This is a genomic window from Enterobacter sp. IF2SW-B1 (genome assembly GCF_001743375.1).
In the GTDB taxonomy this organism is placed as follows: Bacteria; Pseudomonadota; Gammaproteobacteria; order Enterobacterales; family Enterobacteriaceae; genus Enterobacter; species Enterobacter bugandensis.
Window position 1 is genome coordinate 57,075 of the sequence record NZ_MJAA01000012.1, and the last position, 55,473, is coordinate 112,547.

At 56.2% G+C, this 55,473-nt stretch carries 60 protein-coding genes and 1 pseudogene (2 of these 61 running past the window's edge); 18 read left to right on the top strand and 43 right to left on the bottom strand.

The features are described from left to right. Positions 1-47: the 5' end (the start) of an aromatic amino acid transaminase gene (gene tyrB / locus A6013_RS20720; protein ID WP_069733678.1), read on the bottom strand. Its footprint begins 1,147 nt before the window's first position; the window shows 47 of its 1,194 coding nt (coding positions 1-47); its start codon is at positions 45-47; its stop codon lies off the left edge, out of view. 206 nt (positions 48-253) lie between these two features. Here tyrB and A6013_RS20725 point away from each other — a divergent pair, with 206 nt between their 5' ends. From A6013_RS20725 to A6013_RS20755, 7 genes are all read left to right on the top strand, one after another. Continuing rightward, positions 254-811, top strand: a complete 558-nt coding sequence (locus tag A6013_RS20725; RefSeq protein WP_045335167.1) for a DUF2589 domain-containing protein — start codon at positions 254-256, stop codon at positions 809-811. 78 nt (positions 812-889) lie between these two features. Next, on the top strand, positions 890-1,489 hold the full coding sequence (locus A6013_RS20730) for a DUF2589 domain-containing protein (protein ID WP_075202824.1): 600 nt from the start codon (positions 890-892) through the stop codon (positions 1,487-1,489). After that, a complete protein-coding gene (locus A6013_RS20735; protein WP_049137631.1) occupies positions 1,489-1,938 on the top strand; it encodes a lysozyme in 450 nt (149 codons plus the stop codon). Before A6013_RS20730 ends, A6013_RS20735 begins: the two co-directional genes overlap by 1 nt. A 14-nt stretch (positions 1,939-1,952) precedes the next feature. After that, on the top strand, positions 1,953-2,435 hold the full coding sequence (locus A6013_RS20740; RefSeq protein ID WP_049137633.1) for a ribonuclease domain-containing protein: 483 nt from the start codon (positions 1,953-1,955) through the stop codon (positions 2,433-2,435). Between the two features lie 24 nt (positions 2,436-2,459). Beyond that, on the top strand, positions 2,460-2,996 hold the full coding sequence (locus tag A6013_RS20745) for a hypothetical protein (RefSeq protein ID WP_139128235.1): 537 nt from the start codon (positions 2,460-2,462) through the stop codon (positions 2,994-2,996). Positions 2,997-3,067: 71 nt separating this feature from the next. Next, positions 3,068-3,472, top strand: coding sequence for a hypothetical protein (locus A6013_RS20750; RefSeq protein WP_049137637.1), 405 nt, complete (start codon positions 3,068-3,070; stop codon positions 3,470-3,472). Between the two features lies 1 nt (position 3,473). After that, positions 3,474-3,758 carry a hypothetical protein gene (locus tag A6013_RS20755; RefSeq protein ID WP_063943975.1) on the top strand — a complete coding sequence of 95 codons (285 nt, stop codon included), beginning with the start codon at positions 3,474-3,476 and terminating at the stop codon, positions 3,756-3,758. 92 nt (positions 3,759-3,850) lie between these two features. On the opposite strand, the gene A6013_RS20760 is transcribed toward A6013_RS20755, so the two are convergent. Then, complete coding sequence (locus A6013_RS20760) at positions 3,851-4,444, bottom strand: response regulator transcription factor (protein WP_248035883.1); 594 nt, start codon at positions 4,442-4,444, stop codon at positions 3,851-3,853. A gap of 296 nt (positions 4,445-4,740) precedes the next feature. Here A6013_RS20760 and A6013_RS20765 point away from each other — a divergent pair, with 296 nt between their 5' ends. After that, positions 4,741-5,295: a hypothetical protein gene (locus A6013_RS20765; protein WP_063943973.1), complete on the top strand. Its 555-nt coding sequence runs from the start codon at positions 4,741-4,743 to the stop codon at positions 5,293-5,295. Between the two features lie 42 nt (positions 5,296-5,337). Here A6013_RS20765 and alr read toward each other — a convergent pair whose 3' ends face one another. Both alr and dnaB read right to left on the bottom strand, forming a co-directional pair. After that, the gene (gene alr / locus A6013_RS20770; RefSeq protein WP_049137645.1) at positions 5,338-6,417 is read right to left on the bottom strand and encodes an alanine racemase; all 1,080 of its coding nucleotides are present in this window, start codon (positions 6,415-6,417) and stop codon (positions 5,338-5,340) included. 16 nt (positions 6,418-6,433) lie between these two features. Further along, positions 6,434-7,846, bottom strand: a complete 1,413-nt coding sequence (gene dnaB / locus A6013_RS20775) for a replicative DNA helicase (RefSeq protein ID WP_008503375.1) — start codon at positions 7,844-7,846, stop codon at positions 6,434-6,436. A gap of 66 nt (positions 7,847-7,912) precedes the next feature. On the opposite strand from dnaB, the gene A6013_RS20780 reads away from it, so the two are divergent. Beyond that, on the top strand, positions 7,913-8,896 hold the full coding sequence (locus tag A6013_RS20780) for a quinone oxidoreductase (protein ID WP_069733681.1): 984 nt from the start codon (positions 7,913-7,915) through the stop codon (positions 8,894-8,896). Between the two features lie 184 nt (positions 8,897-9,080). On the opposite strand, the gene pspG is transcribed toward A6013_RS20780, so the two are convergent. From pspG to A6013_RS20800, 4 genes are all read right to left on the bottom strand, one after another. After that, positions 9,081-9,323, bottom strand: a complete 243-nt coding sequence (pspG, locus tag A6013_RS20785; protein ID WP_028015168.1) for an envelope stress response protein PspG — start codon at positions 9,321-9,323, stop codon at positions 9,081-9,083. 135 nt (positions 9,324-9,458) lie between these two features. Further along, positions 9,459-10,454 carry a tRNA dihydrouridine(20/20a) synthase DusA gene (gene dusA / locus A6013_RS20790; protein WP_069733682.1) on the bottom strand — a complete coding sequence of 332 codons (996 nt, stop codon included), beginning with the start codon at positions 10,452-10,454 and terminating at the stop codon, positions 9,459-9,461. An 82-nt stretch (positions 10,455-10,536) separates the two neighbouring features. After that, entirely contained in the window at positions 10,537-11,796 is a 1,260-nt protein-coding gene (gene traF / locus A6013_RS20795) for a conjugal transfer protein TraF (protein ID WP_153657273.1), read from the bottom strand. A gap of 225 nt (positions 11,797-12,021) precedes the next feature. Then, entirely contained in the window at positions 12,022-12,510 is a 489-nt protein-coding gene (locus A6013_RS20800; RefSeq protein ID WP_069733683.1) for a cupin domain-containing protein, read from the bottom strand. A gap of 115 nt (positions 12,511-12,625) precedes the next feature. On the opposite strand from A6013_RS20800, the gene zur reads away from it, so the two are divergent. Then, positions 12,626-13,138 (top strand): zinc uptake transcriptional repressor Zur, encoded by a 513-nt coding sequence (gene zur / locus A6013_RS20805; protein WP_025757832.1) that lies wholly within the window; start codon positions 12,626-12,628, stop codon positions 13,136-13,138. 48 nt (positions 13,139-13,186) lie between these two features. Here the strand turns inward: zur and A6013_RS20810 are convergent, their stop codons facing one another. From A6013_RS20810 to A6013_RS20825, 5 genes and pseudogenes are all read right to left on the bottom strand, one after another. After that, positions 13,187-13,396, bottom strand: a complete 210-nt coding sequence (locus tag A6013_RS20810; protein ID WP_003860314.1) for a CsbD family protein — start codon at positions 13,394-13,396, stop codon at positions 13,187-13,189. A 49-nt stretch (positions 13,397-13,445) separates the two neighbouring features. Continuing rightward, positions 13,446-13,520, bottom strand: a pseudogene (locus A6013_RS27835) (hypothetical protein); the annotation flags it as partial. Next, entirely contained in the window at positions 13,517-14,854 is a 1,338-nt protein-coding gene (gene dinF, locus A6013_RS20815; protein WP_069733684.1) for an MATE family efflux transporter DinF, read from the bottom strand. The pseudogene A6013_RS27835 and the gene dinF, both read right to left, overlap by 4 nt. Before the next feature lie 63 nt (positions 14,855-14,917). Continuing rightward, positions 14,918-15,526: a transcriptional repressor LexA gene (gene lexA / locus A6013_RS20820; protein ID WP_028015162.1), complete on the bottom strand. Its 609-nt coding sequence runs from the start codon at positions 15,524-15,526 to the stop codon at positions 14,918-14,920. Between the two features lie 108 nt (positions 15,527-15,634). Next, a complete protein-coding gene (locus A6013_RS20825) occupies positions 15,635-16,003 on the bottom strand; it encodes a diacylglycerol kinase (protein WP_049137653.1) in 369 nt (122 codons plus the stop codon). Positions 16,004-16,157: 154 nt separating this feature from the next. Here A6013_RS20825 and plsB point away from each other — a divergent pair, with 154 nt between their 5' ends. Continuing rightward, positions 16,158-18,578: a glycerol-3-phosphate 1-O-acyltransferase PlsB gene (gene plsB / locus A6013_RS20830; RefSeq protein ID WP_028015161.1), complete on the top strand. Its 2,421-nt coding sequence runs from the start codon at positions 16,158-16,160 to the stop codon at positions 18,576-18,578. A gap of 106 nt (positions 18,579-18,684) precedes the next feature. Here plsB and gntU read toward each other — a convergent pair whose 3' ends face one another. From gntU to A6013_RS20855, 5 genes are all read right to left on the bottom strand, one after another. Then, positions 18,685-20,025 (bottom strand): gluconate transporter, encoded by a 1,341-nt coding sequence (gene gntU / locus A6013_RS20835; RefSeq protein ID WP_014833577.1) that lies wholly within the window; start codon positions 20,023-20,025, stop codon positions 18,685-18,687. A 3-nt stretch (positions 20,026-20,028) separates the two neighbouring features. Continuing rightward, positions 20,029-20,556, bottom strand: a complete 528-nt coding sequence (gntK, locus tag A6013_RS20840; RefSeq protein ID WP_045260947.1) for a gluconokinase — start codon at positions 20,554-20,556, stop codon at positions 20,029-20,031. A 126-nt stretch (positions 20,557-20,682) separates the two neighbouring features. Then, the gene (gene gntR / locus A6013_RS20845; RefSeq protein WP_014882133.1) at positions 20,683-21,678 is read right to left on the bottom strand and encodes a gluconate operon transcriptional repressor GntR; all 996 of its coding nucleotides are present in this window, start codon (positions 21,676-21,678) and stop codon (positions 20,683-20,685) included. A 91-nt stretch (positions 21,679-21,769) separates the two neighbouring features. Continuing rightward, the gene (locus A6013_RS20850; protein ID WP_003861565.1) at positions 21,770-22,465 is read right to left on the bottom strand and encodes a pirin family protein; all 696 of its coding nucleotides are present in this window, start codon (positions 22,463-22,465) and stop codon (positions 21,770-21,772) included. 123 nt (positions 22,466-22,588) lie between these two features. Next, positions 22,589-23,626 (bottom strand): oxidoreductase, encoded by a 1,038-nt coding sequence (locus A6013_RS20855; RefSeq protein ID WP_069733685.1) that lies wholly within the window; start codon positions 23,624-23,626, stop codon positions 22,589-22,591. 256 nt (positions 23,627-23,882) lie between these two features. Here A6013_RS20855 and yhhY point away from each other — a divergent pair, with 256 nt between their 5' ends. Next, positions 23,883-24,371 (top strand): N-acetyltransferase, encoded by a 489-nt coding sequence (gene yhhY, locus A6013_RS20860; protein WP_028015158.1) that lies wholly within the window; start codon positions 23,883-23,885, stop codon positions 24,369-24,371. Between the two features lie 48 nt (positions 24,372-24,419). On the opposite strand, the gene ggt is transcribed toward yhhY, so the two are convergent. Further along, positions 24,420-26,165 (bottom strand): gamma-glutamyltransferase, encoded by a 1,746-nt coding sequence (ggt, locus tag A6013_RS20865; protein ID WP_074171895.1) that lies wholly within the window; start codon positions 26,163-26,165, stop codon positions 24,420-24,422. A gap of 123 nt (positions 26,166-26,288) precedes the next feature. Between ggt and A6013_RS20870 the strand changes: the two genes are divergently transcribed. Then, the gene (locus tag A6013_RS20870; protein WP_045260950.1) at positions 26,289-26,660 is read left to right on the top strand and encodes a DUF2756 family protein; all 372 of its coding nucleotides are present in this window, start codon (positions 26,289-26,291) and stop codon (positions 26,658-26,660) included. On the opposite strand, the gene ugpQ is transcribed toward A6013_RS20870, so the two are convergent. The 10 genes from ugpQ to livK form a co-directional block, all read right to left on the bottom strand. Continuing rightward, the gene (gene ugpQ / locus A6013_RS20875) at positions 26,650-27,390 is read right to left on the bottom strand and encodes a glycerophosphodiester phosphodiesterase (RefSeq protein WP_069733686.1); all 741 of its coding nucleotides are present in this window, start codon (positions 27,388-27,390) and stop codon (positions 26,650-26,652) included. The genes A6013_RS20870 and ugpQ overlap by 11 nt on opposite strands. After that, positions 27,387-28,457, bottom strand: a complete 1,071-nt coding sequence (locus A6013_RS20880; protein WP_047362620.1) for a sn-glycerol-3-phosphate import ATP-binding protein UgpC — start codon at positions 28,455-28,457, stop codon at positions 27,387-27,389. The genes ugpQ and A6013_RS20880 overlap by 4 nt, the downstream gene beginning before the upstream one ends. Position 28,458: 1 nt before the next feature. Continuing rightward, entirely contained in the window at positions 28,459-29,304 is an 846-nt protein-coding gene (ugpE, locus tag A6013_RS20885; RefSeq protein ID WP_069733687.1) for a sn-glycerol-3-phosphate ABC transporter permease UgpE, read from the bottom strand. Next, positions 29,301-30,188 (bottom strand): sn-glycerol-3-phosphate ABC transporter permease UgpA, encoded by an 888-nt coding sequence (ugpA, locus tag A6013_RS20890; RefSeq protein ID WP_023618241.1) that lies wholly within the window; start codon positions 30,186-30,188, stop codon positions 29,301-29,303. Before ugpA ends, ugpE begins: the two co-directional genes overlap by 4 nt. A gap of 106 nt (positions 30,189-30,294) precedes the next feature. Beyond that, on the bottom strand, positions 30,295-31,611 hold the full coding sequence (ugpB, locus tag A6013_RS20895) for a sn-glycerol-3-phosphate ABC transporter substrate-binding protein UgpB (protein ID WP_023310025.1): 1,317 nt from the start codon (positions 31,609-31,611) through the stop codon (positions 30,295-30,297). Between the two features lie 256 nt (positions 31,612-31,867). Continuing rightward, the gene (livF, locus tag A6013_RS20900; RefSeq protein WP_008500102.1) at positions 31,868-32,581 is read right to left on the bottom strand and encodes a high-affinity branched-chain amino acid ABC transporter ATP-binding protein LivF; all 714 of its coding nucleotides are present in this window, start codon (positions 32,579-32,581) and stop codon (positions 31,868-31,870) included. A 1-nt stretch (position 32,582) separates the two neighbouring features. Then, positions 32,583-33,350, bottom strand: a complete 768-nt coding sequence (gene livG, locus A6013_RS20905) for a high-affinity branched-chain amino acid ABC transporter ATP-binding protein LivG (RefSeq protein ID WP_028015149.1) — start codon at positions 33,348-33,350, stop codon at positions 32,583-32,585. Further along, the gene (locus A6013_RS20910) at positions 33,347-34,624 is read right to left on the bottom strand and encodes a high-affinity branched-chain amino acid ABC transporter permease LivM (RefSeq protein ID WP_045631383.1); all 1,278 of its coding nucleotides are present in this window, start codon (positions 34,622-34,624) and stop codon (positions 33,347-33,349) included. Before A6013_RS20910 ends, livG begins: the two co-directional genes overlap by 4 nt. Continuing rightward, a complete protein-coding gene (livH, locus tag A6013_RS20915) occupies positions 34,621-35,547 on the bottom strand; it encodes a high-affinity branched-chain amino acid ABC transporter permease LivH (RefSeq protein ID WP_028015147.1) in 927 nt (308 codons plus the stop codon). Before livH ends, A6013_RS20910 begins: the two co-directional genes overlap by 4 nt. A 46-nt stretch (positions 35,548-35,593) precedes the next feature. Next, positions 35,594-36,703: a high-affinity branched-chain amino acid ABC transporter substrate-binding protein LivK gene (gene livK, locus A6013_RS20920; RefSeq protein ID WP_028015146.1), complete on the bottom strand. Its 1,110-nt coding sequence runs from the start codon at positions 36,701-36,703 to the stop codon at positions 35,594-35,596. 424 nt (positions 36,704-37,127) lie between these two features. Between livK and panM the strand changes: the two genes are divergently transcribed. Beyond that, positions 37,128-37,511 carry an aspartate 1-decarboxylase autocleavage activator PanM gene (gene panM, locus A6013_RS20935; RefSeq protein WP_045631384.1) on the top strand — a complete coding sequence of 128 codons (384 nt, stop codon included), beginning with the start codon at positions 37,128-37,130 and terminating at the stop codon, positions 37,509-37,511. A gap of 63 nt (positions 37,512-37,574) precedes the next feature. Here panM and livJ read toward each other — a convergent pair whose 3' ends face one another. From livJ to ftsY, 6 genes are all read right to left on the bottom strand, one after another. Then, the gene (livJ, locus tag A6013_RS20940) at positions 37,575-38,675 is read right to left on the bottom strand and encodes a branched chain amino acid ABC transporter substrate-binding protein LivJ (RefSeq protein WP_072201786.1); all 1,101 of its coding nucleotides are present in this window, start codon (positions 38,673-38,675) and stop codon (positions 37,575-37,577) included. Between the two features lie 197 nt (positions 38,676-38,872). Then, on the bottom strand, positions 38,873-40,138 hold the full coding sequence (locus tag A6013_RS20945) for a 4-aminobutyrate--2-oxoglutarate transaminase (protein ID WP_069733688.1): 1,266 nt from the start codon (positions 40,136-40,138) through the stop codon (positions 38,873-38,875). Between the two features lie 136 nt (positions 40,139-40,274). Continuing rightward, on the bottom strand, positions 40,275-41,132 hold the full coding sequence (gene rpoH / locus A6013_RS20950; RefSeq protein ID WP_028015143.1) for an RNA polymerase sigma factor RpoH: 858 nt from the start codon (positions 41,130-41,132) through the stop codon (positions 40,275-40,277). Positions 41,133-41,383: 251 nt separating this feature from the next. Then, positions 41,384-42,439, bottom strand: coding sequence for a permease-like cell division protein FtsX (ftsX, locus tag A6013_RS20960; RefSeq protein WP_069733689.1), 1,056 nt, complete (start codon positions 42,437-42,439; stop codon positions 41,384-41,386). After that, entirely contained in the window at positions 42,426-43,097 is a 672-nt protein-coding gene (ftsE, locus tag A6013_RS20965; protein ID WP_003861525.1) for a cell division ATP-binding protein FtsE, read from the bottom strand. The genes ftsX and ftsE overlap by 14 nt, the downstream gene beginning before the upstream one ends. 2 nt (positions 43,098-43,099) lie before the next feature. Next, entirely contained in the window at positions 43,100-44,560 is a 1,461-nt protein-coding gene (gene ftsY / locus A6013_RS20970; protein ID WP_063943953.1) for a signal recognition particle-docking protein FtsY, read from the bottom strand. Positions 44,561-44,687: 127 nt separating this feature from the next. Here ftsY and rsmD point away from each other — a divergent pair, with 127 nt between their 5' ends. Further along, positions 44,688-45,290, top strand: coding sequence for a 16S rRNA (guanine(966)-N(2))-methyltransferase (gene rsmD, locus A6013_RS20975; protein ID WP_028015140.1), 603 nt, complete (start codon positions 44,688-44,690; stop codon positions 45,288-45,290). Next, on the top strand, positions 45,274-45,555 hold the full coding sequence (locus tag A6013_RS20980) for a DUF1145 family protein (RefSeq protein ID WP_014882110.1): 282 nt from the start codon (positions 45,274-45,276) through the stop codon (positions 45,553-45,555). The genes rsmD and A6013_RS20980 overlap by 17 nt, the downstream gene beginning before the upstream one ends. A gap of 59 nt (positions 45,556-45,614) precedes the next feature. Here the strand turns inward: A6013_RS20980 and A6013_RS20985 are convergent, their stop codons facing one another. Next, positions 45,615-45,971 carry a DUF2500 domain-containing protein gene (locus tag A6013_RS20985; protein ID WP_028015139.1) on the bottom strand — a complete coding sequence of 119 codons (357 nt, stop codon included), beginning with the start codon at positions 45,969-45,971 and terminating at the stop codon, positions 45,615-45,617. A gap of 129 nt (positions 45,972-46,100) precedes the next feature. Here A6013_RS20985 and A6013_RS20990 point away from each other — a divergent pair, with 129 nt between their 5' ends. Together A6013_RS20990 and zntA are read left to right on the top strand one after the other, a co-directional pair. Continuing rightward, a complete protein-coding gene (locus A6013_RS20990; protein ID WP_069733690.1) occupies positions 46,101-46,727 on the top strand; it encodes a lysoplasmalogenase in 627 nt (208 codons plus the stop codon). A 76-nt stretch (positions 46,728-46,803) separates the two neighbouring features. Beyond that, positions 46,804-48,975, top strand: coding sequence for a Zn(II)/Cd(II)/Pb(II) translocating P-type ATPase ZntA (zntA, locus tag A6013_RS20995; RefSeq protein ID WP_069733691.1), 2,172 nt, complete (start codon positions 46,804-46,806; stop codon positions 48,973-48,975). A 93-nt stretch (positions 48,976-49,068) separates the two neighbouring features. On the opposite strand, the gene A6013_RS21000 is transcribed toward zntA, so the two are convergent. The 7 genes from A6013_RS21000 to A6013_RS21030 all read right to left on the bottom strand — a co-directional run. Continuing rightward, complete coding sequence (locus A6013_RS21000) at positions 49,069-50,355, bottom strand: TRAP transporter large permease (RefSeq protein ID WP_069733692.1); 1,287 nt, start codon at positions 50,353-50,355, stop codon at positions 49,069-49,071. Positions 50,356-50,365: 10 nt separating this feature from the next. Beyond that, on the bottom strand, positions 50,366-50,875 hold the full coding sequence (locus tag A6013_RS21005; protein ID WP_069733693.1) for a TRAP transporter small permease: 510 nt from the start codon (positions 50,873-50,875) through the stop codon (positions 50,366-50,368). A gap of 12 nt (positions 50,876-50,887) precedes the next feature. Further along, a complete protein-coding gene (locus A6013_RS21010; protein ID WP_028015134.1) occupies positions 50,888-51,859 on the bottom strand; it encodes a TRAP transporter substrate-binding protein in 972 nt (323 codons plus the stop codon). A 200-nt stretch (positions 51,860-52,059) separates the two neighbouring features. Then, on the bottom strand, positions 52,060-52,929 hold the full coding sequence (gene ubiA, locus A6013_RS21015; protein ID WP_028015133.1) for a 4-hydroxybenzoate octaprenyltransferase: 870 nt from the start codon (positions 52,927-52,929) through the stop codon (positions 52,060-52,062). A gap of 12 nt (positions 52,930-52,941) precedes the next feature. Beyond that, entirely contained in the window at positions 52,942-53,439 is a 498-nt protein-coding gene (ubiC, locus tag A6013_RS21020; protein ID WP_014882105.1) for a chorismate lyase, read from the bottom strand. Between the two features lie 180 nt (positions 53,440-53,619). Then, positions 53,620-54,561 carry a maltose operon protein MalM gene (malM, locus tag A6013_RS21025; RefSeq protein ID WP_063155640.1) on the bottom strand — a complete coding sequence of 314 codons (942 nt, stop codon included), beginning with the start codon at positions 54,559-54,561 and terminating at the stop codon, positions 53,620-53,622. Between the two features lie 113 nt (positions 54,562-54,674). Further along, on the bottom strand, positions 54,675-55,473 hold the 3' portion of the coding sequence (locus A6013_RS21030) for a maltoporin (protein WP_047366843.1). Its footprint extends 557 nt past the window's final position; only the last 799 of its 1,356 coding nucleotides appear in the window; its start codon lies beyond the right edge, outside the window; its stop codon occupies positions 54,675-54,677.

The window sequence follows — 55,473 nt, forward strand, 5'->3', positions numbered from 1 at the left end:
AAGGAGAGGATAGGGTCGCCGGCATAGGCGTCAACGTTCTGAAACACGCGATGGTTCTCCGGAATTCGATGAGGCAGGGATTTCAACAATAAACCGGAATATCACGCAACACCACCCCTTAAGATTATCCTGCGATCGGCATAGGTTTTTTGCGCCCTCTCTCCATGACATTTACCCAATATTTTCCCCTTCTCGCTTTCCGTAATGTGACTCCTGCGCAACCGCGCATTCACTGATTCAAGGAGTTCACATTATGGATTCACAATTTATTGGTTCAGTCATTAACGCCCTGCCGCTGGAGCATATGATCGGCGGTCCTCTTCAGGCGATGATCAAAGCACAGGTTCAGGCAAGCAAGTCATATACCGACTTCCTGCTCTCTGTCTGTATTAAAGACGGCAAAGCCGTCGCGATCGAGTTCGACTACGACGAAACCGTAGTAGATGAACAAGGCGTGAACAAAGGCAGCGTGACCCGCAAGATGAGCATTCCTCTGCTGGCGGCAATCACCCACCCTATCATCTGTATCGAAGACGGCACCATCGACTTTGAGCTGGAGGTGAGCCAGAGCGAAGCCAGTTCCAGCAGCACCGAAGCAGAGGCTTCCGTGGAAGCGTCCGTCGGCTGGGGCGTATTCAAAGCGAAAATGACCGGCAAGGTCTCCCATAAATCGGAGCAGACCCGCTCGACCGATACACGCGCTAAATATTCCATTCATACCCAGATTAAACGCCAGGAGCCACCTGAAGCTCTGCAGCGCGTAATTGATTACCTGACCAACGCCAAAACCAAGCCTGTCGCCGCGCAATAATCTCCCACGCCGCGACATACGTGCGATTCCGTAACGCAAGGGCTATCCGGGTAGCCCTTTTTTATCCAGGAGCGAAATATGTCTTTTAAAAAATGGCTGCGCGGCGGCAAGGATGAAGAGCCGGAAAACAGAACAGGTAAAGAGGATGAAGGCACGCCGCCGGTACAGGGAAACACGCCCCCTACGCCAGTCGATATTCCCGGCGTGCCGATCTCGCTTGAAGATATCACGCGCGGGATGCAGTACGCGGCCACGGCGGCCAACGAACTGATTGCTCAGCAGTATATGAAGGCGCTGGATCCCTTTTTTGAACCCGCAGAAGACGGTTCGTTGATGCCACGCACGGTACAGCTGGCACTGGATGAAAAACACTACTTTGACCTGCCTTTAGTCGCGCTTTCAACACCGCGCGGGCTGATGCTGGAAAAGATGAAGGTCAATCTGACGATCCGCACGGAAGGCATGCAGGCACCGTCCCGCCAGTCCGGTGAAAACGAATTTGGCCGCTTTCACGTCAGCCTTTCGCCTTCCAGCGATAACAAAGGCGGGCGTGACAGCCGCCACGTCGATGTGGAGATGCAATTTACCGCGCTTGAGCCGCCGGAAAGCGTCATGCGTTTGATTGATGAATACACCAACAAGGTGATTCCCCGCCCGAAAGCAGAGGAGACTTCGTAATGCAAAAACAACCAGAACGTACAGGTGACAAAGGCATTCAGCTTATTTGCCAGTTTGAAGGGCTGAAACTGGAGCGCTATCGCGATGCCGTGGGGTTGTGGACCATCGGCTATGGCCATTTGATTCTCAAAGAGGAGATGGAAAAGCTCACAAAAATCACTACCGGTGAAGCTAAAGATCTGCTGCGCAAAGATCTGAAACGCACCGAGGACGGCGTGAAGAAACTGCTGTGCAGCGCTTCGACACAGAATCAATTCGACGCGCTGGTTTCATTCGCCTTCAACCTTGGCGTGGGTAATTTAAAGAAATCAACGCTACTCAAAAAATTCAACGCAGGCGATATCCAGGGAGCTGCACTGCAGTTCAAAAGCTGGAATAAGGCAGGCGGTAAAGTACTGGCCGGTCTGACGCGTCGCCGTGATGCCGAAATGAAATTGTTCCTTAGTTAAATCTGGAGGTTAATATGACGTTATCTGTCGCTTTAAAAAATGTGCTTTTGTTTGCACCTCTGCTGGCCGTTATGCAAGCCAATGCAGCGTTACCCACCTGCGAGAATGAGATTAAAGACGTTAACACCTTCCTTTCTCTTCAGGGAACTGCCCAAATAAATGATGTGGATGGTCTTGCAAAAACATTGCGCAGTCTCACACAAACCGGGCGACTGCCGTCCCGCTATATCTCCAGCGATGAAGCGAAACGCCTGGGCTGGTCGGGTAATGAAACAGAAACACTTTGGGGTCTTAAACCTACGAATAATAAATGGATAGGTGGAGATAACTACACCAGTCCAAAACTTCCCTCAGCGCAATCCTGGTTTAGCGCCGATATTGATGTTGTTAAAGGATATCGCAGTGCCAAACGCCTGATCTATACCCTTTCCGGACCTCAGCGGTATATCACCACCGATAAATATCAACACTTAGTGGAAGTGGCAGCCTGCAATTAACTCACACGTTAACATCGGAGAAGCATGATGGAACTGAAAACAGAATACTTTCCTGCAGGAGTACTCGGTTACAAGGCCTGCAAATATAAAGCAAAAGACTGGAATTCGACGAAATATCTTAACGAAACAAAAAATGATGCGGAATGGTCTGGATTTTATGTCGGCAGTACGGAAACGCTGACGCTAGGCTATATGTCGGATTGTGCCGACACGTTGGGCAATGGAATGGCCTACCTTAATATCGTCAACATTAATACACCCGCACGTGTTATTGTATGTCACGATGAGAGGTTTAAATCGCCAACGCATGATAAATCAGAATTACTAAGAGAGCTTAAAGAAGCCATGCGCAGAATGGAAATTCCTGTTGCGGATAACGATTTTCTCATCCCAACGCTATCACGCTATCGTTTCTACTTTAAATGTTATAACAATGAATACAGCAACGATATGGAAATCATTATACCGAACGATCTGGTTGATAATGTAACACTGAAAAGCTATAAACAGCAAAATTTCATAAATGGGGTCGGCCAGACACTGGTCAATTATGTCAAATAGACTCAACTATTTTAGATGTATTGAACATAAGACCCTCTTTTGAGGGTCTTATTATCAATAAGGAGATTACTATGCATGCCTCCATTCCTCCGGCATTAATTAGCGCTTCACTCCTGGCACTCGCAGGATTATTCGGTGGTGTAAGCATCTCTTTTTTTTGGCAACCGCAGCGTTTACATCAGCACAGCAAGTTCATTGCGGGCATAATCTTTGGTGGAATCAGTATGGGTGCCGCAGTCGCGTTAGGTGGCCTTACAGCAAGATGGTTAAAGATTGATCTAACCCAACCAGATATCACCATGGGGCTAGGTTATATTTTAGGGGCGATGAGCAATGGTCTTATTGTCTGGCTGGCTAATTTTTTTCGCCGCCACGAACAGCAGGATATTTTTGATGTTGCCTCAGTCATCAAAAAAAAGGTGCGCAATGAGGCACTCCCCAATTCATCCCTGATCAACACGGATAAAGAGGACTAACATGAACAGCGTAACGGACTGGTGGATGTTATTCATCACAATCATGCTGGACCTTGTCATCTCTTTTGTGATCCTCTTTTGCGCTTACAGTAAAAGAATCAAAAAACAACCTATTCTCTATAAGGCTGGATTCGCTGCGATTGCTTTTGGATTATTTGCCCAGAGCGGGCTGAATATTGAAAGTTTATTGACAGGCCATGATAATGTAAGCGCAAGCGTTCCTTTCTGGTTCCTTCAGGACGCGGGAACCTTAATGATCATCATTCGTTTCTTTTTAACAAGATAACGACCACACAATAAAATGCGTGACAAACGCCATCGTTGTCACGCATTTTTTAGAAAGATAATTTCAGAACGTAATAGAGTGAAAAAGATACTTTATTTATTAATATATTTAAAGTAAAGCTTAGCTGCCTGTGTGCGATTATTCACCTGAAGACGATGAAATATTGACTCCAGATGGACTTTGACGGTACCTGCGCTAATGTTCAACTCTCTACCGATTTGCTTATTTGTTCCGCCATTTGCCAGCAAGCTTAATACTTCTTTTTGGCGCTGACTGAGCATAAGAACCGGAGAATTAACTTTCGCTGTGGCTTCATGCATAATGACCTGTTCAGGTATACAAATAACACCAGATAATACCACATTGATGACCTGCATTATTTTTTCAGCAGAGAGTGATTTTGTAACAACCCCTCTTATATTATGGTGCTGGTAAAGGTTAAAAGTTCTATCGCACGCTTTACGAAACATCATCACTACCGGGATCGTTGGCCATTCAACGTCAAGTTCATCAATAAACCCAGAATAGTCCATATCTCCATCAAGCAGCACAATCGAAACAGGCGTTGACTTGAGCACTTCTTTTGCATCTTCGTAGCTGTGGGTAGCAGAAAAAGTACATTCTGGCATGACTCTTTTCAGCTCATTTTTCATACCATGAATGTAGATCGGTAACTCATCGATCATCAATATATTCATCTCAACTTAACCTCACCTGAGTACTATTCTTTTAGGTTATGAATAACAACATATTCCGAAAATGAGTATGAGCGCTAATTGAGATCTTATAAAACATCATTTGCCATAGGGTAAACATCATATACAGTATGACTAAAATCAAGATGAAGCAGGAGTGAAATTCACAAATAATGTTCTGCATCATTTTCTACGAAAAATAGCATTTCCCACAGAGCATATATTCATTGATAACGCTGCTGCTTATTATTTCTGTGCTGTAAACACAATTAACAAAGGAGAAAGATATGCCGTGGTTAAATCAATATGGTTTTAATTATAAAAATATGGTTTTCCAGAATTCGTGCTTCCCGAATTGCCTGCAGATGGTTCTGGCTAATTTCGGTACCTATTCCCGCAACGATATTCTCGAAAACCAGTGGGATGCCCTTCAGATTGCCCACCATCTTCCCGGCCTCGCCGCGCAGGCCCCGAATGAAGATGATGTTAATCGCAACCTGGCCCGTACCGATCTGAAAGGCGCAGGCTGCCGAATTATCACGCCTTCAATGCTGGGAGATTACGTTAATCGTCAGGCGTTAGAGCAGGAGGCTCAACACTATCTGGCTGATTATAGCGCCATGATTATCGGTGTCGGGCATGCGACAGTGATTTACCGGACCAGCACAGGGTTTGTGCATGTGATCCCTTCTCCTGACATCAACCAGGTGCACGTTGAGCACTTTGCAAACCTGGACATTGATGTTGTCGAGCATCAGGGACAACACGCGGTTCGGGTGATTAACCGAACGAATGGGCAACCCATTATTGCCGGAACCTTTGTGATGCTGCTTCGTCCGTAAAACGGTGACGGTGGCTACCCTGGAGCCACCGTTTTTTGCGGATCAATCCAGATACTTCATCGCCACCCGCGACGTCAGACGCGTAATAAGTTCGTAAGCACTTACTTTTGTAATCTCAGCAATGCGCTCGACGGGCAGACCTTCACCCCACATCACCGCATCGTCACCCGCTTTATCCTGCGCGCCGGGCCCAAGATCCACGCAAATCATGTCCATCGCCACGCGGCCGACAATTTTCACTTCACGACCATTGACCAGCACCGGCGTGCCCGTTGGTGCCGCGCGCGGATAGCCGTCGCCGTAGCCCATCGCCACCACGCCAAGCCGCGTGTCGCGCTCGCTGGTCCAGGTACCGCCGTAACCCACCGGCTCGCCCGCTTTGTGCTCCCGCACGGCAATCAGCTTTGATACCAGCGACATCACCGGCTTAAAGCCTAAGTCCGGCCCCCAGGGTTTATTCTCAAGCGGGGAAACGCCATACAGGATAATCCCCGGACGCGCCCAGTCGAAGTGGGATTGCGGCCACAGCAGAATGCCGCCGGATGCCGCAATGGAGCGCATTCCCGGCTTGCCTTCGCAGAAGGTGTTGAAGATATCAAGCTGCTGCTCGGTTGCGCCACATTCGGGCTCATCGGCACGGGCGAAGTGGCTGACGATATTGACCGGCTGACGCACATTTTTGCACTGGCACAAACGCTGATAAAACGCCTCCGCGTTTTCCGGACGCACGCCCAGCCTGTGCATGCCCGTATCGAGCTTCATCCAGACGGTGACCGGCTCGCTCAGTTCAGCCGTTTCCAGCGCGGCCAGTTGTTCTTCGTTATGGACAGCCGTATGCAGCTGCTGGTCTGCAATGGTCGGCAGATCCGAGGCTTCAAAAAAGCCTTCAAGGAGCAGAATCGGTTGCGTAATGCCGCCTGCGCGCAGGCGGAGAGCTTCTTCGAGACGGGCGACGCCAAAGGCGTCGGCATCGGGGAGCGTTCGCGCGGTCTCAAGAAGACCGTGTCCGTAAGCGTTCGCTTTCACGACTGCAACGAGCCTGCTGGCGGGCGCCAGTTCACGCAGACGTTGCAGGTTGTGTCGCAGAGCGCGGCGGTTAATAACAACAGTTGCCGCTTGCATTTGAATTCCTTAGAAATTACTCATCATCATATTGAGGACCGGCATAGTTGTCGAAACGCGACCACTGTCCGTTAAAGGTCAGACGTACCGTACCGATGGGGCCGTTACGTTGCTTACCAATAATAATTTCGGCGATCCCTTTCAGGTCGCTGTTCTCGTGATAGACCTCATCACGGTAGATGAACATGATTAAGTCGGCATCCTGCTCAATGGAGCCGGATTCACGCAGGTCGGAGTTGACCGGGCGTTTGTCTGCACGCTGTTCCAGAGAGCGGTTAAGCTGCGACAGCGCCACTACCGGCACGTGCAGCTCTTTAGCTAACGCCTTGAGCGAGCGGGAAATCTCTGCAATTTCCAGCGTACGGTTGTCTGAGAGCGACGGGACGCGCATCAGCTGAAGGTAGTCGATCATGATAAGGCCGATGCCGCCGTGTTCACGGGCGATGCGGCGCGCGCGGGAGCGCACTTCCGTCGGCGTCAGGCCGGAGGAGTCATCGATGTAGATGTTCCGTTTTTCCAGCAGAATGCCCATGGTGCCGGAGATGCGCGCCCAGTCCTCGTCGTCGAGCTGGCCGGTACGGATGCGGGTCTGATCCACGCGCGACAGGGATGCCAGAGAACGCATCATAATCTGCTCCGAGGGCATCTCGAGACTGAAAATAAGCACCGGCTTATCCTGCAACATCGCCGCATTTTCAACGAGGTTCATCGCAAATGTCGTTTTACCCATCGATGGACGCGCCGCGACGATAATTAAATCCGACGGCTGTAAACCGGCAGTTTTTTTGTTCAGATCGTCATAGCCTGTGTTCACCCCGGTCACGCCATCGTGCGGCTGCTGGAAAAGCTGCTCTATACGCGCAACGGTGGCGTCGAGCACGTCGGCGATGTTTTTCGGGCCTTCGTCTTTGTTGGCGCGGCTTTCGGCGATTTTGAAGACGCGGGACTCGGCAAGGTCGAGCAGGTCTTCACTGGTGCGACCCTGCGGATCAAAACCGGCTTCGGCGATCTCGTTCGCTACCGAGATCATCTCGCGGACGACGGCACGTTCGCGCACGATGTCGGCGTAAGCGCTAATGTTCGCCGCACTTGGCGTGTTTTTTGACAGTTCTGCCAGGTAGGCAAAGCCGCCAACGCTGTCCAGCTGCCCCTGACGCTCCAGCGATTCCGCGAGCGTAATCAGGTCAATCGGGCTGCCGGACTCCTGCAGGCGCGCCATTTCGGTAAAGATATGGCGGTGCGGACGGGTGTAGAAATCTTCAGACACTACGCGCTCGGCGACGTCGTCCCAGCGTTCGTTATCCAGCATTAAACCGCCCAACACCGACTGTTCCGCTTCAATCGAGTGCGGCGGGACTTTTAACCCTGCGACCTGGAAATCACGCTCGCGAGGTTCAGTCTGTTTGTTGAAGGGTTTGTTTCCTGCCATAGTGAATGGAGTTACCGAGATAAAGAGTGGGTCGAAAGATTACCATATTTTTCTTACGGAGGGAGCATGGCAACGCGCATTGAGTTCCAGAAACACGGCGGTCCTGAAGTGCTGAAAGCGGTGGAGTTCACCCCCACCGCGCCTGGCGAAAACGAAGTGCAGGTTGAAAACAAAGCCATCGGCATAAACTACATCGATACTTATATTCGCGGCGGTCTCTACCCGCCTCCGTCAATGCCGAGCGGCCTGGGCACTGAAGCGGCCGGCATCGTCAGCAAAGTGGGCAGTGCGGTTAAGCACATTAAAGAAGGCGACCGTGTTGTATATGCACAGTCTGCCCTGGGCGCTTACAGCTCCGTCCACAACGTCCCGGCGGACAAAGCCGCCCTGCTGCCGAACGCCATCACCTTTGAGCAGGCGGCCGCCTCATTCCTGAAAGGGCTGACGGTCTATTACCTGCTGCGCAAAACCTACGAAATTAAGCCCGATGAGCAGTTCCTGTTCCATGCTGCCGCCGGTGGCGTGGGGCTGATTGCCTGCCAGTGGGCGAAAGCCTTAGGCGCGAAGCTGATCGGCACCACAGGCAGTGCGCAAAAAGCCCAGCGTGCGCTGGACGCGGGCGCGTGGCAGGTGATCAACTACCGGGAAGAGAGCATCGTCGAGCGGCTAAAAGAGATCACCGGCGGCAAAAAAGTACGCGTCGTGTATGACTCGGTGGGGAAAGACACCTGGGAAGCGTCGCTGGACTGCCTGCAGCGTCGCGGACTGATGGTGAGCTTTGGTAACGCCTCAGGCGCTGTCACCGGCGTCAATCTCGGCATTCTGAATCAGAAAGGGTCGCTGTACGTGACGCGCCCTTCTTTGCAGGGTTACATCACCAACCGGGAAGAACTGGAGGAAGCCAGCAACGAGCTGTTCTCGCTAATAGCCAGCGGCGTGATTAAGGTGGATGTGGCGGATGCGCAGAAATACCCGCTAACCGATGCGCAGCGCGCGCATGAGGTGCTGGAAAGCCGGGCGACGCAGGGTTCAAGTTTGCTAATTCCCTGACCCCCAAAAAGAAATTGGGCTTCCCGTGGGAAGCCCTTTCTTTTTTTAGTTCGGCTGTATGTAGGGTACAGCTCGATGAATTCTGTAGCGGCAGCCATAGTGACAGATTCGATAAGTAAATCCTATTCTGTTCTAAGCCATGCTGCCGGAAAAGTTACAAGTATGTGACGAACCCCTCAATACCTTAGTAACGGAAGCGGTTATTGCGCTGATAAGTCGGCAGTTTTGGCGCTTTAATCGCCCGTATTACCCACACCACGGCGATAGCCAGCAGCAGCCACGGCAGCAGTTTGATCGTCAGGGCAAATAATCCGCCGATAAACATAACTACCGTAGCCACAACGAGCGCGGCCAGAATGCCGAGCAGCGACACGCCCGTGACCATCAGCATGACAAAAAAGCCAATCACAAAAAGTAGTTCAAGCATGGTGCTCTCCCACGAGTTCCCGAATGATGCTGCAATCATTACAAGAATCATGCCAAAACTAACCTATTGTTCTTAAAGCAAAACGCCCCGCGAGGATCCGCAGGGCGTGGTGAATTTGACGATCTTTTAGCGAAATTATCGCTTATCCGCCACCAGCCGCAGCGCATGTTCCAGCACCTCAATATCGGCACCGGCTTTATGCGCGTTCTCACTGAGGTAGCGACGCCACTGGCGCGCGCCCGGAATACCCTGGAACAGGCCAAGCATATGGCGGGTGATGTGGCCAAGATAGGTGCCATTGCTCAACTCGCGCTCAATGTAAGGGTACATGGCACGCACGACGGCAACAGGATCGGTGTCTGCGCCTGCAACGCCAAAGATTTCGCGATCGACCGTCGCCAGAATGCCCGGATTTTGATACGCCTCGCGCCCGACCATCACGCCATCCATATGCTCAAGGTGCGCTTTCGCCTCTTCCAGCGACTTAATACCGCCGTTGATTGACATCGTCAGGTGCGGGAAATCACGTTTCAGCTGGTACACGCGCGGGTAGTCCAGCGGCGGGATCTCACGGTTCTCTTTCGGGCTAAGGCCTGAAAGCCAGGCTTTGCGGGCGTGGATGATAAACATCTCACACTCGCCTTTCCCTGACACCGTATTGATGAAATCACACAGGAATTCGTAGCTGTCCTGGTCGTCAATGCCGATACGGGTTTTGACCGTCACCGGAATGGAGACCACATCGCGCATCGCTTTGATGCAGTCCGCCACCAGCTGTGCGTTGCCCATCAGACAGGCGCCGAACATGCCGTTTTGCACGCGGTCGGAAGGGCAGCCAACGTTCAGGTTGATCTCGTCGTAGCCGCGTTCTTCCGCCAGCTTTGCACACCGGGCCAGCGCGGCCGGATCGCTGCCCCCCAACTGCAGCGCAACCGGATGCTCTTCTTCACTGTATGCCAGGTAGTCGCCCTTACCGTGAATAATTGCGCCCGTGGTCACCATTTCGGTGTACAGCAGCGTATGGCGGGAGAGCTGGCGCAGGAAATAGCGGCAGTGTCTGTCCGTCCAGTCGAGCATTGGCGCAATAGAGAAACGGTGTGCAGGAAAAGCGGTCTGGTGTTCTGACGACATGGCGAAGTTTTAAGCATCTGGTGGAAAAGGGGCGCTACTATAGCACAAAGAAAAGCCGGAGGCGCAGCGCCTCCGGTGTACTTTAGAACGTCATGCTCAGCTGAGCCCCTGCGCCCCAGGTTTCGTCCTCGCCATACAGGCCCATCAGGTCAACATGAACGGTATTGAACGGCGCGAAACCGACACCGCCGGTAAAGACGTTGCTGTCGTTCCCTTTCATATCCGCACGATAACCGGCACGCACAGCCAGCCAGCTCAGCGGAGTCACTTCAGCACCGACCCCAACATACTGCGACGTATCTTCGCTCTTAAAGCCTTTGGTTTCGGTCAGATCGCCATCGGCGGTCAGGGTCACCAGATCGTTGTGCCAGGCAGCGCCCGCGGTCACCAGCGGACGGATCTGGTAGGTGTCTTTATAGCTCACAACTTCCCCCGTACGCCCGTTGCGGATGCGGATATCTTTGGTGTCGATATCGCGCGACATCAGGTTTTGCCCGCTCACGCCGACCGTCCAGTTTTCGCCAAAATCAGCGGCAATACCGGCATCGACGTTAAAGCCGGTATCGTCTGTACGGTAGCGGCTATCGTTCCACTTATTACTGTCGTAATCGTAGATCGAGGTGGTGTAGTTATAGATCCAGCTTTTTTGCAGTTTTGGCGTCACGCCCACGGAAACCGGAACGCCGCCAAGGTCAAACTGGCGGGCAACGGCAATACCGTAGTCGGAAATAATCGCCGCCCGACCGGACGCCGTTGAGTTGAGGTTTTTAGTGATCTGGTCCGTGCCGTTCAGCGCAGCGTCCAGGGCAACGCCGGCAGCCACCAGATTGCTTCTTTGAATACCGCGCAGATAATCAATATCCTGCTGGTCGATAGACGAACTTACCCGGCCATGGGCGTACCCTTTCGCCATAAAGGCCACGGAAAGCACATCGTTAGGGATACTCACGGCAAGGCCTGCTCCTGCCGTCGCGCGAGCGGTTTTGCCCTTGAGATAGTCCAGCTCATCGGCCAGATCTTTGGCCGCGCCCTGGAACTGGTTGATGGAGCCTAACGGATTAGTAATAACCTCGATTGGCGTAAGGTTATCAACCACATCCTTATAGTGATTGATTTTGTCGTTGATGGTATCAATCTCATCCTGAAGATTATCCTCATCCGTTACCTGCACCCCAACGGACGGCAAAATGACCGTCACGTCATCGTCCGGTTTTGCCTTTGCCAGCAGCGCGGGGTTAATTAACGCCCCGCTACCATAATTGCCCGAAGCAACGCCGGTGCCCCCCATCGCGTCGCTACGTGATTCTGTCCAGGTATTGGCTGCTCCCGCCTGATTTGCCATAAACAAGGAGACAGCGATGCTAACCACCGAAAATTTAAAATGTTTTTTCACAGTATGCCCGTCTTATAGTCTGTTATGAAATAACCCCTGTCTGTTATCCCCCAAACAGGCGCGAACTATTGCTGTGAATAAAGATAAAAAGACCCGCTAATTCATTCCCTAAGTAAAACTTCCTTACGGCCTGTTGTAATTTGTGACGGCCCTCAATATTTATAGAAGAGGAAATTATTTTTTCCCAGGTTTTCCATCGTGCGGCCCAAAAAACTGTGGCGGATGGTCTACCCAGCGATCTTCCCGCGTGGCGGCATAAACCGGATTGAACGGATAGTAGATGCGGTTGTGCTTCTTGTTGGCCTCCCCCACCACCAGTAGCCGAACCTCTTCCTCTGTGTTGTTGATAAAGGTGTGGCACACCCCCGTTCCGGCGGGAAAGCCCACGCTGTCTCCGGGTTCGAGTTTCCACAAATAACCATTAATCCAGGCTTCAGGATAGCCCTCAAGCACGTAGATAAACTCTTCTTCGTCACTTTCCGCATGGGGATAGGACGTCCGACGCCCCGGCGGTAAACGTTCATGATGAATGCCTATACGCCTGAGGCCCAGGCTGCGCGCCAGCGGCGATCCGATGGAAAAAAGCTCGTTACTGTCGGGGTAGGTGGCGTCATCTGGCCCTTCTACGTCGCGCCAGTGCTTGATACAGTCTGGTTTTTTCATTGTTACATTCCCGGTTTGCGATGCGTCAGGTATAGCACAGCCTGGCGGATATCGGTGTTTTTGCCAGAACATGATAAAGTGAGGGTTTTATCTCCCAGAACATCCGAGGTGCTAAATGGATAAGTCCACAAAAGAGCTGTTAGCGCAGGCCGAAAAGCTATGCGCGCAACGCAATGTGCGCCTGACCCCGCAGCGCCTTGAAGTCTTGCGCCTGATGAGCCTGCAACAGGGAGCGATTAGCGCCTACGATCTGCTCGACCTGCTCCGCGAAAGCGAGCCGCAGGCTAAACCGCCCACGGTGTATCGCGCGCTGGATTTCCTGCTGGAACAAGGATTTGTGCATAAAGTCGAATCCACAAACAGCTATGTCCTGTGCCATCTTTTCGATCAGCCAACGCATACATCGGCCATGTTTATCTGCGATCGTTGCGGCGTAGTGAAAGAAGAGGGAGCGGAAGGCGTAGAGGACATTATGCACACGCTGGCGGCAAAAATGGGTTTTGCCCTGCGTCATAACGTGATTGAAGCGCACGGGCTGTGTTCAGCCTGTGTAGAGGTGGAAGCCTGTCGACATCAGGATGCGTGTCAGCACGACCACTCTATTCTGGTGAAGAAAAAGCCGCGTTAGCAGCAAAAGAAAGGCGGCTCTTAAGCCGCCTCTGTGGGTTATTCAGCGTTACCAGCGGTAATCGTTACGGGTTTCCCAGTCTTTGACTTCATTTTCCGCCTGGTCTTTCTCGTAGCCGTAACGTTCCTGAATTTTACCGACAAGCTGATCGCGCTTGCCTTCAATGACGGTCATATCGTCATCAGTCAGCTTACCCCACTGTTCTTTCGCTTTACCTTTGAACTGCTTCCAGTTGCCGCCGATTTCGTCTTTATTCATCATCGTGTCCTCTTAGTTAAGCGTCGGGTCGTAACGTCCGTTACGTTCTTTTCTGCTGGACGTGATAATAATTGTAGTTGAGGATTCGGCAGTTGATTTCATATTCGGAATCTTTAACCGTCAGGATATATCGTGACGGGAAGGAAGCCAGGTATTATTTTGCCAGTGGTGATGCCAGATAAAGGCAAGCGAGAGGCCGCGCAGGGAGAGAAAGACCGCAAGCGCCAGCCACAAACCGTGATTACCCAGCCACGGAAGCGTCAGCAGCGTCAAACCAAACCCCGCCGCCGCAACCGCCATACTGTTGCGCATTTCCGCTCCGCGCGTCGCACCGATAAACATGCCGTCCAGCAGATAACACCACACCCCCACCACCGGCAAGATCACCTGCCAGACGATGTAGTGGTCCGCCAGTTCGCGTAAAGCCGGGATCGAAGTGAGTAATGCAATAATGTCACGGCCAAAACAGGCATAAATCAGTGCAAACGCCAGCGCGACCAGTCCCGCTTGTCGACAGGCTGCCCGCCAGACATCCCTAAGCTGGCCACTTTCCCGCGCGCCGTACGCCTGCCCGGAATGCGCCTCAACAGCGTAGGCGAAGCCGTCCAGCGCGTAGGCGGTAAACGTCAGCAATGTCATCAGGACCGCATTCACCGCGACGATCTCAGGCCCAAGACGGGCACCAAAAACCGTCAATGCGCCAAAACAGAGTTGTAGCAGAAGCGAGCGCAGCATGATGTCACGGTTGAGCGCCAGCAGTTTACGGATATTGCCGCGCCATGCGGTTTTCAGCATTACGAGGGATATCCCGCGCAGGGCCATCACGCGCCAGACCATCCACAGCCCAATGAGTAAGGTTCCGTATTCGGCAATCGCCGTCGCCAGTGCCGCCCCGCGCACGTCCATATGCAGGCCCATCACCAGCCAGAGATCGAGCACAATGTTGAGAAGGTTTCCCACGACCAGCAAAATCACTGGCGCACGGGCGTATTGCACACCCAGTAACCAACCCAGCAGAACCAGGTTTGCCAGCGAAGCGGGCGCGCTGAGCCAGCGGATTTCAAGGAAGCGACGCGCCTGCTCCAGTACCGCCTCGCTGCCGCCAACAACATGGAGCGCAAGGTCTATCAGGGGCGTGCGCAGTAAAACAATGAGCGTCCCCGCGCCAAGCGCCAGAATCAGCGGCTGCACCAGCGCACGCGCCAGACGTAACGGATCTTTCGCACCATACGCCTGTGCCGTGAGCCCGGTAGTACTCATACGCAAAAAGAGCAGCAGCATAAACAGGAAGCTGGTTGCCGTCGCGCCAATCGCCACGCCGCCAAGATAAACAGGGGAATCGAGATGACCAATAACGGCCGTATCGACCAGACCCAGCAAGGGCACGGTGATATTGGAGAAAATCATCGGCAGGGCAAGACGCCACAATGCCTTATCAGATGCCGTCAGCAGTGACATGAGAGATACCGGGAAGGGTAAATGAAGCAGGCTACAGCGGAAGCGTAGCCTGTCAGGAAGAGATTACAGCCATTCGCCGTTACGAATCACGCCAACAGCCAGACCTTCAATAGAGAAGCTCTGTTCGCGGAGGTCGACCACAATCGGGGTGAACTCATTGTTTTCGGGCAACAGCTGAACAGTGTTACCCTGTTTTTTCAGGCGCTTAACGGTCACTTCGTCATCGATGCGCGCAACCACCACCTGGCCGTTTCGCACATCCTGCGTTTTGTGAACGGCCAGAAGGTCGCCATCAAGAATGCCGATGTCTTTCATCGACATCCCGCTAACGCGCAGCAGAAAATCAGCGCTCGGCTTGAACATACCAGGATCGACCTGGTAGTGACCTTCAATATGCTGTTGTGCCAGCAGAGGTTCACCTGCAGCAACGCGGCCTATCAGCGGAATGCCCGTCTCTTCTTCCACCAGCAGGCGGATACCACGCGACGCGCCTGACACAATCTCAATCACACCCTTACGCGCCAGCGCTTTCAGGTGTTCCTCGGCAGCATTCGGAGAACGGAAACCCAGACGCTGCGCGATTTCCGCACGCGTGGGTGGCATACCCGTCTGGCCGATATGATCCCGAATGAGATCAAACACCTCTTGCTGCCTGGTCGTTAATGCTTTCATTCCGCCCCCTGGGTGTATATACAGTTATGCTGTGAGTATATACAGTCAAAGGCGATTTTGGAACCAAAAACTGCACAAAAAACCAGGGACTTAATTATTCCTCGAGCATCATCGGAAATGTGACCAAAGCAGCGTGACCCAGGTAATGGCTGCGGTGATAATCGCCAGCAGGACAGCGGCGGAGCCCATATCTTTCGCACGGCCAGAGAGCTCGTGAAATTCAGAACCGATTCGATCGACCACGGCCTCAATAGCGCTATTGAGAATTTCCACTATCATCACCAGAAGTACGGAACCGATGAGAAGCACGCGGGTAATGGCATCTACATCAAGGAAACAGGCGATGATAACCGCGACGATAGCGGCGACACCTTCCTGGCGAAAAGCAGCTTCATTGACCCACGCGGCACGGAAACCTTTCCATGAATAGCCGGCGGCTTTGATGATACGCGTCAACCCAGTGGTATTATTGGCCATTAAAAGAACCTTTTTTAAAAAAGAGCGTCAGTAACAGAAGCTGCAGCGCGTTTCGCTGCCGCCTGAAGTATGACGGGTAACAACAGAAATTTTGCGCGCTTTCTGTTATCCTTGCGCCGCAATTGCATTATTAACCAGAGGCTTTACATCGTTTATGTCCGGCTGGCCAAGAATTTACTACAAATTACTTAATTTACCATTAAGCATACTGGTAAAAAGCAAGTCTATCCCAGCAGAACCCGCGCTGGAACTGGGGCTCGATACGTCGCGCCCTATTATGTACGTTTTGCCTTATAACTCTAAGGCAGACCTGCTAACGCTCCGTGCCCAGTGTCTGGCGCATGATTTACCCGATCCGCTTGAACCACTGGAAGTTGACGGCACTTTGCTGCCGCGCTACGTGTTCATTCACGGCGGGCCGCGCGTGTTTACCTATTACACACCGAAAGAAGAGTCCATCAAGCTGTTCCACGACTATCTCGACCTGCACCGCAGCAATCCTGACCTGGATGTGCAGATGGTGCCGGTATCGGTGATGTTTGGTCGCCGTCCGGGCCGCGAAAAAGGCGAAGAGAACCCGCCGCTGCGCATGCTTAACGGCATCCAGAAATTCTTCGCGGTCTCCTGGCTGGGACGCGACAGCTTTGTGCGCTTCTCCCCTTCCGTCTCCCTTCGCCGAATGGCGGACGAGCACGGCACTGACAAGATCATCGCGCAAAAACTGGCGCGCGTGGCACGTATGCACTTCGCCCGTCAGCGCCTGGCGGCCGTAGGGCCACGTCTTCCGGCGCGTCAGGACCTGTTCAACAAGCTGCTGGCCTCCAAAGCGATCGCCCGCGCCGTTGAAGACGAAGCGCGCAGCAAGAAAATTTCCCATGAGAAAGCCCAGCAGAACGCCATTGCGCTGATGGAAGAGATCGCAGCGAACTTCTCCTACGAGATGATTCGCCTGTCCGATCGTATTCTCGGCTTTACCTGGAACCGCCTGTATCAGGGCATCAACGTGCATAACGCTGAGCGTGTTCGTCAGCTGGCGCACGATGGTCATGAGATTGTCTATGTCCCCTGCCACCGCAGCCACATGGACTACCTGCTTCTCTCCTACGTGCTCTATCACCAGGGACTGGTACCGCCGCACATTGCCGCCGGTATTAACCTGAACTTCTGGCCAGCAGGCCCGATTTTCCGCCGCCTGGGTGCGTTCTTTATTCGTCGTACCTTCAAGGGCAACAAGCTCTACTCCACCGTGTTCCGCGAGTATCTTGGCGAGCTGTTCAGCCGCGGCTACTCCGTAGAGTACTTCGTGGAGGGCGGGCGCTCCCGTACCGGTCGTCTGCTCGATCCGAAGACCGGCACGCTGTCGATGACCATTCAGGCGATGCTGCGCGGCGGTACGCGTCCAATCACGCTCGTGCCAATTTACATTGGCTATGAGCACGTGATGGAAGTGGGCACGTACGCCAAAGAGCTGCGCGGCGCGACCAAAGAGAAAGAGAGCCTGCCGCAGATGCTGCGCGGCCTGAGCAAGTTACGCAACCTGGGTCAGGGCTACGTAAACTTTGGCGAGCCGATGCCGCTGATGACGTATCTGAACCATCATGTTCCGGATTGGCGCGAGTCTATCGATCCTATCGAAGCGGTGCGTCCGGCCTGGCTGACGCCAACGGTGAACGGTATCGCGTCCGAACTGATGGTGCGCATTAACAACGCCGGTGCGGCCAATGCGATGAACCTGTGCTGTACGGCGCTGCTGGCTTCACGTCAGCGTTCCCTGACCCGTGAACAGCTCACGGAGCAGCTGGACTGCTATCTGGACATGATGCGCAACGTGCCATACTCGGTTGATTCGACAGCTCCTTCTGCTACCGCCAGCGAGCTTATCGATCACGCGCTGCAGATGAACAAGTTCGAAGTCGAGAAAGATACGATCGGCGATATCATCATTCTGCCGCGCGAGCAGGCCGTACTGATGACGTACTACCGCAACAACATCGCTCATATGCTGATGCTGCCATCGCTCATGGCGGCCATTATCACCCAGCATCGCCGTATTTCACGTCAGGAGCTGTTGCGCCACGTTGAGACGCTCTACCCGATGCTTAAAGCGGAGCTATTCCTGCGCTGGAGCAAGGAAGAGCTGGCCGTTGAGCTGGATAAACTGACGGAAGAGCTGCGCCGTCAGGGGCTGATCACCGTTGCGAACGACGAGCTGCACATCAATCCGTCACGCTCCCGTACCCTGCAACTGCTGGCGGCCGGTGCGCGCGAAACGCTGCAGCGCTACGCCATTACGTTCTGGCTGCTGAGCGCGAACCCGTCGATCAACCGCGGCACGCTGGAGAAAGAGAGCCGGACGCTGGCGCAGCGCCTGTCCGTTCTGCACGGCATTAACGCCCCGGAATTCTTCGACAAGGCGGTATTCAGCTCGCTGGTGCTGACGCTGCGTGACGAAGGCTTTATCAGCGATACGGGCGATGCCGAGCCGGAAGAGACGCTGAAGGTTTACCAGATGCTGGCTGAACTGATTACGTCGGATGTGCGCTTGACGATTGAGAGCGCGACGCAGGGCGAGTAACACAATGCCGGGTTATGGCCCGGCCTGATGCCCTGGATAATAAAAAAGGCCCGGTAAGCGCTAACGCTACCGGGCCTTAGTTTTGAGCCTTGTTAAATCATTGCATTTAGCTGAGCAGCGTAAAGGCAATCATCCCGACAATGGCCCCGGTGGTGCCGAGGATGGTTTCCATCAGCGTCCAGGTTTTCAGCGTTTGCGCTTCGGTGGCGCCAGTAAACTTGCCGAACAGCCAGAAGCCAGCGTCGTTAACGTGAGAGACCACAATTGACCCGCCCGCGATGCAGATAGACAGCGCAGCCATCTGCGCGCCGGAGTAGTTGAGCTGTTCAATTACCGGCATCACCAGACCCACGGCGGTTAAGCACGCCACGGTGGCGGAACCCTGAATGATGCGCACCGCCGCAGCCAGCACGAAGCAGGTTACCGCAATCGGCAGGCCCATTCCGGTCAGTGCTTCACCCAGAGCCGGGCCCACGCCGGAATCCACCAGCACCTGTTTGAACACGCCGCCGGCACCGATCACCAGCAGGATAATACCCGCAGGCTGCAGCGCCGCACCACAGATCTCCATCACGCGGTCTTTTGGCATTCCCTGGCGCATCGCCAGGCCGTAAATCGCCACCAGACACGCCACCAGAATCGCCGTGAACGGGTGACCGATGAACTCAAACCATTCGTACGCGGTAGAACCGACCGGCACAAAGCGCGCAGCGATGGTTTTCAGGCCCACCAGCACCAGCGGGAGCAGGATCAAAGAAAGGCTAAAGCCGAATGACGGCATTTTGCCTTCGCCCAGGTGCGGCTCGGTGATGTCGTCCGGGATGTGCAGCTCAACGTAACGGCTGATGAAATTGCCCCACAGCGGACCGGCGATAATCATCCCCGGGATGGCCGCACACAGGCCAATCAGGATCATCCAGCCAAAGTCCGCGTGCATCTGGGAGGCCAGCAGCATCGGCGCCGGCCCTGGCAGCAGAAACGCCGCAGCCGCCGCCACGCCCGCAAACAGCGGAATGACCAGCTTCACGAGGTTAGTGCCGGTATGGCGCGCCATGGAGAAGGCGACGCTGATGAGCAGCACCACCGCCACTTCGAAGAACAGCGGCAGTGCGCAAATCAGACCGGCCAGGCCAATCGCGTAGTGCGCGCGGCTGTGCCCGAAGGATTTGAGCATTTTGACGGCAATCTGGTCGACCGCGCCCGTCTCATGCAGAATCTTGCCAAACATCGCGCCCAGCGCGACCACAATCGCCAGGAAGCCCAGCGTGCCTCCCATCCCTTTTTCCATCGTCGCGGCGATCTTGTCGAGCGGCATACCGGAAAAGAGACCTGCACCAATAGAAACCACCATCAAAGCAACGAAGGCGTGCATACGCGCCTTCATCACTAAAAACAGCAGCAGCAATACCGAACCCACTGCTGTCAAAACTAGCGTTAATGTACTCAAAACTTACTGCCTTTTGTTAATGACCTCGATGGTGCTGGCTACAACACCTTCCAGCGGCTGATCGATATCAACCACTAAGACGTCTTTTTCATCTTCACCCGGCTCCTGAAGCGCTTCGAACTGCGTCACCAGCATCTGGGTTTTAAAGAAGTGGCCTTTACGCGCTTTCAGACGGCTTTCAATCACCCCGAAATCGCCTTTCAGGTAGATGAACGAGAGGTTCGGATTGCCGTCGCGCAGCAGGTCGCGGTAGGTTTTTTTCAGCGCGGAGCAGACGATCAGGGAAACTTTGTTGGTGCGCTGCATCGCGAACGCGGCGTCATTCAGCGCCTGCAACCACGGTTTGCGGTCGTCGTCGTTCAGCGGCTCGCCGGAAGCCATTTTCATGATGTTGCTGCGCGGATGGAGGAAGTCACCATCAAGAAACGCAGCCTGAAGTTGATGCGCCACTTCGCTCGCCACGGCAGATTTACCGCTACCGGACACGCCCATCAGGACGTAAACGTGGTGATCGTGATTAGTCGTGCTCAAAGGGTGTCCCTCAGTCAATTGTTACGGGTAACAGTTATCGGTAACATTGTCCTGCCGGGGCAAAAGAGAAGCAATATCCAAACGTGCGCGAAGTGAATAAGTGTGAGCTACTTCAAATTTGTCAGTTCAAATAGATCCACCCGGTGACAAGGTGAAACCTAAATCTAACATTTTAGGGGTAACCGTCTCTCCACGAATGCGCGCCAGCAGGCGTTCTGCACCAATGCGGCCCATGCGTTCACGCGGTGTCAGAACGCTCGCCAGACGCGGCTCCATCACCTGACCAATATCGTGGCCGTGGAAGCCGGCAATCGCCATATCCTCAGGGATCTTCAACCCCAGACGCTGGCATTCGAACGCTGCACCGACCGCAAGGTCATCGTTGGTACAGAAAATACCGTCCAGTTGCGGATACTCGCGTCGCGCCTGACGCATCAGCTCAATACCCGAGGTGTAAGATGAGGACTGCTCCACCATCACGCTGTACGGGGTTAAATTTGCGTCGAGCATCGCCTGCTCGTATCCCTTCTGTTTGATGATAGTACGTTCATCAAGACGCGCACCCAGATAGGCAATATGACGATGACCGCGGGCGATGATCGCCGCTGTCATCTGACGAGCCGCTTCAAAGTTATCGAACCCAACGGCGATGTCGAGGCATGGCGACTGGCTGTCCATGAGTTCCACCACCGGAATACCGGCGACTTCAATCATTTTGAGCGTGCGGGCAGTGTGGGTACGTTCGGTTAAAATCAGGCCGTCAATGTTCCAGGAAAGCATTGATTCAAGACGTTCCTCTTCCAGTTCCGGCTTGTACCCATAGTGAGCGAGCATGGTCTGGTAGCCAAACGCATCGGTGACGCTTTCAATGCCGCGCAGAACTTCAGCGAAAACCTGGTTGGTCAGGGAAGGAAGCAGAACGCCCACCGCACGGCTGGTCGCATTGGAGAGAATATCGGGTGCGCGGTTGGGAATATAACCCAGTTCATCAAGGGCGGCGGCAATCTTGCCACGCAACGCCACGGAAACCTGTTCCGGGTTACGTAAAAAACGGCTGACCGTCATTTTGGTCACACCGACGCGATCGGCGACATCCTGAAGTACGGGGCGTTTCTTTTTCATCGTCCTGAGAAATCTTGAAGTGAGAGATTTGCTCAGTTTATCACGGACAAAGCTCAACCTTCCCCGTTTAAAGGGAAGGTTGAGAAATTATTTAGACCGGAGGCAGGTCAAACAGCAGGATTTCGCTTTCGCTGTCGGCGTGCACGGAGAGCGCCTGCTCATCCCAGACGGCCAGACCATCGGCGGTGGTGGCTTTGGTGCCGTTGATAGACACTTCCCCTTTCACAACCTGGATCCACACGCGGCGGTTGGCGGCAATCTGGTGCACGGACTGCTCGTCTTTCGCCAGCGCCCAGCGGTACAGCTCCATATCCTGATGCACTTTCAGGGAACCTTCACGCGCGTCCGGGGACAGCACCAGCTGTTTGCCCTGTTTCGCGTCGAAGCGGCGCTGCTCGTAGCGTGGCGTGATGCCGGTCTCTTCTGGAATGATCCAGATTTGATACAGGTGCAGTTTTTCCGTTTTGCTCGGGTTGTACTCAGAGTGACGCACCCCGGTACCCGCGCTCATAATCTGGAACTCGCCCGCCGGCACCTGCTCTTTGTTGCCCATGCTGTCCTGGTGCTCAACCGCCCCTTCCAGCACATAGGTCAGGATTTCCATGTCTTTGTGCGGGTGGGTACCGAAGCCCTGGCCTGCATCAATCACGTCGTCGTTAATCACGCGCAGCGCGGAGAAACCCATGAAGTTCGGGTCGTAGTAGTCGGCAAACGAGAATGAATGCCATGAGTCCAGCCAGCCATGATTTGCGTGACCGCGTTCGTTTGCTTTGCGTAAGTAGATCATTGTTTTCACCCTCAGTTCGTTTCGATGGAGTAAGTGTGGACTCAAACGGTCGGGGATCATAGAGGGTGAAAATTGACTCCTCTGTTCAAAAATTATGAACAAACCCAGAGGAGCCGTTTTTGCTTATTTCGCGAGGGTTACCGTGGCAGGAGAAGCCTGTTCGAAGGCCCGTTCAAGGATTTCAAGGTTGGTCAGAACGTCAGATTCCTTGACGTAATTCGGCGCGCCGCTGGTAAGGGTTTCATACAGCGCATCGTAGACGCGGCCATAGTCGCCGGTTTCCGGTTTCAGCTCTTCTTTGACCGTTACGCCCTCATCGTTCACGTACTCCAGCACGCCTACGGAATCGTCCGCCGCAAAGCCCGGTTCGCCCGGCATGATGTTGGCCTTCAGGCTGGTCTCCTGCTGGTCAATGCCGTACTTAATGAACGAACCTTTGGTACCGTGAACGATAAATTTCGGGTAGTCGATTTTCACCAGATGACTGGTTTTGACGATGGCTTTCAGGTCGCCGTAGAACAGCTGGGCCTCGAAGGTGTCGTCCGGGTTGGCTTTATTGCGCAGGCTGCGGATGTCGTAAGCCACGTGGTCCGGGCGGCCAAACAGGGAGATGATCTGGTCCATGGTGTGTACGCCCAGACCATAGAACGAGCCGTCCTGCGGCAGGCCGGGCTGGGTTTCCGCCACCGGGCGGTAGTAATCGAAGTGGCTTTCGATTTCCATAATGTCGCCAAGCTTGCCGCTCTCAATCGCCTTTTTCGCCGTCAGGAAACAGCTGTCAAAGCGACGGTTCTGATACGGGGTAACGGTTAGCCCTTTGCTTTTCGCCAGCGTAAACAGCGCTTTCGCTTCGGCAATGGTCGGGGTGAACGGCTTTTCCACCAGCACGTTCTTGCCCGCTTCGAGCGCGCGTTTCGCATAGTCAAAATGGCTGTCGGCGTGGGTGCAGACAACCACCAGCTTTACCTGCGGGTCATTCAATACTTCATCGAGATCGCTGGTGAAGTGAATGTGGGAGTACTGCGGGGATTGCTCTTCCGGCTTCGCGCGGCGGCGGTAGATATGGGCCACATGCCAGGTGTCTTTACGGTGGAGGACATACGGAAGGTGGTAACGCGTGGTGCTTTTGCCAAATCCAATAAATGCGCAATGTAGTGTCATGGCTCAGTCCTTTTAGAAGGTTACTGAGTTTAACCATAACAAAAAAAAAGCCAGCGAGAAGCTGGCTAAAGTAATACTGGAAGCAATGTGAGCAATGTCGTGCTTTCAGGTTCCCGTAGGGGTCCTCCTGAATGCAAAGCAATAATAATCATTCTCATTCGCACTTGTCCAATACTTTTTGCAAAAAATAGCGGTTGACTCAAATTTTAAAGTCATTGATGTTGGAGGGGACTTTTAACCGACTGAGGAACAAGGAATGAGTGAGATAGTGATACGCCACGCTGAACCGAGAGATTACGATGCCATTCGTCAGATCCACGCCCAGCCGGAGGTGTACCACAACACGCTACAAGTTCCTCATCCCTCAGAGCAGATGTGGCATGACCGGCTAACCGATCAGCCCGGCATTAAACAGCTGGTGGCTTGTATCGACGGGACCGTCGCCGGGCACCTGTGCATTGCCGTCGCACAACGCCCGCGTCGCAGCCACGTTGCCGATTTCGGTATTTGTGTGGGTGCGCAATGGCAAAATCGGGGCGTTGCCAGCGCGCTGATGCGAACCATGATTGATATGTGCGACAACTGGCTGCGCGTCGATCGCATTGAGTTAACGGTATTTGTTGATAACGAACCGGCAATCGCGGTGTACAAAAAGCACGGGTTCGAAATTGAAGGCACCGGCAAGCGCTACGCCCTGCGCAACGGCGAATATGTGGACGCGTACTTCATGGCGAGAATGAAGTGACACACTCCCCTCTCCCCTATGGGGAGAGGGTTAGAGTGAGGGGAATAATCAATACCCCGCCGTCAAATCATCCACCGAACGCGGATCCGACGCGCCAAACAGCGCGCCGTCTGGCCCCACCATAATGCTCTGGGTGCTGCCCATCGCCTCTTTCACCGCAACCTTCTGTCCGCGCTGCTCCAGAAGCTTGATGGTGTCCGGGCTAAAGCCCTTCTCCACGCGCAGTTCATCCGGCAGCCACTGATGATGGAAACGCGGCGCATTGGTCGCCTCGGCGACGTTCATGCCAAAGTCGATGCTGTTCACCACCATTTGTAGCACGGTAGTTATGATGCGGCTCCCGCCAGGGCTGCCGGTCACCAGCCAGGTTTTCCCGTCTTTCACCACGATGGTTGGCGACATGGACGACAGCGGACGCTTCTTCGGCCCCACCGCATTCGCATCGCCGCCGACCAGCCCGTAGACGTTTGGCACGCCCGGCTTGGCGGAGAAGTCATCCATCTCGTTGTTCAGCAGAATACCGCTGTTGCCCGCCACAATCCCGGTACCAAAGGTGGTGTTGAGCGTATAGGTTACCGCCACCGCGTTACCGTCTTTATCCACCACCGAGAAGTGCGTCGTCTGGTTGCTTTCATACGGCGCCAGCTTGCCGGGGCGGATCTCGCTCGACGGCTTAGCCTTGTTGATGTCGATCTGATCGGCAATGGATTTGGCATACGCCTTGTTGGTCAGCGCCTGCCACGGCACCTTCACGAAGTCCGGATCGCCGAGGTATTCCGAGCGGTCGGCATAGGCGCGTTTTTCCGCCTCCGCCATCACCTGCATGGCATCTGCGCTGCCGAAGCCGAACTTGTGCATATCAAAGTTTTCAAGAATATTGAGGATCTGCACGATGTGAATGCCCCCGGAGGACGGCGGCGGCATGGAGAAGACCTCGTAGCCGCGATAGGTGCCGCTAATCGGCTCGCGCTCCACCGCCCTGTATTCCGCCAGGTCCGCTTTGGTGATAAGCCCGCCGTTCTTCTGCATCTCTTCCGCAATCTGGTCGGCAATCGCCCCTTTGTAGAACGCGTCCGGGCCGTGCTCCGCAATCAGCTCCAGGCTTTTGGCGAGGTTCTTCTGCACCAGCTTATCGCCCTTCTTCAGCGGCTCACCGTCCTTCCAGAAGATCGCCTTGCTGTTTTCGTGATTGGGAATGACTTCACTGCCGTAGGTCTTGAGGTCGTCCGCCAGGGCGTCATTGACCACAAATCCCTCCCGCGCCAGCCTGATGGCAGGCTGCACCACCTTGTTCAGCGGCATCGTGCCGTATTTTTCCAGCGCCAGCGAGAAGCCCGCAACGGTGCCCGGCGTGCCGGAGGCGAGGTGCGAGGTCAGAGATTTTTTACTGTCCGGGTTGCCCTGGTCGTCGAGGAACATATCGCGGGACGCCTGAGAAGGCGCCATTTCGCGGAAGTCGATGGCCGTGGTTTTGCCGTCTTTGGTGCGCAGCATCATAAAACCGCCGCCGCCCAGATTCCCCGCCTGCGGATGCGTTACCGCCAGCGCATAGCCGACCGCGACCGCCGCATCCACCGCGTTACCGCCCTGCTTAAGAATATCGACGCCCACTTGGGTCGCCAGCGCGTCAACCGAGGCCACCATGCCGTGCGTGGCCCGCACGGGGTGAAAAACATCCTCCTCCACGCCGTAAGAGACGGGAGGAGCGGCGGGCGGGTTGGCCGCCACGGTAAATGTGCCGCCTGCCATCAGCGCGGCGATGGCGACCCAGCGCAAGAAGGTTGGTTTCATCATTATTGTTCTCCAGGTGAAGGGATCCATATTCCCCGCTTAAGCCTGGTTCACAACTCCTAAAAAATCATCGTCATGGTGAAATCAGGGTAAACTTAAGAGAGGCCTCAAGAGGAGGAAATGACAATGAAACGCTTGATGATTATTGCGGCGCTGATCCCGTTTGCCGCGCTCGCACAGCCACTCAACACCATGAATAACCCGAACCAGCAGGGTTACGTTATCCCGAGCCAGCAGCGCATGCAGACCGAGATGATGAGCCAGCAACAGCAGCAGAAAGGGATGCTCAATCAGCAGCTGAGAACGCAGACCCAGATGCAGCAGCAGAGCCTGCAAAACCAGATGAACGCCAACACCCAGCGCGTGCAGCAGGGACAGGTGCGCGAGCAGCCGCTGCCAAATAAAAACGGCGGGATGTTAGGGGGCGGGATGTCGCAAAGCAGCGGTCAGCAGCATATGCTGCCGACCCAGCAGAACGGCAGTATGCTCAATAAATAAATTTCGGGCCGATCTGGTCAATCGCATCGGTACAGATACTGTCCACGCCCCAGCGCAGCAGCTCGGCTGCGCGCTGGGGTTTGTTAACGGTGTAGACCAGAATATGCAGACCCGCGTCTTTCAGCATTTTCACCCGCGCCTCATCCAGCAGCTTGTGGTTCAGATGGATAGAGACGCAGCCTAAGCGGCCCGTCAGTTCACGCCAGTCCTCACGCCACTCGTCCAGCAGCAGCCCGCGCGGCAGCTCAGGTACAGCTGCCTGTGCGGCCTCCAGCGCGTCGATGTCAAACGACGACAGCAGCGGCGCGGTCATGCCTTCCCACAGCTCGCGCGCGGCAAGGGCAATCACTTTGCCCGTCAGCGGCCCGGTGCCGGTGGTCGGTTTGATTTCGATGTTCGCCATCATGCCGTGCTGGCGACAGCGATCGGCCACTTCCGCCAGCAGGGGCAGAGGTTCGCCTTTGAACTCGCCGCTGTACCAGCTTCCGGCGTCCACCTTCAGCAGATCGCGCCACGGCAGTTCACCCGCCACGCCCCAGCCGTTGCTGGTGCGTTCAAGATTGTCGTCATGCAGCAGGAAAATTTCGCCGTCCTTCGACAGCTTGGCGTCGAACTCGATCATCGTGTGGCCGTAGCGCGCGCCGACATCGATCGCCGCCAGGGTGTTTTCCGGGGCCAGCTTACCGCCGCCACGGTGGGCGACGACGTGGGGATAAGGCCAGTTGCTCATACTCGTTGTCCTGTTTCACCGTCAAAAAGGTGCAGATGGTTTTCCGGCAGGTGGAGCCACAGCGTGCTGCCCGCTTTCGGGCGCTCCTGATGCGCCAGGCGCACCACCATTTTTTGCTCGCCCCAGCGCCCATGCGCCAGGTTATCTGCACCCAACATCTCCAGCGTGTCCATCACCAGCGGCACGCCGCCGTCCGCCTGTGAGGTTAAACCAATATGCTCGGGGCGGATACCGAGCGTCATCTTACGCCCGGCGTAGCCACGATAGTACCAGTTGATCGGCAGCGCCATCCCGCTTTCCAGTTCAAAGTGGGTGCCCGCGCTGCTGATGCGCCCTTCCAGCAGGTTCATCGCCGGGCTGCCGATAAAGCTCGCCACAAAGCGGGTGGCAGGTTTTTCGTACACTTCCACCGGGGTGCCAATCTGCTCGGCAACGCCTTTGTTCATCACCATTACGCGCTGGGCGAGAGTCATGGCTTCGACCTGATCGTGGGTCACGTACAGAGACGTTGTTTTCAGACGACGGTGCAGCTGCTGCAGCTCAAGGCGCATCTGTACGCGCAGCTTGGCGTCGAGGTTAGACAGCGGCTCGTCGAACAGAAATACCGCCGGGTCACGCACGATGGCGCGCCCCATTGCCACGCGCTGGCGCTGGCCGCCGGAGAGCTCGCGCGGACGGCGCTTCAGCAGGCCGTCCAGCTCAAGAATGCGGGCGGCTTCTTTCACGCGCTCGTCGATATGGCCTTTGCCCATGCCGCGGATTTTCAGCCCCCAGGCCATGTTCTCTTCCACGCTCATGTGCGGATAGAGTGCGTAGTTCTGGAACACCATCGCGATGCCCCTGTCTTTCGGCTCCATCTCGGTGACGCGCTGGCGGTCAATCCAGATGTCCCCCGAGGTCACGCGCTCCAGCCCCGCCACCATGCGCAGCAGCGTGGATTTGCCACAGCCGGACGGGCCGACCATCACGATAAACTCCCCGTCCGCTACGTCGAGCGTGAGCGGCTGGATCACCTGGGTTTTGCCGTCCCAGCTTTTGGTTACTGCCTGAAGTTTTAAACCTGCCATCTTATTTCTCGCTATCGACCAGGCCGCGGACAAACGCGCGCTGCATGGCTAAAACAATGACTACGGGTGGGATAAGGGTCAGCAGCATCGCCGCCATCACCTGGTTCCAGAGGGTGGTGCCTTCACCGATGGCAATCATGCCTTTGATGCCCGCCACGGCGGTGCCGAGGTTGACGTCCTGAATAATCAGCAGTGGCCACAGGTACTGGTTCCAGCCGTAGATAAAGGTGATCACAAACAGCGCCGCAAGGTTGGTTTTCGACAGCGGCAGCACGATGTCGCGGAAGAAGCGCATCGGGGAGGCGCCGTCGATGCGCGCGGCCTCAATCAGTTCGTCCGGCAGGGTCATAAAGAACTGGCGGAACAGAAAGGTGGCGGTCGCCGATGCCATCAGCGGCAGGGTTAAGCCCGCGTAGCTGTCCAGCATCTTCAGGTTGGCAATCACCTCCACCGTCGGGAAGATACGCACCTCCACCGGCAGCATCAGGGTGATGAAAATCATCCAGAAGAAGAGGTTACGCAGCGGAAAGCGAAACCAGACGATGGCGAAGGCCGACAGCATCGACACCGTAATTTTGCCCACCGTAATGCCGAACGCCATAATGAAGCTGTTGAGCATCATCAGCCAGAACGGCGCGCTATTGGCACCCACGCCCTGGGTCCAGATGGTTTTCATGTTCTCGAAAAGATGCCCGCCCGGGATCAGCGTCATCGGCGTATCGAACACTGCTTTGGTGTCCAGCGTGGCGGCGACAAAGGCCACGTACAGCGGGAACAGGATGACGATAATCCCTAAAATCAGCATGGTATGGCTGAAAATTGTCAGCCCGCGACGGTTCTCAATCATTGGTAGCGCACCTTACTTTCAACATAGCGGAACTGCACCACCGTGAGGATGATGACGAGGAACATCAGCACGACGGACTGGGCGGCAGAAGCAGAGAGATCCAGCCCCGCAAAACCTTCGCGGTAGATTTTGTAAATCAGCGTGGTGGTCGCCTGGACCGGGCCGCCCGCGGTGGCGGCGTCGATCACCGGGAAGGTGTCGAAGAAGGCGTACACGAGGTTAACCACCAGCAGGAAGAAGCTCACCGGGGCAATCAGCGGCAGGGAAAGCCTGAAGAAACGCCGAATCGGCCCTGCGCCGTCAATCGCGGCGGCCTCCACCAGTGAACGCGGGATGGACTGCAGCGCGGCAAAGAAGAACAGGAAGTTATAGCTGATCTGCTTCCACACCGAGGCGAACACCACCAGGAACATCGCCTGACCGCTGTTCTGGGCGTGGTTCCAGTCGTAGCCGAACTCTGCCAGGAAGTGAGTAATCAGCCCGCGTCCGGGGTTAAACAGGAAGATCCACAGCACGGCGGCGACGGCGGGGGCCACGGCGTAAGGCAGCAGCATCAGGGTCTGATACAGGCGGCTGCCGCGCACCACGTAATCCACCAGCGCGGCGAAAAACAGCGAGGCAACAAGGCCGCTCACGGTCACCAGCGCGCTGAACTTCATCGTCGTCCAGAAGGAGTCCAGGTAGTAGCTGTCATGGAATAGCGCGGTAAAGTTGTCCAGCCCGACGAACTGGCTGGAGAGCCCGAACGGATCGACGCTTTGTACCGAGTACCACAGCGCTTCGCCCGCAGGCCAGATAAAGAAGATAACGGTGATGACCAGCTGAGGCGCGACCAACAGGTACGGCAGCCAGCGGGAGCGAAACACCGGACGGGATGAGGACATGGAGATTGGGTTCCTGAACAATGCCGGGTGGCGGCTGCGCCTTACCCGGCCTGGATGGGGCACGTCGTAGGCCCGGTAAGCGCAGCGCCACCGGGCGAATCACAGATTACGATTTGGTCGACTGCTCAAAGCGGCGCAGCAGCTGATTCCCGCGCTCTACTGCGGAATCCAGCGCCTGCTGTGGCGTTTTCTTCCCGGTCCACACGCTTTCAAGCTCTTCATCCACGATGGTGCGGATCTGCGGCATGTTGCCCAGACGCAGGCCTTTAGTGAACGGCAACGGCGGCTTGTTCAGCATCTGACGCGTCGCGATGTCCGCGCCCGGGTTTTTGCTGTAGAAGCCCTGCTCGCGGGTCAGATCGTACGCGGCTTTGGTGATCGGCAGGTAGCCGGTCTTCTGGTGCCACTCGGCGGCATTTTCCGGCTTCGCCAGGAAATCCAGGAACTCGGCGACGCCTTTGTAGGTGCCCTTATCTTTACCCTGCATCACCCACAGGCTCGCCCCGCCGATGATGGCGTTCTGCGGCGCGCCTTTTACGTCGGCGTCGTACGGCATCATGCCCACGCCGTAGTTGAATTTGGCGTAGTGGCGGATATCCGCCAGCGAGCCGGACGAGGCGGTGGTAATGGCGCAGTCGCCGTTGTAGAACTTCTCGGTGGATTCGTCTTTCCGCCCGAAGTAGCTGAAGTCGCCCTTCTTGTTCAGATCGGCAAGCAGCGCAATGTGCTTCACCTGCTCCGGTTTGTTGAACTCGAGTACCGCATCGGTGCCATCGAAGCCGTTGTTTTTGGTGGCAACCGGCAGGCCGTGCCAGGCGCTGAAGTTCTCAATCTGGATCCAGCCCTGCCAGCCGCTGGCGTAGCCGCACTTCATGCCCGCCGCTTTCAGCTTCGCGGTGTATTCGGCCAGGTCCTGCCAGGTTTTTGGCGGCTGCTCCGGATCTAAACCGGCTTTTTTGAAGGCGTCTTTGTTGTAGTACAGCACTGGCGTGGAGCTGTTAAACGGCTGGGACAGCAGGTGACCGGTTTTGGAATCGGTGTAGTAACCCGCTACGGTCGGCACGAACTGGGATTCATCGAAGTTGATACCCGCCTCTTTGAACACTTCATACACCGGCTTGATAGCTTTCGAGGCCATCATGGTGGCGGTGCCCACTTCATACACCTGTAACAGCGCAGGCGCGTTGCCGGTACGGAAGGCGGCGATGCCCGCGCTCAGGCTCTGCTCGTAGTTACCTTTGTACACCGGCACAATTTTGTAATCCGGGTGGGTGTCGTTGAAACGCTGCGCCAGGGAGTCAACCTCTTTACCCAACTCCCCTTCCATGGAATGCCAGAACGGAATGGTGGTCACAGCCATTGCGTTCGTCGCAAAAGCCAGACCCAGTGCCAGACCCAAAGCTGTGTGTCGTAACGATGTCATTGTCATCTCTCTTATTGTGCCGGATGCGCGATATCACGCGTTTTATGCTCGCGAGGTAACATGACATGCTCGAATGACAGAAAAATAACTGTTTGTTTACAGATAAGTGACAGTAAAGGGTCAGGGGGATGATGGTTGTGTGAAGGGAATTAGGTGCTTCATTGGGTGCGGTCTGGTGCCCTCACCCCGGCCCTCTCCCACAGGGAGAGGGAGAAAACACTAAAAAAGGCAACTTGCGTTGCCTTTTTGCTTTTATCTACCCGCCTAAATACGCGCTCCGCACCGCTTCGTTCGCCAGCAGCGCGTCGCCGGTGTCTTCTAGCACCACGCGGCCGTTCTCCAGCACGTAGCCACGGTCAGCGAGCTTCAGCGCCTGGTTGGCGTTCTGCTCGACGAGGAAGATGGTCATCCCCTCTTTGCGCAGCTGCTCGATGGTGTCGAAGATCTGCTGGATGATGATCGGTGCCAGACCGAGCGACGGTTCATCCAGAAGCAGCAGACGCGGCTGACTCATCAGCGCGCGGCCAATCGCCAGCATCTGCTGTTCACCGCCGGACATGGTGCCCGCACGCTGGATGCGGCGCTCCCACAGACGCGGGAAGAGTTCGTACACCCACTTGATGCGGGTCTGGTATTCATCGCGGTGAGCGAAGAACCCGCCCATCGCCAGGTTCTCTTCCACCGTCATACGCGAGAAGACGCGGCGCCCTTCCGGGACAATCGCCACCGCCTCACGCATGATTCTGGCGGTCTGCCAGTCGGTAATGTCTTTACCATCGAACACAATCCGCCCGCTGGTGGCGCGCGGGTCGCCGCACAGGGTGCCGAGCAGCGTGGTTTTGCCCGCGCCGTTGGCACCAATCAGGGTGACGATTTCACCCTGATTGATGTGCAGGCTGACGTCGTGCAGCGCCTGGATCTTGCCGTAGTGCGCATTGACCTTGTCGAACGTTAACATCGCTTTTTCCATCTTATGCCTCACCAAGGTATGCGCGGATCACGTCCGGGTTGTTGCGGATCTCTTCCGGCGTGCCGTTTGCCAGCGGCGTGCCCTGGTTTACCACGTAGATACGGTCCGAAATACCCATCACCAGCTTCATGTCGTGCTCAATCAGCAGGATGGTGGTGTCGTGATGATCGCGCAGCTCGGCAATCAGCTCGTCCAGCTCTTTGGTCTCTTTCGGGTTGAGGCCCGCCGCCGGTTCGTCGAGCATCAGGATCTCCGGCTGGGTCACCATGCAGCGCACAATCTCCAGTCGACGCTGGTCGCCATAGGCCAGGTTGCTCGCCTGACGGTTGGCGTGCTGGAGCAGGCCGATACGGTCAAGCCAGGTGGCGGCACGATCGAGCGCCTCCTCCTGCGCGCGGCGGAAGGCCGGGGTTTTCAGCAGGCCGGAGAACAGGCCGGTTTTCAGCTGCTGATGCTGCGCCACCAGCAGGTTCTCAATCACCGTCATCTCGCGGAACAAACGCACGTGCTGGAAGGTACGCACCACGCCCATGCGGGCAATCTGCTGGCCCGGCAGCCCTTCCAGGTGCTGGTCGCGCAGCATGATGGTGCCGCCCGTCGGCTTGTAGAAGCCGGTCAGACAGTTAAAGACCGTGGTTTTCCCCGCGCCGTTCGGGCCAATCAGGGAGACGATCTCTTTTTTATGCAGGTCAAGGTTCACGTTGTTGACCGCCAGCAGGCCGCCAAAACGCATCATCAGACCGTTTACGGATAATAATGGCTGACTCATGCCTGCTCTCCTTTCGCTTCCACATTCTTAAGCTTCAGCTGTGGACGCGTCATCGGCAGCAGACCCTGCGGACGCCAGATCATCATCAGCACCATCAAACCACCCAGCATCAGCATGCTGTATTCGTTAAAGTCGCGCATCAGCTCGCGAGAGACCACCAGCAGGATGGCCGCGAGGATAACGGCGAACTGCGAGCCCATCCCGCCGAGTACCACAATCGCCAGCACAAAGGCCGATTCGGCAAAGGTGAACGACTCGGGGCTGACGAAGCCCTGGCGCGCGGCGAACAGCGTGCCGGCGAAACCGGCAAACGCGGCGCTGATGGTGAACGCGGTCAGCTTGATGCGGGTCGGGTTCAGGCCCAGAGAGCGGCAGGCGATCTCATCTTCGCGCAGCGCTTCCCACGCTCGGCCCAGCGGCATGCGCAGCAGGCGGTTGATCACAAACAGGGTGATGACCACCAGCAGCAGCGCCACCAGGTAGAGCCAGATCACGCGGTCGGACGGGTCATATTTGATGCCAAAGAAATTGCTGAAGGTATCCCAGCCGCCTTCGCGGGCGGTACGGCTGAACTCCAGGCCAAAGAAGGTCGGTTTTGGGATCTGGCTGATGCCGTTCGGGCCGCCGGTCACTTCGGTGTTGTTGAGCAGCAGGATACGGACGATTTCACCGAAGCCTAAGGTCACAATCGCCAGGTAGTCACCGCGCAGGCGCAGCACCGGGAAGCCGAGCAGGAAGCCTGCGGCGGCAGAGACCAGCCCCGCCAGCGGCAGGCAGGTCCAGAAGCCCAGGCCGTAATAGTGGTTCAGCAGCGCGAAGGTATACGCGCCGATAGCGTAGAAACCGCCGTAGCCCAGCACCAGCAGACCGGACAGCCCCACCACCACGTTCAGACCGAGGCCGAGGATCACATAAATCATGGTCAGGGTGGCGATGTCCACCGTGCCGCGCGACACCATAAACGGCCACGCCACGGCAGCCACCAGCAGCGCCACGAGGAACAGCTTCTGTTTGACCGTTGTACCGTCGATCGCCGGCAGGACGAATTTCGGTCCGGAGACATTTTTCAGCGTTTTCTGGAACAGCGGGCGCAGCAGCTGGAACAGGAACACCACGGCGGTGCCGATAAAGACCCACTGCCAGCGAATATCAGCTGCAGTATCGACAACGAGTTTGGTGCCATTCAGCTCAAGCTGGACGCCCATAAAGACGCTGGCCAGCACGAAGAACATGGCGGCAGAGAGCAGCGCCATTGCAAAATGCATCGGTTTCATACTTTCTCTACCTCCGGACGGCCCAGAATACCGGTAGGCATCACCAGCAGAACCAGAATCAGCAGGGCAAACGACACCACGTCTTTATATTCGGTGCTCAGGTACGCCGAGGAGAGCGCTTCCGCCACGCCCAGGATCAGGCCGCCAATCATCGCGCCCGGAATGCTGCCGATGCCGCCCAGTACCGCCGCGGTGAAGGCTTTCATCCCGGCCATAAAGCCGATGTACGGGTTAATTACGCCGTAGAACTGGCCGAGCAGCACGCCAGCCACCGCCGCCATCGCCGCGCCAATCACGAAGGTCAGGGCGATTACGCGGTCGGTGTTGATGCCGAGCAGGCTCGCCATCTTCAGGTCTTCCGCACACGCGCGGCAGGCGCGTCCCATGCGGGAGTAGCGGATGAACAGGGTCAGGGCGAGCATGGCGACAAAGGTCACGACCCAGATCACCAGCTGCATCGTGGTAATAGAGGCAGAGAAGTTTTCGCTGGCCCCCACAATCCACTGGCCGTTAAACAGGCTAGGCAGCGCCACGTCGCGCGAACCTTCGGTCAGGCTGACGTAGTTTTGCAGGAAGATCGACATCCCAATCGCGGAAATCAGCGCAATAAGACGCTTGGAGCTGCGCACCGGCCGGTAGGCCACGCGTTCGATGCTCCAGCCGTAGGCGCTGGCGATCACGATCGCGCCAACAAACCCGGCGGCGACCAGCAGCCAGCTGCTGTCGATGCCCATCATCATCAGCGCGGCGATAATCATAAAGGAGACGTAGCTACCGATCATGTACACCTCGCCGTGGGCGAAGTTGATCATGCCGATAATGCCGTAAACCATCGTATAGCCGATGGCGATCAGCGCGTAGGTGCTTCCCAGCGTGACGCCGTTAAACATCTGCTGCAAAAAGTAGAGAAACTGCTCGGACATATGCAAACCTTTTTATACCCGCCCGGTGAACCGGGCGGTGGGATAATTATTTGGCGACCGAGGACGAACCGTCGGCGTGCCACTTAAAGACACCAAACTCAAATCCCTTCAGATCGCCTTTCTCATCCCAGTTCAGCGGCCCAATCACGGTGTTCGCCCCGTGTGCTTTTAAATCTTTCACCAGATCCAGCGGCTCTTTGCTGCCGGTACGCTCCAGTGCGGTTGCCAGAGACTGCACAGCCGCGTAGGTGATCCAGACGTATGGACCACTCGGATCTTTCTTCTGCGCCTTGAGCGCATCCACGATAGCCTTGTTGGCCGGATCCTGGTCATAGCGTTTTGGCATCGTCACCAGCATGCCTTCGGCAGAATCCCCTGCGATGTTTGACAGGGAGGCGTTGCCCACGCCCTCTGGCCCCATAAACTGGGTTTTCAGACCGGTGGCGCGCGCCTGGCGCAGCATCTGGCCCATTTCCGGGTAGTAGCCGCCGTAGTAGACGAAGTCGATGTTCTCTTTTTGCAGACGGGCGATCAGCGCGGAGAAGTCTTTTTCGCCTGCGGTAATGCCGTCGAAGAAGACGATGTTCGCGCCGCCTTTTTTCAGGCCGTCCTGCACGGAGCGCGCCAGGCCTTCGCCGTACTGCTGCTTGTCATGAATGATGGCGATACGCTGTGGCTTAACGGTCTCGAGGATGTATTTGGCCGCGGTTGGCCCCTGGGAGGAGTCCAGCCCGGCGGTACGCATGATGTGCTGGTAGCCGCGCTGCGTCAGCTCAGGGTTGGTGGCGCCCGGAGTGATCATCAGAATACCTTCGTCTTCGTAGATATCGGACGCGGGCTGGGTGGAGGATGAGCACAGGTGGCCGATGACGTACTGAATCCCGTCGTTGACGATTTTGTTGGCGACCGCAACGGCCTGTTTCGGATCGCAGGCGTCGTCATACTCCACGCCTACCAGCTTGTCGCCCTTGATGCCGCCTTTGGCGTTGATGTCTTTGATGGCCTGACGCGCGCCGTTAAACTCCATGTCACCCCACTGGGCAACAGGGCCGGACATCGCACCGACTACCGCAACTTTAATCTCTTCCGCCATGGCCGCATGCGAGATCGCCAGTGCAACCATTCCCGCGATAAATGTCTTCGCGTTCCTTTTCATCTCAGAATCCCCATTCGTGATGTCGTGTTTATATTTTGTTTTATTATGGTTAAAAAGCATTCTGTACTTTTAATGAACAACGCTATTTTTACCAGTGCCTTTAATGGTTTAGCGCAGTTTTTTGTCAAAAACCAGACTAAAATCTCTATTTTTCAGGCGATTAAGGAAAGATAATATTCTGAAATCAGGCAGAGATAAACAAATAAAAGTGCAGTTTGTAGCATAAAATAACGGTACAAAGCGCCGAATAAATCACTGCCATTCAGGTTAAAATTCTGCTTATTTTTCGATCCATGTGTTTTCACACTGCCCATTGCATTGCTAAAAAACTAATCACCTGGTTAATGAGAATAAAAAGAGGAAGCCGCTGAGTGAATAAATTGAGTACACTGCCTCTACTCAATTTGATTTGGACAAGCTGCTAATGAAACTGACTATCGTGCGTCTGGTGACCTTTAGCGACCAGGATCATATCGACCTGGGCAAGATCTGGCCGGAATATTCCCCTTCGTCGCTGCATGTCGACGAGAACCATCGCATTTATGCCGCGCGCTTCAACGAGCGCCTGCTGGCCGCGGTTCGCGTGACCCTGAGCGGCACGGAGGGAGCGCTGGACTCGCTGCGCGTGCGTGACGTGACCCGTCGTCGCGGTGTGGGACAGTATTTAATTGAAGAAGTGATCCGCGAAAACCCGAACGTAAACTCATGGTGGATGGCCGACGTGGGCGTGGAAGACCGCGGCGTGATGGCAGCGTTTATGCAGGCGTTAGGGTTTACGGCGCAGGAGAGCGGGTGGGAGAAGCGCTAAAAGAAAGCCGGGTGGCGGCTGCGCCTTACCCGGCCTACAATTTCTACCGCATTTTCCCAGGCATTATTTGGCGTCAGTTGCCGTTCCGTTCGCATGCCAGTCAAACACGCCGAACTCAAAGCCCTTCAGATCGCCCTTTGCGTCCCAGGAGAGCGGCCCCATCACGGTTTCCACCGTGTTGGCTTTCAGCCAGGTGGCAATCTCAGCCGGATCGGCTGACTGATTCAGACCCGCCTGCAAAGACTGCAGCGCTGCGTAGGTTGTCCAGACGAACGCGCCGCTTGGATCCTGCTTCTTCGCCTTGATGGCATCTACGATAGGTTTGTTCGCTGGCACCTGGTCGTAGTTCTTCGGCTTGGTCACCAGCAGACCTTCGGCAGATTCACCCGCGATGTTAGACAGGGAAACGTTCGCCACGCCTTCCGGGCCCATGAACTGGGTTTTCAGACCCGCCGCGCGCGCCTGGCGCAGGATCTGGCCCATTTCCGGGTGGTAGCCGCCGTAGTAAACGAAATCGATATTCTCTTTCTTCAGACGCGCCACCAGGGTGGAGAAGTCTTTCTCGCCGGCGGTGATCCCGTCAAAGAAGACCACGTTGGCATTGCCTTTTTTCAGACCGTCCTGCACCGCACGGGCCAGACCTTCACCATACTGCTGTTTGTCGTGAACAATCGCGATACGCTGCGGCTTCACTTTTTCCAGAATGTACTTAGCCGCCGTTGGGCCCTGATCGGAGTCCAGGCCGGTGGTACGCAGAGTCAGCTTGTAACCGCGCGCGGTCAGCTCCGGTGCGGTCGCAGCCGGGGTGATCATCAGAATACCTTCGTCTTCGTAGATGTCAGACGCGGGCTGAGTAGAAGAGGAGCACAGGTGACCGATAACGTATTTGATGCCGTCGTTGACCACTTTGTTCGCCACCGCGACCGCTTGCTTCGGGTCACAGGCATCGTCGTATTTTACGATCTGCAGTTTTTCGCCCTTGATGCCACCCTTAGCATTAATGTCTGCAACCGCCTGTTCTGCGCCCGTAAATTCCTGGTCGCCGTACTGTGCTACCGGACCGGACATTGCGCCCACCACGGCCACTTTAATATCTGCCTGCGCCATGGTGCTGAATGCCAACGCGATACATCCTGCCAGTAACGCTTTACCCTTCATGTTCATCCTGAGATTCCCCATTATTATGGTTATTACGATTGTTGTGATGTTGTTGTGCAGCGCTTTATTTCAGTTATTGGTGTGCTGTTCGCGCTTTTTCAGCATACTCTGCTAAAACATACCCCATTTTTATGATTTTGGAATAGCTAATTTGAAATGAATATATGATAAGCCCGACAGGATTTACCGCCGGGCTGGTGGCTTTAACGTGTCAGCGACGCGGAGATAATGTCCAGCGCTTTACGGAACTGCGCTTCGGGGATGGTAAGCGGATAAAGGAAGCGGATCACGTTGCCGTAAACGCCGCAGCTCAGGAGCAGCAGCCCTTCGTTCAACGCGCGCTCCTGCACCTGACGGGTAAATTCCGGCGACGGTTGTCCGGATTGCGGATCGTTAAACTCCACCGCGACCATCGAGCCCTGGGCACGGATGTCGGCGATGAACGGGCAGTTTTCCTTCGCTTTGTTGAGCACTTCTACCAGATGATGGCCGAGGTGCGCCGAGCGCGTGCAGAGATCTTCCTCATCAATCACGTCCAGCACCGCGTGGGCCGCGGCAATCGCCAGCGGGTTACCTGCGTAGGTACCGCCCAGACCGCCAGGTGCAGGCGCGTCCATCACCTCGGCGCGGCCCGATACTGCTGAGAGCGGCATCCCGCCCGCGAGGCTTTTTGCCATGGTGATCAGGTCCGGCTTCACGCAGTGGTGTTCCATCGAGAACAGCTTGCCGGTGCGGGCGAAGCCGCTTTGCACCTCGTCGGCAATCAGCAAAATCCCGTGGGTATCGCACAGGGCGCGCAGCGCCTGCATAAAATCAGCGGGCGCAATGTTGAACCCGCCCTCCCCCTGAACCGGTTCGAGAATAATGGCCGCCACCTGGTCTGGGGCGATATCGGCCTTAAAGATGCGCTCCAGGCTTTTTAATGCTTCCGCCGTGCTGATGCCGTGCAGATCGTCAGGGAATTGAGCGTGGTATACCGAACCGGGGAACGGGCCGAAACCCAGCTTGTACGGCGCGACCTTACCGGTCAGCGCCATGGTCATAAAGGTGCGCCCGTGGAACGCGCCGCCGAAGGTGATAAGGCCGGGGCGTCTGGTATACGCGCGGGCAATTTTGACCGCGTTTTCGACCGCTTCAGCACCCGTCGAGAAGAAGGCGGTTTTGGCCGGGCCGTCAATCGGCACGCGCTGGTTGATGCGCTCGGCAAGCGCCACATAGCCCTCATACGGCACAATCTGGTAGGCCGTGTGGGTAAAAGCGTGGAGTTGTTTTTCGATAGCGGAGATAACTTTGGGATGGCGATGGCCAGTATTCAGCACCGCGATCCCGGCGGCGAAATCGATGTACTCATTGCCTTCCACGTCCCACACCGTGGCGTTTTCGGCTTTATCAGCATAGAAGTTACACATCACGCCGATGCCGCGCGGCGTCGCCTGTAAACGCCGGTCGTTCAGTTCGTTATTTTTCACCCTGACCCCCTGAGAAAATCGCCTGCTTAGCGCATCAGTAAGTGTTTGCCAGGGGGGAGAAATTCGCCAGAGCGGGCGCTAAAAAAACAAAACCCCCGAATTTGCATTCGAGGGCTCTCGGTGTACTTCGCGGTAATTACGCTTCGATAGCGGCGCGAAGTTTTTTCATGGCGTTCTTTTCAAGCTGACGGACACGTTCCGCAGAAACGCCGTAGCGGTCGGCCAGCTCCTGCAGCGTGGACTTGTTGTCTTCGTCCAGCCAGCGGGCGCGGATAATGTCCTGGCTACGCTCGTCGAGGCCTTCCATCGCATGGGTCAGCTTGTTCGCGGCCTGATCTTCCCAGTTGTCCTCTTCAATGCCGTCGGCAAAGTTAGAGGTTTTATCCTGCAGGTACAGAACCGGTGCCATCGGCTGGCTGTCAGATGCGTCGTCGTCGGAGGACATATCAAAGGTCATGTCCTGCGCGGCCATACGGGATTCCATCTCACGGACGTCTTTGCTGGATACACCCAGCTCGCGCGCCACCATTTCCACTTCATCCTGATTGAACCAGCCCAGACGCTGCTTGGTTTTACGCAGGTTGAAGAACAGCTTACGTTGCGCTTTTGTCGTGGCGACTTTCACGATACGCCAGTTGCGCAGCACGTATTCATGAATTTCTGCTTTGATCCAGTGTACGGCGAAGGAGACCAGTCGCACGCCCACTTCCGGGTTAAAGCGACGTACAGCCTTCATCAGGCCGATGTTACCTTCCTGAATCAAGTCCGCCTGCGGCAGGCCATAGCCCGCATAGTTACGAGCAATGTGAACAACAAAGCGCAGGTGAGACAGGATCAGCTTTTTCGCTGCTTCCAGATCGCCCTGGTAATGCAGCTTTTCAGCAAGCTCCTTTTCTTCCTCGGCCGTTAACATCGGCCAGGTGTTCGCAGCCCGGATGTAAGATTCCAGGTTACCAACAGGGGCTAAAGCTAAAGTTTGCATTTCTTTGGTCATTCATTCCTCTCAATGTTTCTTCTGGTCCAGGCTGTCCCCGTCAGGCAACAACCATGCCAAAGCGTTTGAGCAACGAGATTAGCATTCACTCTTTTATCAGACAGTGATTTTATCCACAAGTTCCAGGTGCAACGGTGAATAAATTACGCACAAAATGTGACATGGAGATGATAACAGGGGAAGAGACAACAGGGACGCTTTCCCTGCAGAGCGAACATCTCGGTGCAGGGAAAGATTATATCACGCTTTTATTAGTCGGGAGTAAAGTGGCGTAAATGTTGAACCGTTGCCAGCCATGCGGCAATCCAGCCGATCATGGAGCACACCAGCAGCAACAGCAGGCATTCATCAAAGCCTAAGCCACTGATATCAAACTTAGTTCCGAAAACCTGCGCCACTTCTGTGACGGCAGACGAAAGCCGCATCACCAAAATTTCTGACAATATCAGTGAAAGAAATGCGCCGGAGAAACCGAGCAGTGCGCCACCGTAGAGGAACGGACGCAGGATGAAACCATCTGTTGCGCCAATCAGTTTTTGCACGTTGATGGTATCGCGACGCGCAAAGATGCTCAGACGCACGCTGTTACCGATGACGAGGAACACCGCCGCCACCATCAGCACGCCGATCATCGCCGACACGCGCCCCACCAGCCCGGTCAGCGCCGCAAGACGGGCAAACCAGCTGTCGTCCATGCGCACTTCATCAATCCCGTTGATGCGTGTGATGCGGTCGCGCAGGGTGTTGAGCGAATCGGTACCCTGGAAATCCAGCTTCGGGATCACCACCGCCACGGCGGGCAACGGGTTCTCTTCCAGCATGTCCAGCGCGCCGCCAAAGCCTGACCAGTTACGGAACTCGCCCAACGCTTCTTCACGGGAGAGATAATTCACCTTCTCCACGCCCTGCTCGGCCTGGATTTGCCCGACCACCTGCGCCGCCGCGTTATCGTCGAGCGCTTTATCCAGATAAACGGTGATCTGCGGTGACGGGTAATACTGCGACGCCGCCTGGTTGACGTTCTTATAGACCATGTAGCAGACGCTTGGCAGGGTCAGGGAGATGGCAATCACCATCACCGTCAGGAACGTCGCCAGCGGTTTGCTTTTCAGGTCCTGCAGCGCGCCGTGGAAGGCGTAGCGCACCTGTTCGTTAAACACGTTGGTCTTGCGGGAGACCGGTTTCGGCGCCGCTTTCTGGCGCTTAGGCGCATTACGATTGCCGTCACCGCCGCCCTGCGGCTTACGGAAACGGTCGAACCGGTTCCCGAACTGCCGAATCTGGTTCATTGCATCACGCTTGTTCACCGTGGCCTCCGTGCAAATGCCCGTCGCTCAGGGTCAGCATGCGGTACGAACGACGGGAAATCAGCCCCATGTCGTGCGTCGCCATCAGTACCGTTACCCCTACGCGGTTGAATTCCTCAAACAGACGCAAAATCCCTTCGGACAGGGCATCGTCCAGGTTACCGGTCGGTTCATCCGCCAGCAGTACGGCAGGCTTGTTCACCACCGCGCGGGCGATGCCCACACGCTGCTGTTCACCGCCGGAAAGCTGGATCGGGAAGTTCTTCGCTTTGTCCAGCAGCCCGACCTTGTCCAGCGCCGCAGAGACGCGACGGCGGATATCGTCATAGCTGGCGCCGGCAATAATCAGCGGGATCGCCACGTTATCGAAAACGGTGCGATCCATCAGCAGGTGGTGATCCTGGAAAATCATGCCGATCTGACGACGCAGAAACGGCACTTCACGGTTTTTCAGACGGCTAATTTCGTGGCCGCTGAACCAGATTTTCCCGGCGCTTGGCCGTTCGATCCCACAGATAAGCTTGAGCAGGGTACTTTTCCCCGCGCCGGAATGGCCGGTCAGGAATGCCATCTCGCCTGGCTGCAGGTGGAACGTCACCCCCTGCAGCGCTTGTCTCCCACCGAGATAGGCCTTGCTGACGTGTTCAAAGCGAATCATTGTTAGTCCTCTCGGGCAAATAATGCCTCAATAAAGTCGTCCGCCTTAAACGGACGCAAATCCTCAATACGCTCGCCCACACCGATGTAGCGGATAGGAATGCCGAACTGGTCGGCCACGGAGAAGATCACCCCGCCTTTCGCGGTGCCGTCCAGTTTGGTCAGCGTGATCCCCGTCAGCCCTACCGCTTCATGGAACAGCTTCGCCTGGCTAATGGCGTTCTGTCCGGTGCTGGCGTCGATAGTCAGCATAATTTCATGCGGTGCATCTTCGTCCAGCTTCTTCATGACGCGAACGATTTTCTTCAGCTCTTCCATCAGGTGCGATTTGTTTTGCAAACGCCCTGCGGTGTCGGCAATCAGTACGTCCACGTTGCGCGACTTCGCCGCCTGGATGGCATCGAAAATCACGGATGCGGAATCTGCGCCGGTGTGCTGGGCAATCACCGGAATGTTGTTGCGCTGGCCCCACACCTGGAGCTGCTCAACCGCTGCCGCACGGAAGGTATCGCCCGCCGCCAGCATCACCGATTTGCCCTGCTGCTCAAACTGGCGCGCCAGCTTGCCGATGGTGGTGGTTTTACCCACGCCGTTAACGCCAACCATCAGAATAACAAATGGCGTTTTGCCTTCAATATTAAGCGGTTCGTCAACTTTTGCGAGAATTTCACCCATCTCGTCTTTCAGCAGGCCGTACAGCGCCTCGGCGTCGCGCAGCTGTTTGCGGCTCGCCCCTTCGGTCAGGTTGGCGATGATCTTACGGGTAGTTTCCACGCCCACGTCCGCAATCAGCAGCTGCTCTTCCAGCTCTTCAAACAGATCGTCGTCGATCTTCTTGCCGCGGAAAAGACTGATAAATCCGGAACCTAAGTTTTCTTTGGTTTTGAGCAGGCTGCGCTTCAGGCGCGCGAAGAAACCTTCTTTGGTCGGTTTTTCCTGCTCCTGAACGATCTCTTCTTCGGCCTGCTCTTCCACCGGCACGACGATTACCGCTTCTTCAGCCGCTTCCGCCGCCAACGCCTGAGCTTCCAGCTCTTCGTCGGTCAGCTCTGGCTCAAGTGCCGCCTCTTCTTCCACCGCCTCAACGATTTCAACGGTTTCCGCTTCAGCCTGCCACTCTTCGGCAGAAACCTCTTCAGCTTTAACCTCTTCGGGCAGCGGCAGCGTTTCGTGTTCGATAGCGGCCTGCGGCGCTTCGGTAAGGGTTTCTACGATAACCGGCTCTGGCTTCTCGCTCTCCTGAACCTGCTCAGTGACCTCAACCACCTCTTCAGCAAAGGATTCAATCTCTTCTTTGCTGTGCGCTGGTTCTTCCGCTTCGACAACCGCAGCGGTTTCGACAGGCGTTTCAGGCTGTGACTGCTCTTCTACAACCTGTTGCTCTTCGGTTTTCTGTTCTGTTTCTTGCTCTTTTTCACCGAAACCCAACCAGGAAAAGAAGCCACGTTTTTTTTGTTTTGCCATCTGCGACTACACTCCTCGCGGCGCTATATACAGGGAAGCTAAAAAAATGATGAAATAGTCTAACACTTTACTTAATTGACATCACCGCCCGCAATCGCAGGGCTATGGTTAACAGAGCTTTCCAGAGATGAAGAAACCCACCCGCGCCCCGGCCGGTCAAATTCGCATTATCGGCGGCCAGTGGCGAGGCCGGAAATTACCGGTGCCGGACAGCCCCGGTTTACGCCCTACAACCGACCGCGTTCGCGAGACGCTGTTTAACTGGCTTGCCCCATCAATGGTAGACGCCCACTGCCTGGACTGCTTCGCCGGAAGCGGTGCCTTAGGGCTGGAAGCGCTGTCGCGCTACGCCGCCAGCGCCACGCTGCTGGAGATGGAGCGCGGCGTTGCGCAGACGCTGCAGCAAAATCTGGCGACGCTGAAGGCGACGAATGCGAAAGTGGTCAACACCAATACGCTGAGTTTCCTCGCGCAGCAGGGTACGCCGCATAACGTGGTCTTTGTCGACCCGCCGTTCCGCAAGGGGTTGCTGGAAGAGACGTTATCCCTGCTGGAGCACAATGGCTGGCTGGCGGATGACGCGCTGATTTATGTAGAAAGCGAAGTGGAAAACGGCCTGCCACCCGTTCCCGTTCACTGGGATCTGCACCGCGAGAAGGTCGCAGGCCAGGTGGCTTATCGTCTGTATCACCGTCAGGCACAAGGAGGATCCGATGCCGGTACTGATTAACCTGGGGCGCTTGCTGATGCTGGGCGTCTGGGCATTTTTGATTTTGAATCTGGTGCACCCGTTCCCGCGCCCGTTGAACATCTTCGTTAACGTGGCGCTGATTTTCACCTCGTTCATGCACGCCCTGCAGATGGTGATGCTGAAAAACGGCCTGCCGAAAGATGGCCCGCCGATGACCGGCTGGCAGCAGCTGCGGGTGTTTATTTTCGGCGTGTTTGAACTGCTGGTGTGGATGAAGAAGTTTAAGGCGCAGGTGAAGAAGTAAGGTGCGGTGTGATGCCCTCACCCTAACCCTCTCCCACGGGAGAGGGGACCGATCGCGCATTATTCAGCCCTAAAACCTACAAAACGCGACCCTTTATAGCTCAGCGTGCCTTTCTCTCCCACCGTCAGCTGATGGTACTGCTGCGCCTCCAGGCGGAAGGTCATCTCCAGACCGCCGGTTTCCGGCTTAAAGCTGGCTTCATAGCGCATGCCGGTGCCCGCAGGCGTCACCTGCTGCTGGCGAGAGCGGCGGTCGTTAAGCGGTTTCTCGCGTTTGTTCGCCACCACTACGCGCTTTTGCATCAGCGGCGCGGCGTCGTTGTCCGCCTTTTCGCGGCGCTGCTGCACGAAGCGAAACGAGGCGGCAATGACGATAATCGCCACCACGATAATGAAAAACAGCGGCATCTTGCTCATTGAAACATCCCATCAGATTATGCGGAATTCAGGATACCTCGCCTGCCCCGGCATTGCCAAACGCCCGCTCGCGTCACTACACTGGATCAGAAACTGATTATTCAGCCTCAACAGTTACAGGGAGTTAATATGCTTTGGTCATTTATCGCTGTCTGTTTTTCCGCATGGCTTTATGTCGATGCGTCCTATCGCGGTCCAGCCTGGCAGCGCTGGTTGTTTAAACCCGTCACGCTGCTGTTGCTTCTGCTGCTCGCCTGGCAGGCTCCGATGTTTAACGCCATCAGCTATCTGGTGCTCGCCGGGCTGTGTGCCTCCCTGATTGGTGATGCCTTAACCCTGCTGCCGCGTCAGCGCCTGCTGTATGCCGTGGGGGCATTTTTCCTCTCCCATCTGCTGTATACCATCTACTTTGCCAGCCAGATGACGCTCTCCTTCTTCTGGCCGCTACCGCTGGTGCTGCTGGTGATTGGCGCGCTGCTGATTGCGGTGATCTGGTCGCGTCTGGAAGAGATGCGTCTGCCGGTATGCACGTTTATCGTCATGACGCTGGTGATGGTGTGGCTGGCCGGTGAACTATGGTTCTTCCGCCCGACATCTCAGGCGATGTCCGCGTTCTTCGGCGCGGCGCTGCTGTTAATCGGTAATATCGTCTGGCTGGGCAGCCACTATCGCCGCCGCTTCCGCGCGGATAATGCGATTTCGTCCGCCTGTTACTTTGCCGGGCACTTCCTGATCGTGCGTTCATTGTATATCTAAATAACGCTTGACTCTGGAGTCGACTCCAGAGTGTATGCTGCGGTTAATGAGAAAATTATCATTACCGGAGACTGCCATGTCGACTCCAGAAATTCCAAAAAAAGTCCCACAATTCTCGGCGCTTAAGCTCAGCCCGGTTCCGCCGAAAGACGACTGCTGCTGCGAGGGCGCGTGCGAAACACAGGTCGACGCGCTGCCTGAAAACGGCAACCGCTACAGCTGGGTCGTCAACGGCATGGACTGCGCGGCCTGCGCCCGCAAAGTGGAAAACGCGGTGAGGCAGGTACCGGGCGTGAACCACGCTCAGGTCCTGTTCGCCACCGAAAAGCTGCTGGTTAGTGCCGATAACGACGTCAGCAAACAGGTTGAAGCCGCCGTCAGCAAGGCGGGCTATACCCTGCGCAGCGAAACGGCGCCTGCCGAAAAAACCTCTCCCCTGAAAGAAAACCTGCCCCTTATCACGCTCATCATCATGATGGCCCTGAGCTGGGGTCTGGAGCAGATTAACCACCCGTTCGGTAACCTGGCGTTTATTGCCACTACCCTGGTCGGGCTGTTCCCGATTGCCCGTCAGGCACTGCGCCTGATGAGAAGCGGCAGCTGGTTTGCCATTGAAACGTTGATGAGCGTGGCGGCCATTGGCGCGCTGTTCATTGGCGCGACGGCGGAAGCGGCGATGGTGCTGCTGCTGTTCCTGATCGGCGAGCGGCTTGAGGGCTGGGCAGCGAGCCGGGCGCGCAAAGGGGTGAGCGCGCTGATGGCGCTGAAGCCAGAAACCGCCACGCGGGTTAATGAAGGCAAACGTGAAACGGTCGCCATCAACACGCTGCGACCGGGCGACGTGATTGAAGTCGCCGCGGGTGGGCGTCTGCCTGCCGATGGGGCTCTCGTTACCGCCACCGCGAGCTTTGACGAAAGCGCCCTGACCGGGGAATCCATTCCGGTGGCGCGTGCGGCAGGTGAAAAAGTCCCTGCCGGTGCCACCAGCGTCGACCGCCTGGTGCAGCTCAAAGTCCTGTCCGAGCCGGGCGACAGCGCCATCGACCGTATCCTGAAGCTGATTGAAGAAGCCGAGGAGCGCCGCGCGCCGGTCGAACGCTTTATTGACCGCTTCAGCCGGATTTACACCCCCGCCATCATGCTGGTCGCCCTGCTGGTCACCGTCGTTCCACCGCTGTTCTTCGGCGCGCCGTGGGAGGGCTGGATTTATAAAGGGCTGACCCTGCTGCTGATTGGCTGCCCGTGCGCGCTGGTGATCTCTACGCCCGCGGCGATTACCTCGGGGCTGGCGGCGGCGGCACGTCGCGGGGCGCTGATTAAGGGCGGCGCGGCGCTGGAACAGCTGAGCCAGGTTCAGCACATCGCCTTCGATAAAACCGGCACGCTGACGGTTGGCAAGCCGCAGGTCACCGGCATCTATCCGCAGGACATCAGTGAAGACGAACTGCTGATAATGGCCGCCGCCGTTGAGCAGGGCTCCACTCACCCGCTGGCGCAGGCGATAGTGCGTGAAGCGCAGAGACGCGGGCTGGCTATCCCTTCGGCAACCGCCCAACGGGCGCTGGTCGGGTCAGGGATTGAGGCCGTCGTCGACGGCAAAAAGGTGCTGATTGTTGCGGCAGGCGCGTTCTCTCATCCACAGGTTGAGGCGTTAGAACAGGCCGGGCAGACGGTCGTTGCCGTGATGCAGGACGGCGTGTCGAAGGGCATGCTGGCACTACGCGACACTCTGCGCGATGACGCCAAAGACGCCGTGGCGGCGCTGCATCAGTTGGGCGTACAGGGCGTGATCCTCACCGGCGATAACCCGCGCGCGGCGGCTGCGATTGCCGACGAGCTTGGGCTGGCGTTTAAGGCCGGATTACTGCCTGCGGACAAGGTCAGCGCGGTAACCGAACTGAACAGCCGCGCGCCGCTGGCGATGGTCGGTGACGGAATTAACGATGCCCCGGCGATGAAGGCCGCCACCCTCGGTATTGCGATGGGCAGCGGCACCGACGTAGCGCTGGAGACGGCGGATGCGGCGCTGACGCATAACCGTCTGACCGGGCTGGCGCAGATGATTAGCCTGGCGCGGGCGACGCGCGCCAATATTCGCCAGAACATCGGCATTGCGCTGGGTCTGAAGGGGATATTTCTCGTCACCACGCTGCTCGGCATGACTGGCCTGTGGCTGGCGGTGCTGGCGGACACCGGGGCGACGGTGCTGGTCACGGCGAACGCGTTGAGGTTATTACGGCGGAAATAAAAACGCCCGGTGGCGGCTACGCCTTACCGGGCCAATAACAACTCTGAACCGTAGGCCGGGTAAGGCGCAGCCGCCACCCGGCAAAAAACGGCGTTACTGCATCCCTAACATCCTCGGCAGCCACAATGATATCGCCGGGATATACGTCACCATCCCCAGCACCACCAGCAGGATGCCGTAAAATGGCAGCATCGCCCGCACCACGGTTTCAATCTTCTGCTTACTCACCGCGCTCGCCACAAACAGCACCGATCCGACCGGCGGGGTGATCAGCCCGATCCCCAGGTTAACCATCATGATCATCCCGAAGTGCACCGGGTCGATCCCCAGCGCGTTGGTCACCGGCAGCAGCACCGGCGTCAGGATCAGGATGATCGGCGCCATGTCCATCAGCGTGCCGATCAGCAGCAGCATGATGTTGAGATACATCAGGATCACGTACTTATTATCAGAGAGCGACGTGAAAAACTCGGTGATGCGCATCGGCAGCTGCATGTAGGTCATCACCGCGCCAAACGCCGCGGCAAAGCCGATTAAAATCATCACGATGGTGACGGTTTTCACCGTGCGGCACATCAGCTTCGGCAGTTCGCTCCATTTGTAGTCGCGGTAGATAAACATGGTGACGAAAAACGCCCACAGGCAGGCCACGGCGGCAGATTCGGTGGCAGTAAAAATCCCGGACAAGATCCCGCCGAGGATAATCACCACCGTCATCAGCCCCCACAGGGCATCGAGCATGATTTTCAGCGCCAGTCTGAACGGGATTTTATCCCCCTTCGGGTAGCCGCGTTTGCGGGCGAAGCACAGGCAGAGCACCATCAGGCTCACGCCCAGCAGCAGGCCCGGCAATACGCCCGCGATAAACAGCGTGGCGATGGAGACCGTTCCCCCCGCCGCCAGGGAATAAATCACCGAGTTGTGGCTGGGCGGGATCAGAATCGCCTGCACCGACCCGCTCGCCGTGACCGCCGCCGCGTATTCGCGCGGATAGCCCTTCTTCTCCATCTCCGGGATCATCACGCTGCCGATGGACGCTGTATCCGCCACCGACGAGCCTGAAATCGCGCCGAAGAACGTCGAGGCGACGATGTTCACCAGCGACAGCCCGCCGCGGATAAAGCCGACAAACACATAGGCGAAGTTAACCAGCCGTCGGGCAATGCCCCCTTCCGCCATGATCGCTCCTGCGAGGATGAAGAACGGGATCGCCAGCAGGGTAAATTTGTTCACCCCACTGGTGATCTGGATCATCAGCGCCTCCAGCGGTAAATCAATCCACAGCGCACCTGCCACGGCGCTCAGCCCCACGGCGAAGGCCACCGGCATCCCCAGCGCCAGCAAAATGGCGAGGGTGAATAACAAAACAAAAGCATCCATTGTTCACCCCTTAACTGTGATTGCCGATCAGCACGACCGGACGGTTTTCCTGCGCGCCAAACAGCAGGCGTTCAAGCACAAACAGAATCAAAATCGCCGACCCGATCGGCAGCGGCAGGTAGCTTTCGCCGGAAGTCAGGATCGGGAACTCCGCCACCGGTTGCTCCCAGAGCTCGACGCACAGCCAGTAGCTGTACCAGAACATCAGACCGGAAATCAGCAGCATCAGCAGATCAACCACACGTGAACACAGCTTTTGCAGCGACGCGGGCAGACGGTCGGTGAGCATATTGACCGCAATGTGCGAACCGGCACGGTAGCTCACCGCCGCGCCGATGAAGGTGAACGTTACCATGCAGATAATGGCGACGGGCTCCGGCCAGGATTCGCCGCGGTTGAGCACGTAGCGTGAGAAGATGCCGATGGGGATGACAATCGTCATCACCAGCAGCGAGACACCCGCCACCGCCATGGCGAGCAGGTACAGACGGTCCATCCACTTCAGGTAGAGTTCGGACATACGTGCTCCGTATTACTGGACGTCAGCGATGGCTTTCATCAGATCCTGATGCTTGTCGCCATACTGGGCGCGCACCGGCTCTGTGGCCTTGATGAATACCGTCTTATCGATATCGTGGAACTGCACGCCGCCCGCCTTCATTTTCGCCAGCGCCTGGTCGTTATACGCATTCCACAGCTTGCGCTGTTCGAACTGCGCTTCACGGGCCAGGGTCAGGATTTTTTGCTGTTCATCAGCGCTCAGCTTGTCCCATTTCACTTTTGAATAGAGCAGCATTTCCGGGGTGATAAAGTGGCCGCTGAGGGTGTAGTTTTTAGCAACCGGCATGTAGTTGTGGGCGATAAAGGTGGGCGGGTTATTCTCCGCGCCGTCGATCACGCCGGTCTGCATGCCGCTGTAAACCTCGCTAACGCCCATCGCCACCGAGTTCGCCCCCATGTCCTTCAGCGTGGCGAGTGCCACCGGGCTGCCCTGCACGCGGATTTTCTTCCCTTTCAGATCTTCAGGTTTGACGATCGGCTCTTTGGTGATCAGGTTGCGGGTGCCGGAATCCATCCAGCCGAGGAACACCAGGCGGGATTTCGGGTTCGCGGTCAGCTTGTCGCCGATCTGCTTGCCGATATCCCCGTCGATCACTTTATGCATATGATCCTCATCGCGGAAAACGTACGGCAGGGTGAAGACTTCGATATCCGGCAGGATGGCGGCAACCGGCGCCATGGAGACGCGGATCATGTCAATCGCCCCCATCTGCGCCTGCTCAATCATCTGCTTTTCATCCCCCAGCACGCCGCCGGGGAAGACCTTAATCTCCAGCTTGCCGTCGGTTTGTTGTTTGAGTTTTTCACCCATGTGCTGAACCGCGACCACGTTCGGGTAGCCTTCAGGATGCACATCGGCGGCTTTGATGGTTTGGGCAGAAACGGTGCAGGCAAAAGCAGACAGGCACAGCGCGGCCAGTAACGGCTTGAGGGTCGTATTCATTGAGTCAGCTCCAGGGTAGCGATGTCAGCGTTAAAACAGTGTTTTATTTTTTTACGCTTAGAAAATAGACTAGCCCGGGAGAAGCGTAGGTGAAGCGCCTCACAAAAGCGCGAATTTATGAAACGATGGTTTAAATTTGTGAGGGCGGTAATGCCGGGTAACGATGCGGCCATACCCGGCAGGGCATGACCGCGCGTCAATCAGGAAAAATAGCTCATGACCAGGCCTAAAAACAGCACCAGACCGACATAGTTATTGTTCATAAACGCTTTAAAGCAGGCTTCGCGTTCGCGTTTTGCAATCAGCTTCTGCTGGTAGGCAAACAGCAGCCCTGCTACCAGTATCGACCAGTAAAATTCCCAGTTCAGTCCGTTCAGGCGCGCAATCGCGACCATCAGCGCCAGTACCGCAACCTGCAGAATGCCAATGATAAGTTTGTCCTGGCGTCCAAAGAGAATGGCCGTGGATTTAATGCCAATTTTCAGGTCATCGTCGCGGTCAACCATCGCATATTGCGTGTCATACGCTACGGCCCAGAGGATGTTCGCCAGGAACATCAGCCAGCAGCTAAGCGGTAAGGACTCACTAACTGCCGCAAACGCCATCGGAATCGACCAGCCAAACGCCGCCCCCAGCACCACCTGAGGCAGATGGGTGTAGCGCTTCATAAAGGGATAAACCCAGGCCAGTGCGAGCGCCGCGACGGACAGCAGAATCGTCATGGTGTTCAGGGTTAATACCAGCAGGAAAGAGAGCAGCACCAGAACGATGAACAGTACGCGTGCTTCTTTCCCGGTCACCTGGCCGCTGGGTAGCGGGCGGTTGGCAGTGCGCTTTACGTGGCCGTCAAATTTACGATCGGCATAGTCATTCACCACGCAGCCCGCCGCGCGCATCAGCCAGACGCCGGCAACGAATACGCCCAGGATCCACAGCGGCGGCATGCCCGGCGTGGCCACCCACAGCGCCCATAAGGTCGGCCACAGCAGCAGCAACGCGCCAATGGGTTTATCGGTACGCATTAAGCGGTGATACGCCAACAGCTTATTCTGCGTCAGGGTCCACTCCATTTTTTCTTCCTCTTAGTACAACGGTGATGCCGGTAAAAATAGCTCCGTCAGGATTAACGGCTTACCGCTCAGGCGAAGGCGGGAACGGCGCCCCCACAGTTCGGCATCACGCCCAATTTCAATGAAATCCCTGGTCAGCTCAGATGAGGTGAAAAGATAACGTCCCAGCGGCGTTTTCCCCAGCCGCTGCAGCGCCAGCTCAGGCCCGGATAGGGTAGATTCGGGCACCACCGTCCGCCCGGCAAGCCAGGGTTCGCCATCGGCACAGAGCAAAATTTCACGCAGCCAGTAGCGTTCCTCTTGCGGCAACAGCGGCAGCTCGCTGGCGATCTCATCGCCGGAGACAAACCCTTCCTGTATCAGGGTTACCGTGACCGTTTTACCCTGTTGCTCAAAACGTTTTGTCATGGAATCTTCCAGCAGCAACCAGTCCAGCTGCTGCGGATCAAGCGCAGGTATTTGGTCGAAATAGCGCAGCGCACGCAGTTGCGTTAGCGCGGGGTGTGACATGCCAGACTCTCCGATACATAACGTAATGGCATTGTATCGCAGAAACGGGCAATGAGGGGGGGCCAAACGTTATTTAACGATCACTATCGCAACATGGGCGCAACAGCCTGGCGAATACGAAAAAAAGTGCGCCCACTCAGGCGCACTAAACTACTAACAAATCAGCACTGTGGGGAACAGTTACCCCTTGCCTTTTACACTGCTGATAAAGGTGGAACGGGCAGTGGTTGAACCTAAACGTTCGGCTTCATCAAGCAGTTTCAGCGCTTTATCGACATCGCCGCGCTTCACCGCCTGCTTAATGGCGTTGTTGAAGTACTCTTCGGTGTCGTTCAGTACGGGCTCGGCTTTCTTCGCCGGGGCTGGCGCTGCGGCTGGCGCTGCGGCAACTGGCGCGGCATAGGCTGGAGCGGCGGTATTACCGACGGTGACCGGCCCCGGACCAGACGAACCAAACAGCGGACCAACCAGCACGCTGGAAGCGCTATTGGTGGAGACTTTTAACTTCACCAGACCGTCCGTTGCGTGGCGGGCAATCGGGTCGGGAATATCCGGCACCGCATTGCCGGTACCTTTTGCGTACGCTTTTGCCGGATCTACTAACCTGGTGGTTTGCTGCAAATCTTTATCGGTGGTGAATACCAGCACGTAGATTTTTTGCTGACCCAGCGCTGGCGTCAGACGCATCACGCCCTGAAGCCGGTCCGCGCTCATCACGCCGGGCTCCTGATAGGTAAAATACTCGCTCGGGAAAAAGGCAGATGGCGTCATGTTCTGGTCGAGGATCAGCACGTTCGGCGCAAATACGCTGGTCTGTTTATTCACTTCACTGGTCAGCGTCAGGGTCAGCTCGCCAATATTGGCCGGAACGCTGTAGGCAGCAACCGGGCCGGAAATGCCGGGCACATTCAGCTGTTGCCCGCCCGTGGAAAGCTGTGTGGACTGCGTTTTGGATTGATCAACCGGTGTCCAGGTCAGCTGCTGCAGCGCTGCCGTCGGAACGGAAGGCGCCGTGGACGTATTCTGAGGAACAAAATTCACTTCTGCGAACGTTAGCGCCGGCACGCTGGCCAGCAGCCCCGCAGAGAGGTACAGCGCGACGAGACTTTTCTTCATTTTCATTGTTATTACCTCTGATAGCATCAGCTCTGCGGTGGCCAGGCAATAGCGCGCAGGGCCCTAAGGAGAGAGGGGCTTACGCCCCTCTTTCAGGTCATTACGTCAGGTCTTGCGAATTACCACCAGATTTCCATCTGGGCACCGAAGCTCCACTCGTCAGTGTCGCCGCGGCCAAGGCCTGCAGTCTGCATACCGAAGTTGGAGTTATAGTTGGAACTCGTAGAGATCGGGCTACCGGAAGTGTCATAACCCCACTTCTCATCCCACTTGGCGTAGGTTGCGAAGACACGGATTGCAGGACGAGACCAGATGCTGTCGCCAGCCTGCCACTGTTGTGCCAGGGTAATTTTGTACTGGTTGTTGGTTTCGTCAGTTTTCTGAGATTTGACGTTGTCGTAGCCTACTTCCAGCAGGGTGCTCATGATTGGCGTCCATTTGTACATAGGACGCACGCCGACGGTCCACCACTTGGTGCCGTTGTTGTTATCCCAGTCGATATCCTGATACATACCGACGTACATCAGGTCCCAGCTGTCGCCCAGGGAGATTGCACCGTGGTCAAGGATACGCAGCAGGCTACCGTTGTTGTTGATGCCGTATCCGTACAGTTTGCCATCGGAATCGTCATTGCCAAGACCAATGCCCGCGCCCTGGTTCAGACCTTTACCCTGGGAGGTCATAGAGTCCGTTGCGTACTGAACAACGAACTTGTTGAAGCCCTTCAGCATGCTCTGGGTATGTTCTGCGGTGAACATCCAGCCATCTTTCGAAGCTTTTGGCTGCAGGTAGTAATCATCGTTAACGTTGGTGTGACCGTAGTCAACGCCCAGCTCCAGCGTACCGCCCGGGTTGACTTCCATCTGCGCTAAACGCACGTCAAACACGTCGTTCGCGGTGTCGGTGGTGTAGTCACGG

Bases quoted from the DNA above. Each gene is read 5' to 3' on its own strand.
- A6013_RS20725 (WP_045335167.1), top strand. From the start codon at position 254: ATGGATTCACAATTTATTGGTTCAGTCATTAACGCCCTGCCGCTGGAG.
- A6013_RS20730 (WP_075202824.1), top strand. From the start codon at position 890: ATGTCTTTTAAAAAATGGCTGCGCGGCGGCAAGGATGAAGAGCCGGAA.
- A6013_RS20735 (WP_049137631.1), top strand. From the start codon at position 1,489: ATGCAAAAACAACCAGAACGTACAGGTGACAAAGGCATTCAGCTTATT.
- A6013_RS20740 (WP_049137633.1), top strand. From the start codon at position 1,953: ATGACGTTATCTGTCGCTTTAAAAAATGTGCTTTTGTTTGCACCTCTG.
- A6013_RS20745 (WP_139128235.1), top strand. From the start codon at position 2,460: ATGATGGAACTGAAAACAGAATACTTTCCTGCAGGAGTACTCGGTTAC.
- A6013_RS20750 (WP_049137637.1), top strand. From the start codon at position 3,068: ATGCATGCCTCCATTCCTCCGGCATTAATTAGCGCTTCACTCCTGGCA.
- A6013_RS20755 (WP_063943975.1), top strand. From the start codon at position 3,474: ATGAACAGCGTAACGGACTGGTGGATGTTATTCATCACAATCATGCTG.
- A6013_RS20760 (WP_248035883.1), bottom strand. From the start codon at position 4,444: ATGATCGATGAGTTACCGATCTACATTCATGGTATGAAAAATGAGCTG.
- A6013_RS20765 (WP_063943973.1), top strand. From the start codon at position 4,741: ATGCCGTGGTTAAATCAATATGGTTTTAATTATAAAAATATGGTTTTC.
- alr (WP_049137645.1), bottom strand. From the start codon at position 6,417: ATGCAAGCGGCAACTGTTGTTATTAACCGCCGCGCTCTGCGACACAAC.
- dnaB (WP_008503375.1), bottom strand. From the start codon at position 7,846: ATGGCAGGAAACAAACCCTTCAACAAACAGACTGAACCTCGCGAGCGT.
- A6013_RS20780 (WP_069733681.1), top strand. From the start codon at position 7,913: ATGGCAACGCGCATTGAGTTCCAGAAACACGGCGGTCCTGAAGTGCTG.
- pspG (WP_028015168.1), bottom strand. From the start codon at position 9,323: ATGCTTGAACTACTTTTTGTGATTGGCTTTTTTGTCATGCTGATGGTC.
- dusA (WP_069733682.1), bottom strand. From the start codon at position 10,454: ATGTCGTCAGAACACCAGACCGCTTTTCCTGCACACCGTTTCTCTATT.
- traF (WP_153657273.1), bottom strand. From the start codon at position 11,796: ATGGCAAATCAGGCGGGAGCAGCCAATACCTGGACAGAATCACGTAGC.
- A6013_RS20800 (WP_069733683.1), bottom strand. From the start codon at position 12,510: ATGAAAAAACCAGACTGTATCAAGCACTGGCGCGACGTAGAAGGGCCA.
- zur (WP_025757832.1), top strand. From the start codon at position 12,626: ATGGATAAGTCCACAAAAGAGCTGTTAGCGCAGGCCGAAAAGCTATGC.
- A6013_RS20810 (WP_003860314.1), bottom strand. From the start codon at position 13,396: ATGAATAAAGACGAAATCGGCGGCAACTGGAAGCAGTTCAAAGGTAAA.
- dinF (WP_069733684.1), bottom strand. From the start codon at position 14,854: ATGTCACTGCTGACGGCATCTGATAAGGCATTGTGGCGTCTTGCCCTG.
- lexA (WP_028015162.1), bottom strand. From the start codon at position 15,526: ATGAAAGCATTAACGACCAGGCAGCAAGAGGTGTTTGATCTCATTCGG.
- A6013_RS20825 (WP_049137653.1), bottom strand. From the start codon at position 16,003: ATGGCCAATAATACCACTGGGTTGACGCGTATCATCAAAGCCGCCGGC.
- plsB (WP_028015161.1), top strand. From the start codon at position 16,158: ATGTCCGGCTGGCCAAGAATTTACTACAAATTACTTAATTTACCATTA.
- gntR (WP_014882133.1), bottom strand. From the start codon at position 21,678: ATGAAAAAGAAACGCCCCGTACTTCAGGATGTCGCCGATCGCGTCGGT.
- A6013_RS20850 (WP_003861565.1), bottom strand. From the start codon at position 22,465: ATGATCTACTTACGCAAAGCAAACGAACGCGGTCACGCAAATCATGGC.
- A6013_RS20855 (WP_069733685.1), bottom strand. From the start codon at position 23,626: ATGACACTACATTGCGCATTTATTGGATTTGGCAAAAGCACCACGCGT.
- yhhY (WP_028015158.1), top strand. From the start codon at position 23,883: ATGAGTGAGATAGTGATACGCCACGCTGAACCGAGAGATTACGATGCC.
- ggt (WP_074171895.1), bottom strand. From the start codon at position 26,165: ATGATGAAACCAACCTTCTTGCGCTGGGTCGCCATCGCCGCGCTGATG.
- A6013_RS20870 (WP_045260950.1), top strand. From the start codon at position 26,289: ATGAAACGCTTGATGATTATTGCGGCGCTGATCCCGTTTGCCGCGCTC.
- ugpQ (WP_069733686.1), bottom strand. From the start codon at position 27,390: ATGAGCAACTGGCCTTATCCCCACGTCGTCGCCCACCGTGGCGGCGGT.
- A6013_RS20880 (WP_047362620.1), bottom strand. From the start codon at position 28,457: ATGGCAGGTTTAAAACTTCAGGCAGTAACCAAAAGCTGGGACGGCAAA.
- ugpE (WP_069733687.1), bottom strand. From the start codon at position 29,304: ATGATTGAGAACCGTCGCGGGCTGACAATTTTCAGCCATACCATGCTG.
- ugpA (WP_023618241.1), bottom strand. From the start codon at position 30,188: ATGTCCTCATCCCGTCCGGTGTTTCGCTCCCGCTGGCTGCCGTACCTG.
- ugpB (WP_023310025.1), bottom strand. From the start codon at position 31,611: ATGACATCGTTACGACACACAGCTTTGGGTCTGGCACTGGGTCTGGCT.
- livF (WP_008500102.1), bottom strand. From the start codon at position 32,581: ATGGAAAAAGCGATGTTAACGTTCGACAAGGTCAATGCGCACTACGGC.
- livG (WP_028015149.1), bottom strand. From the start codon at position 33,350: ATGAGTCAGCCATTATTATCCGTAAACGGTCTGATGATGCGTTTTGGC.
- A6013_RS20910 (WP_045631383.1), bottom strand. From the start codon at position 34,624: ATGAAACCGATGCATTTTGCAATGGCGCTGCTCTCTGCCGCCATGTTC.
- livH (WP_028015147.1), bottom strand. From the start codon at position 35,547: ATGTCCGAGCAGTTTCTCTACTTTTTGCAGCAGATGTTTAACGGCGTC.
- livK (WP_028015146.1), bottom strand. From the start codon at position 36,703: ATGAAAAGGAACGCGAAGACATTTATCGCGGGAATGGTTGCACTGGCG.
- panM (WP_045631384.1), top strand. From the start codon at position 37,128: ATGAAACTGACTATCGTGCGTCTGGTGACCTTTAGCGACCAGGATCAT.
- livJ (WP_072201786.1), bottom strand. From the start codon at position 38,675: ATGAACATGAAGGGTAAAGCGTTACTGGCAGGATGTATCGCGTTGGCA.
- rpoH (WP_028015143.1), bottom strand. From the start codon at position 41,132: ATGACCAAAGAAATGCAAACTTTAGCTTTAGCCCCTGTTGGTAACCTG.
- ftsE (WP_003861525.1), bottom strand. From the start codon at position 43,097: ATGATTCGCTTTGAACACGTCAGCAAGGCCTATCTCGGTGGGAGACAA.
- ftsY (WP_063943953.1), bottom strand. From the start codon at position 44,560: ATGGCAAAACAAAAAAAACGTGGCTTCTTTTCCTGGTTGGGTTTCGGT.
- rsmD (WP_028015140.1), top strand. From the start codon at position 44,688: ATGAAGAAACCCACCCGCGCCCCGGCCGGTCAAATTCGCATTATCGGC.
- A6013_RS20980 (WP_014882110.1), top strand. From the start codon at position 45,274: ATGCCGGTACTGATTAACCTGGGGCGCTTGCTGATGCTGGGCGTCTGG.
- A6013_RS20985 (WP_028015139.1), bottom strand. From the start codon at position 45,971: ATGAGCAAGATGCCGCTGTTTTTCATTATCGTGGTGGCGATTATCGTC.
- A6013_RS20990 (WP_069733690.1), top strand. From the start codon at position 46,101: ATGCTTTGGTCATTTATCGCTGTCTGTTTTTCCGCATGGCTTTATGTC.
- zntA (WP_069733691.1), top strand. From the start codon at position 46,804: ATGTCGACTCCAGAAATTCCAAAAAAAGTCCCACAATTCTCGGCGCTT.
- A6013_RS21000 (WP_069733692.1), bottom strand. From the start codon at position 50,355: ATGGATGCTTTTGTTTTGTTATTCACCCTCGCCATTTTGCTGGCGCTG.
- A6013_RS21005 (WP_069733693.1), bottom strand. From the start codon at position 50,875: ATGTCCGAACTCTACCTGAAGTGGATGGACCGTCTGTACCTGCTCGCC.
- A6013_RS21010 (WP_028015134.1), bottom strand. From the start codon at position 51,859: ATGAATACGACCCTCAAGCCGTTACTGGCCGCGCTGTGCCTGTCTGCT.
- ubiA (WP_028015133.1), bottom strand. From the start codon at position 52,929: ATGGAGTGGACCCTGACGCAGAATAAGCTGTTGGCGTATCACCGCTTA.
- ubiC (WP_014882105.1), bottom strand. From the start codon at position 53,439: ATGTCACACCCCGCGCTAACGCAACTGCGTGCGCTGCGCTATTTCGAC.
- malM (WP_063155640.1), bottom strand. From the start codon at position 54,561: ATGAAAATGAAGAAAAGTCTCGTCGCGCTGTACCTCTCTGCGGGGCTG.